Below are 57,671 nucleotides of genomic sequence, written 5' to 3'. Positions count from 1 at the left end.
CTCGCTTAGGTATAAAAGCCTTGCATTATCCGTTACTTTGGGAACGTTATCAGCCCCAACTAGCATCTCTCATCCAGTGGGATTGGGCAGCATCACAACTAAACAAGTTGCGTTCTCTTTCCATATTGCCAATAGTTGGACTGCTTCATCACGGGAGCGGTCCTTCTTTTACTCATTTATTAGATGATGGTTTTGCCGAAGGGCTGAGTGCTTTTGCGAAACAAGTCGCTAATGAGTTTCCTTGGCTTACCCATTATAAACCCATCAATGAGCCATTAACGACGGCGCGTTTTGCAGGTTTGTACGGACTTTGGCACCCCCATGCCAAAAATGATGTAGTCTTTGCCAAGATATTACTGAATCAATTAAAAGGCATCGTCCTTTCAATGCAAGAAATCAGGAAAATTAACCCCGACGCAAAATTGATTCAAACCGAAGATTTAGCCAAAACCTACAGTACCCCTTCGTTACAATATCAAGCCGATTTTGAAAATCAACGGCGGTGGTTGACCTATGATTTTCTAATGGGCAATTTTGATCGTCATCATCCCTTGTGGAGTTATTTTTTTGATTTAGGTATCCCTGAAAAAATGCTTTTATTTTTTTCAGACAACCCATGTCCCCCAGATTTATTAGGTGTAAATCACTATGTTACCTCAGAACGCTATCTTGACGACAATCTTTCTTTATATCCCTCTCATCTTCATGGCGGCAACAGCAAAGAAGCTTACTCTGACATTGAAGCGGTTAGAATTAATCATGGTCAACCTTCGGGTTTAAAAATATTGCTTAAAGAACTTCATCAACGTTATCCCATCGACATTGCCTTAACGGAGGTTCATCTGCACTGTACCCGAGAAGAACAACTGCGGTGGTTGAAACACGTTTGGGACATCTGTGTAGCATTAAATCAGGAGAAAGTGACCGTAAAAGCACTTACCGTATGGTCACTGCTAGGTGCATACGGGTGGGACAAATTGCTTACTCAACCTAATGGTGAATACGAATCTGGTATTTATGATTTGCGCTCGCCAGCGCCCCGGCAAACCGCTTTGGCGCACTATGTAAAGGCATTGAGCACGGGCACTCCCTATTATCATCCCTTGTTACAACAAAAGGGATGGTGGCAAAAGCAAAGCCGATTTATTCACCCGCCGTTGCCTAAAAGTATAGACGGACCAGTGGAGGTGTCTTCGCCTCCCTTATTGCTATTAGTGGATAATGGTTCTTTGAGCCGGGCATTTGAAGTGAGTTGCCATCAGCGGGGAATCAAGTACCAGGTGCTCAACCATCAGTTAAGGAATGATGGAGTCGGTAGTAGCTTAGAGGAAGCTGTTCTTCTCTATAAGCCTTGGGCCATTGTAAATGCTACCGATTATACAAAAAGGATGAATAATGAGCAGAAAGTTGGGAATAGCATGATGCATCAGGTAAAGGAGATGAGACAGTTAATCGCTATTTGTGAAAAATACAACATAAAGCCACTTACACTATCCTCGGTATTGGTATTTGATGGTACCAAGAACAGCCCCTATTTGGAGAGTGATGATGTGAAGCCGCAAAGCTTCTTCGGAAAAAACATGGTTGAAATTGAGGAAATGGCGGTGGGGGGTCATTGTCAAGCATTAATCATTCGCCGTGGATTTTGCTTCAGCCCTTGGGAATCACTGGATTTGGGTGACGGTAGTTCAAGTTATTTGGAAAATCATTATTCCTTTTTTGATTCAGCGCATACGATTATTTCTCCTACTTACACCCCAGATTTGGTAAATATGGCACTCGATTTATTAATTGATAATGAAAGTGGTATTTGGCATTTGAGCAATCGGGGAGAAATGAAATGTTCCGACTTTGTTCGAGAAATAAATCGTCGGAAGGGCACTGTTATCCAACAAAAAACTCTTTTGCCACCAAAAAGAGTCACGCCCTTACCTTACCGCCCGCTTTACTATGCTTTAAGTAGCGAAAAGGGGAATTTCCTTCCAGTTATCGACAATGCATTAGATCGATATTTTGCTGAAGCGAGTTTTAAATAAAATGGCCTTAGACCCTTACACCACCAAAAAGGTAAACTTAGTCGCTCACGGCATTATCTCTTTTGGCTTTTACCCGTTGCGGTGCGGATAGCGGCAATTTCTCGTGGGTTGTACGCGATTGTGTCAATCATGACTAGGGGTGACAATCCAAAAAGAGCCTGCTTCGTAAAGACATGGACTGTGGCTCCGAAGAAACTGATAAATGGATTGAGGATGAGCTAAGGCTTCAGGGGTGAGCTGAAACGAAACGTTGGTCTTTTCCATTAAGATTTTTTTTACATGTAGACAACTAAGAAAACGAGATAGACTAGATTATTCGCCATATTCTATTATCATGCAGTTAGAACAAAACCAGGGGGATTTCTCTCCGTAAAAATCCAGCGTAACCGAACCATCGGCAGAAAATGCCCCGTTTTTATTTCGGACCAAAACGCGGTTACCCGTTGGCTTATGAACTGCCGTTATCTTATAGCGTCCGATTGGTATATCCACTAATTGGCCAAACGTGTCACTACTAGGAGGACCACACCGCCGAGTAAGAATTTTCCCCACAGACCCGTCTACCAAGTTGCCTACTGGAGTCAGTGTAAATTCAATGTTCTCGACATCAAATAGCGAGCTACCAATTACTTTGTCTAGCGTAATGGTACCGCCATAGTAGAGGCCCGGCTCATCTGGATACTCACCAGACAAAACCCACCTAAAATTCCGAACCGCACCATCCTGAGTAAAACCTCCTACTTCTTCTGGTCGTAACCGAAATTTATAGGCTATACCGTTATAGTTTGTCTTAATTTCAGCCGAGGCTGTATAGGTACTGGCTGCTGCAGGTAGCTTTATACTATAAGTACCATCAGCATTGGTAATGCCCACTAGGTTGCTGTTATATAGCCAGTTGTTATCTGCTACAACTTGAACACCCTGTAAAGGTTTGTCCTGATCGTCTAGGACTTTTCCAACTAAGTGGCCTTTCTTGGATGTTGTTGAAGCGGGCTCCTCATCGAAGATCGTACAACTAGAAAATAGTATCTGACACGCAAGGATTATCAGGATGTTAGAGTTGAGTAAGCTTATCATACTACGTTGGGTTAAAATATTTTATCTGTTATTGTTTAGAATAAGTGCTATCTGCCTAAACCTGTATGGTTTGTGCTTGGAAATACCGAGGCTGTAGGAATATTTGTAAGTATTGCAGGTTTCATGAGTGATAATTAAAGTTTGTTTAAATAAGCAATTGTAGATTTTCTGAGACAAAAGAAACTCCTACCTGATGTCCGATAAGGAGCGATTGTCTGAAATGCTACCAACTTTATCGAAAACGAAAAGGAGATACCCCAACTATGTATCGTTTATGGCATACAGTCATGATGGAATACCTCAAGTCGTAATGTATTAGTAATGACACTTGATGATTTCTTCCTTTCAGGCACTAATACAGTTGTCAGTATCCTTTTGTAGTGTTGTTTCACGATATAAAACCAATGCTAATAGAGAACAGCCAACCAATGAGTAAATGCTACTTAGATGTAACCCTAGAGGGGTATCTTGTACGGCAAAAGAAAAAGGCAACCAAAGACCAACGACCAGCGGAACCCAACGTTTCCAGCCACGTAATCGATTGGCACGCAGTACAGCTACACCAACTATTAGCATTAAAATATTGCCTAATGGCCACCCAATATCGAACATCCAGAAAATAAAGGGCTTGTAAGTAGGTGCCATCAATTGCCATAAATTCGAAATATTGGCCAATATTAAAGTGTACACTACCAGCCAAGTGATGTTTCGGCTGTAACGGTTGTTACCAGTCAGCTTGTGCCGTTGAAGAATTACCAGACTAGCCATCCACCCAGTCATATAAATAAGCCCCCAAGCTCCCGTCCACCGAGAGTTTGCGGCGGGTGGATAGTACTCTTCAACGTAAAAGCCTATACATAAAAATGGGGCTGCCAACAAGGCGAATACACACAAGTTTTTAGAAGACATAATTGATTAATGCTAAGGTGTTTGAATGGCTGTAGACTTACAATTTCAAAAGTAAAGCATGGTCAGGTAGGCTTAAAGCTTTATTCTCCCAATTCGCGAAATCATAGGCTCAAATGATAAAATCACTATTTGAAATGTTAAAAGTCAGTTGCTATGCTCCTTTTTCAGCTAACATCAGCGGGATTAAACTGGGAATACTGTACCAAAAAAATAAATATTTTTTAAATCGGTGACGAAACACCTATCTGCGGAGGCTTCACAAATTGACCAGCTTCCAGGTAAGGCGAAAACACAGGGAAGGCCATCTAGACTAGATGAACCGCCAAAAATACAGTTCATATAAAAGTTGTTTGAATCATTGGATTGACATCTATACTTTAAGGCATAATTCATAATGTTGTCTGTATCTAAACAATTGTATGTATTGTGTAAAAAGAAATCATTTATTGATGGTCAATCATGAATAGACGTATACTTGAGTATATGACCAGTAACATAAACCAGAGTGCTAATTCAAACTAGTTAAGGATTGTATAGGCAACCGACGTTTAATTTCTCTGGCCGAACGAATGTTTGGCGTCTTTGCATAATTTATTGAAATATGGTTTGTCGGTTGATAATGCCTAACAAGAACGTCTGCTTCTTTCGCTCAATTTCCAGTTTACTAAGCTGTTAACTTTTTTCTTATCACTAAAACGATGGCGCATTTTCTACAAAAACTTCTTATATTTCAATCAGCAGAGGATTCTCAACACCATGTACCACGCTGATAACCATGACGCTACGCTTTTGGCTATTTCTTTGCGGTCTCTTATCTACGGGAGACACTTTTTTGTGGGCTCAATCTGGTAATACCCAGGAAACCGTAAACCAGCACCTTGAACGGGCTGAAAAACTCACTTCTTCACAGCCCGAAAAAGCGTTAGTTGCCGCAAAAACCGCCCTGACGCTGGCCCAAAAAAACAAACTGACTTTATCAGAAGGAAAAGCATTTCAGCGGCTGGCCCGCATCTATGCCGAACGAGACGACTACGTCAGTGCCCTTAATGCGGCCAAAAACGGGCTTTCTATTTTCCATAAGCTGGGTGAGCAGCGCGACGTCTGCCGCATGTATATGGCAGTGGGCGTCATTAACCGCTACCTGAAACTGTATGATGCTAGTATTGAGGCTAACCTGCAAGCCCTGAAAATCGCAGAAGCCGAGCAGGACACCGCTTTGCTCGGGGCCATCTATGGCAATTTGGGAAACGTGTACTTCGACCAGAAAGACTACGACCGCTCCCTGCAATCTGGCCTGAAGGCCCTGAATATACAAATGGCCCAGAGGGATAGTCAGGCAGTAGGCAATACGTTTCATAACCTAGCGAGAATTTACCGTATTCGCCGGGAGTTCGGTAAAGCCAAGGAGTTTTACAACAAATCGCTCGCCATTGACCTAAAAAAAGGCAATCAATTAAACATCGGCGGCTCTTACCTGGATTTAGCCCTTCTTTACCGGGATATGGGTGATTTTCAGCAAGCCCTGCAGTATACGCAGCGGACACTGGCCATCGCCAACCGAATCAAGTCCAAAAGTCTTCAGCAACAGGCCCTAGCCAACTTACCCCTGATTTATGGTGTGTTGGGGAATCCTGAGAAAGCCGTGATTGCCCTAAAGCAGTACGAAGAACTGAAGGACAGTTTGCAATCAGCGGAGTTGTCCAGGCAGATTGCTGACCTACAAGCCAGCTATCAAGGTGAACAGAAAGACCGTGAACTGAGTTTGCAAAAACTTCGTCTGGAAGCTCAGCAGGCATCATTAAGCCGACAACGTACGCTGATCGTTTCATTAATTGTTTTCGTATTGCTAGGGGCACTGATTGGCTATCTGCTTTTCAATCGGTACAAACTCCGGCAGCGCAACCTTAAGCTTTCGCTGGAAAATGAACAATACCAACTTTCGCAAAGCCTTCAACACCGACAAGACATAGACGAAACAATCCACTACTTCGCCAGCTCGCTTTACGGCAAAAATACGGTGGATGAAATTCTGTGGGATGTGGCTAAAAACTGCATCGCCCGGTTGGGCTTTGTCGATTGCGTGATCTATTTGCTCAATGACGAACAAACTGCCCTGGTCCAAAAAGCCGCTTACGGTAATAAAAATCCAGAAGCCTATTCAATCCTTAACCCACTGGAGATACCTCTTGGAGAAGGCATTGTGGGGAGTGTCGCTCAAACGGGTAAGCCAGAAATCGTAACTGACACCACGCGGGACCCGCGCTACGTCGTGGACGACGAAGTGCGCCTGGCTGAATTAACGGTGCCACTCTTGCTCCAAAATAAAGTAATTGGGGTTATTGACTCAGAACATCCTGAAAAAGGTTTTTTTAAAGAACATCATTTGGAAGCGCTACAAACCATTGCGGCCATCTGTAGCAGCAAAATTGCTCAAGCTATAGCAGATGAGGAGGCTAAAAAAGCCAAAATTCTGCAAATCGAAGCGGAACACATCCGGCAGTTAGACCGGGTCAAATCTCAGTTTTTTGCCAACCTATCCCATGAGTTCAGGACCCCACTTCAGTTAATTCTGGCACCACTCCAGAAAAGGGGAGCCATCAGCCCAGAGGAAACTCATATGATGGAGCGCAACGCCAATCGACTGCTAAGGCTAGTAAATCAACTCCTTGATCTGGCAAAAGCCGAAATGGGTATGCTTAAGCTGAACTACCAATGGGGCAATCTGATTGGCTTCCTTTATCAGACAGCCCGCTACTTTGAGCCGATGGCCGAAGCTAAGAAGATCAGGTATCAGATCCAGCTGCCGACAACTGAACCGTTAATGGCCTACGACAGTGACAAACTCGAAAAAATTGTATATAACTTATTGTCCAATGCTATCAAATTTACACCAGTGGGCGGTCAAGTCACAATACAGGGTGAGTTGGAACCCGAAACTGGTCTCCGGCTGGTCGTTCGCGACTCGGGCATTGGCATTCCCGAATCACACCAAGACCGCATCTTCGACCGCTTCTTTCAAATTGATTCCTCCCAAACACGCGCTTTCGGCGGGAGCGGCCTGGGACTGGCGCTGACCAAAGAACTGGTTGAACTTTACAAAGGATCGATTTATGTGGAGAGTCAGCCAGAATCAGGCAGTACCTTTGTGGTGTTGCTGCCGCTGGCTGTCGATACAACCCAGCACGCAAGCAGAGTGGATAGGGTACCCCACGGCATTGGCATGACTGCGCCCGGCCAGTTGACAGAGCAAGAGCAGACCGACATCAGCGGGGAAGACAAGCCAACACTCCTGTTGGTAGAAGACCACCCAGAACTAAACAATTACCTCCGACAGCAACTCTCCGACCGATTCAGGGTCATGCAGGCCATGCGGGGTGATGAAGGTCTACAAATGGCCCGCTGGTTGGTTCCTGACCTGATTATTTCTGACGTAATGATGCCCGGGATGGACGGTTTTTCAATGACCCGTCACTTAAAAGAAGACGATCTGACCAGTCATATTCCGATTATCCTGTTAACGGCAAAAGACGACATCGATTCCCGGAAGGAAGGGTTTGAGGGTGGGGCTGAACAGTACTTAGCTAAGCCCTTTGCTTTAGATGAGCTGATTGCCCGCATCAACAGCCTGCTCACCCAGCGCAATCTGCTGCGCAAAAAGTACAGCCGGGAAGTAATGTTGCAACCGACAAGCGCACCCGTACGCGACCGGGAGGCCGAGTTTCTGGAAAAAATCATCCGCCTCATCGACGAACACATGACCGATGAGGCTTTCAGTGTAGAAATTCTTCAACGCGAGATGGGTATGAGTCGGATGCAACTGCACCGGAAACTGAAAGCACTGACCGACCAGTCGGCCTCTGATTTTATCCGTTGCATCCGGCTGCAACGGGCCGCCGACCTCCTGCAACAGCCCGGTATCCAGATTGCCGAGGCCGCCTATCTGTCGGGTTTTAACCATCTTTCCTATTTCTCAAAGTGTTTCAAGGACCAATTTGGGATGCTTCCCTCCGAATTTATCAGGCAAAAAGAAATTAATAAGTAAATCCTACAACTACAAACCATTGATAATCAGCTTGTTTTTGTCGAAACTTAGCACATGTTACACCAGTGCTATGATATGGGAGATGAGTGTCAGCCCCTTGGTGTGAACCTGCACTACCTTTACCGCCGTAAAGTATTCGCTGAATTACCTAAAAGCAGTAGGCCTCTCATTAGTAATTAACCAAAAACAAAGCCATGAAAAAGTCTTTTCTTCTTCTTACGCTGATAAGCTTGTTGACGACGCAAGCCTATGCTAAGCTGACAAAATTCGCAAAACTGAAGCACCGAAAGCTACTCTGGAGCAGCAGTTAGCAAACTACATATCGTACACCGACGCGCTCAGGGCTCCCCAAAAGGCGGGCTTTTTTGGCGATTCTGTTTCGAGTCAACTTCCAACCAGAGTAAACCACCTAGTGAAGTGTATCGGACCGTACTGAATACCTGATTCGACCTATAATTTCCTAAAATCCAAACGACGTTTACCCAGAGCAGACCCCCGCTCCGGGTTGGGCAAGCCATGTTTTCAATTCATTAATATTAAACCAATAATTTTCAAAATCATGCGTAAGTATTTCACAAACCTCTTAACAGCAGTGAGCTTTACCAGCCTTCTATTCAGCTCCAATCAACTGCAGGCCCAATGGCAGACTCAAAACGGCAACCTGTACGTCAATCCTCCAGCCAAAGTTGGAATCGGCCTGTCAAATCCTAATCGGAACTTAGACATTCATAGTACGTCAGACACATATCTACGGGTTAGCTCACTGGGAGGGGCTTCTCTTTCCACCCTTACGGCCGGCATCGAACTTCGGCGCACCGTGGCGAACGGTTCGTCTTCGGCAACCTGGTCCATCAACAACGAAAACCACTTCCGCATCCGGCACAACGGTGACCTGCTGTTTGGCCTGGCCCCCGACATGGCCCGAATGGGTATCAACACCGACAACCCAGTTGTGTTTACCATCTACGGAAAAAACGCCGCTAAATCGGGTAGTTATGTGGCCGACGGTGCCCTGCGCCTGCACACCAAAGTGGGCGACAACATTCATATGCTGGCACTGGACGGCAACCAGATCGAAAGCAGCGACCCGCTGTACATCAACAACGATTCGGAACAGAACGTACACATCGCCAACGGTGGGGGTAAGGTAAAAGTGGGTACGACCGACAACGAAGCCCGGTTTAGTATTGCTTCGGAAAGCGATATGCAGCTCAAGCTCATCAACCCTGGTACCGGTGGAGCTGCCTGGCGGATTGGTGTAGCCAACAGCAATTGGAGTGCAGGAGCGGGTAAGCTGGTGTTCTCCAAAACGAACAGTTCAGACGATGCGACGATGGTGATTACCCCCGCTGGGAACGTTGGCATTGGCCTCACAACGCCTTCCAAAACCTTGCAGGTCAACGGAATCACCTCAACCAAAATACTCGAAATCACTGGCGGTTCAGACCTAGCCGAACACTTCGACATCGAAGCTGGCGAAACGCTGCTACCCGGTACGGTGGTCAGTATTGACCCCAATAAACCCGGACAGCTGCGGGTGGCCAGCCAAGCCTATGACAGAACGGTGGCTGGTATTGTGAGTGGAGCGGGCGACGTGCAGCCAGGTATGCTGATGGGGCAGGCGGGTACCCTTGCCAGCGGGCAGCACCCTGTGGCCCTTACGGGACGCGTTTATTGTCGGGTCGATGCACAGTACGGGGCCATCCGGCCAGGCGATTTGCTCACCACTTCGCCTACAACCGGCCACGCCATGAAAGCCACCGACTCTGGGAAAGCCCAGGGAGCTATCCTGGGTAAAGCCATGACCTCGTTGGAAACAGGCAGGGGCTTGGTACTTGTGCTGGTTAGTCTTCAGTAAAATTTCCAAAAAACAGCAAAAAAATGAAAGCAATCAATCTTTTACTCATTGGTCTGGCCTGCCTGTTGAGCGTTTCAGCGGTAGCCCAAAAGCTGCTACCGTACTCGTTCCAGCATCAGGCCGATTCGTCCGACCACAATACACTTCGGTTCCTGACGCAGGTAACGCAGCCAAACACGACCTTTCTTAGGCTGTATTTTGCGGGTACTCAATTGGGCGAAGGCAGCTATCTAGTGCTGGAAGGTGCCGACGGTGCCCGGCAGGAACTCAGAAAACAGGACCTCGATAACTGGCACTACAGCTCGGCCTACTTCAACGGCCAATCGCTCAATGTATCGCTCTTTACCGCTCCCGGCGACCGCAACACGGTGCGCATTTCTGAAGTCAGGGTCACCGACCCGCAGGTCGGACAGGCGGGGAATCCTCGGCGTGGGGCAAAAACAGGCGGTACCACAGTCCAGACAGCAACCTCAACCTCAGCGAACATTACCGAAATGTATCCTTACGCCAAAGCGGTAGGCCGTTTTACCAACGGAATTTCTGCGGGCGGTACTGGCTGGATTGCACCGAATGGGGCCATCGTGACAACCTCTGACATCGGTTATGACGTGATTGAATTCAATGTACCCCCTTCCGTTGGAAACACCATCCAGCACCCATCCCCTCAGGATCAGTATCCTTTAAATTTGGGGAGCGGAGTCAAGGGGTATCATAAGTTTGTCTTCAATGGGGAGAGTTACATAACGAAAGTAGGTTGGGGTGTTTTGGAGGCACTTCCAAATGGTACAGGGCTGCGGCCTGGTGAACGCCAACAGGAATATTTTCGCATCGCTACAAATCCGAGCAATTACATTCTTGACAATCTAGAGGACAAGTCGGTCGACCTGTTCCATTATGGGGTTTTTGATGGCCCTGTGCTGGAAGGCTTCTCAAACTTCAAAAACCTGCAGTTGACGCAAACATCCCTGCAGAAGCAGAACACCTACCTAAAATATGATCTTCCCTATGCAAGCGATGACCGTGACCTGTTCGTGGTGTATTCCATGAATAACTATTCCCTTGCCTATGGCGCTCCTATTACTTATGAGGGTTCAAATGTAGCAATCGGAGTACACTTCAGCAGCAATGACGGAGAAAATCCCGCCATTGGACCTGGTTTCCGGAGCGACGGCTTCCGAAATGGCCTTGCCAGTTTTTTTTCCAACAATTCCGTGTACGTCGACCCCGAAGGCCTTTTCGATCCTGGTACTGGGGAGATTCACAAACCATTCCGTACCGAAAACAAAGCGGCTAGCGATGCCCCAGCTGGGGCACAGGTGTACTTCGCCCGGGGCGATTACTACGGTCCATCCACCTTCAACCGGCCTATGACCCTGCGGGCACCCGTGGGCACGGTCAGGATGGGAGTGCCCTTTTCCTCGGCTCGCAAGGCTGCCGAACCGACCATCTCACCGCAGTTGTTGGCGGAAGGGTCTTCTCCATCATTCGTTCGGGAATCGGCTGAAGACCGCCAGGTACACGCCTACCCCAATCCATTTAAGGAGCAGACCGAAATCAACTACCCGTTTGCGGTGGGAAGGCCCGTATCGGTGCACATATTCAACATGGCCGGCGTGCCTGTCGCTACGTTCACCCCGAATGACACAGCATCGGGTCAAAAAGGGGTGCAATGGAACGGCACTGACCGGCACGGAATGCCAGTACCAGCAGGGTTATATTTAGTGAAGGTAAACTTTGGGAATCAGACCTATACGACCAAAGTTCTGAAAAACTAAGCGGCATAAAGGAGCCGTGCATATCTGGCTCCTTTATGCCTTGCGATGCCAGAACCAACCTAACATAAATCCTTATATGCTATCACCATGAATGTTGAAGTCAAAAAATTGACAGGTGATGAAGTGGAGCCATTCATTGAGCTGATTCACCTATTCAGAGACGTTTTTGAAACCGACAAGGTAACGAAAGCCCAGCCCGAACACTTGCGTCGCCTGTTGGCCCGACCTGATTTTGTCGTTTTCGTCGCCCAGTTTGCCAATCAGGTTATTGGTGGTCTAACTGCCTACATTTTACCCCAATATCATTCGGAAAAGCCAGTGGTTTATCTGTATGATATAGCGGTTGGTACAACCTATCAGGGGCAGGGTGTCGGTACGAAATTACTAACGCAATTGATGCAATACTGCCGCAATTTGGGTACAGAGGAATTGTTTGTACAGGCAGATAAAGAAGACAGTCTGGCCATTGACTTTTACCGAACAACGGGCGGTGCGGCCATGGAAGTCATTCAGTTTACGTACCCGCTGAATCAATAACGCACACCTATTCAGCGGATACGTAATCAAAAAACACTAACTAACATGTATAATTTCTCTTATTTTAAAGAAAAGGATCGACAGGCAATATTGGATTTTATGGAAGAATATCCATTTGCATTTTTGACAGGGAACACTTTGTCAGGTGCTCCAGTTGCTACACAAATTCCAGTAATGATTGAAGAAAGACAAAGTGAATTGTTTTTGCAGGGACACATCATGCGTAATACAGACCACCATAAAGCTTTCGTTGAAAATCCCAACGCACTCATTGTATTTACAGGCCCCAATGCCTACGTAAGTGCTTCTCTGTACAGTAATCCACACATTGGTTCAACCTGGAATTATATGAGTGTACACATTCACGGTCAAATAAAATTTATGCCTGAATCTGAATTGATTCAATTAATGAAAAAAATGACCTTAAAATTTGAAGGGGGAAACAGTACCTCGCCGACGATCTATGACAACCTTCCGGACGCGTTTTTAAAAAAGATGATGCCGGCAATTGCTGGTTTTGAGATGAAAGCCGATAGGATAGAGAATGTTTTTAAATTGAGCCAAAACAGAGATGAAAAAAGTTATCTGACCATTATTTCAAAACTGGAACAGGAAGGTGGTAACAGTAATTTAATTGCCATTGAAATGCGAAAGCACAGAGCAGAATTATTTCCTCCGGGAATTGAATGGGATGAAAATAAATTTGATTCATAACTTTTGGAACCTTCAAAATCAGTTAACAATTACAAAATGAAAAGAATGATGAATAACTTATTTGCAGCCGTTATTTTGGGAATCACCCTGACGGGTGTTGCACTCGCTCAGTCGCCGTCTATAGGGTCGTCCATAAAAACAGAGAAGGTGAAGGTAGCGGTGGTCGAATTTACCCCCCGCCTCAACGCGTCGGGGATGACTGCCGAAGCCAAGCGGCAGCTTCAGGCCAGCATCGCGTTCCGACTTATGAAAACCAACCGGGTTCATGTCGTGGATGTCAGGCACACGAGGGAGGCATCACAAGCTGATTTGGCAGCGGTGAACGGTGCTTCGACGGCCGCTGCGGTGCGGGTCGGCAAGCAACTCAAAGTCAGTTATGTGCTGACGGGGACGGTCGAAGAATACAACACCAAAGGCTCCGCCACGCTCAAAACCCAGCTCGTGGAGGTGGCCACCGGCAAAGTCAAATACACTGTTGAGCTATCGCACCAAAGCCCGAAAGAACTGCGCACCGGCGGAGATGTTGAAATGAAAACGTACGTACTGCTACCCATAACGCTAAGGCTGGCAGAGACGCTTACGGCAGAGCTATTATAAAAGTTTAAACAGCTACGCTGTATTGTAACTGCCCGACAAGTTTGAATACAGCGCAAAATACACTGCCGCCCTTTTGTAACGACTCCCCCTTTTTTTTAACGCAAAAGTCCCATTTGCAATATTAAAGGCATCGCTAAATTATCCCATGCTAGGGCTCTTTTTTATCATTACATGTTTTGCGTTACTAAATCCTACAATTTAGCCTACCATAAAGGAGATTTGTCCATTTTGAGTTAAAGAATGTCCAATTTGAGCTAACAAGGACACAGAATCTTAACCTAATTTTGACAAAATTACTTCAACGTTATTGAAAACTTGCATAGATCAATGAATGTAAAAATTGTATGGTACCCATGCCTTGGGTTCTTATTGTCGTTATTTTTTGCGCCAAAAACCTACAGCCAATCTACTCCTCCCGACTGCAATAGCTGTACCGTAGCCACAAATCCCACCGGGCCTAATTATGCCAATCAAACCCTGATAAACCATAACTTTATGGCAATGGGGGCAAATGCCTTGGTTAATGCCAATTTCCAAGGGGCTACCATTACAGGGGCACAGTTTCAAAACATGAATTTACAGGGAGCCAATTTCAAAGGGGCTACCATTACCAATGCCGACTTTTCGGGCGCTACGTTAGATCATACGTGTTTTCAATCTGCGGATTTGACCGATGCTAATCTGCAATTTGCCATTTTTAAGGCTACAGACTTATCCTGTGCTCACTTGATTGGGGCAAAATTTGGTCCTGTCATGACCATTCAGTCGTCTCCTGATAATATTCGTACTCGTTTCAACTACACGACGGTTGACTTTGTCAATTTTCCAATCAATAATTGGCCTTACACCTACTGGGCAATGACCGATTTGAGTTATACTATTTTATCGGGCATGACCTCCAAAAATTTTAATTTGAAGGGCAAAAACATTACTAATGGTATCCTAAAAGGGATCAATTTTACCAGTTTCGATTTGCGCCACTGTACAATGACGGGGGTAGACCTGACAAATGCCACGCTTTCCTATGCCAACATGGACAGTGTTTTAATAAACCTGGCCAATCTTACTAACGTGGTGGGTCAGGGGCTTTCGATGCGCGGTGCAGTTTTTTATCAGTCAGGTGATGGGCAACGGGGTACAAATTTATCAGGGGGTCAGTTCAACAATGGAGCCGATTTTAGCAATGCCAATATGCAATATGCCACACTTACAGGAGCGTATTTTGCAGGGGCTAATTTGCGGGGTGTCAACTTCAACTACACAAACGGGCAATCTGGCGGCATCTATAACGTAGCTAATTTTACAGGGGCAGGTATGGACAATACCACCTTCAACAATGCCAGCATGAACGGAGTATCTTTCAACAACAGTTACCTGCAGAATGCCCAATTCAATAACGTTACCTTAGCCACCACCGATTTTTCGGGGGCAACCATGCCCGGTGCAAACTTTCAATCATCGGTATTGCAAGGGGTAAAGTTTATAAGGACTATTTTACAAAATGCTAATTTCCAGAATACCACCTTCAATGTGCCCCCCAACGGTGGCGCGGGGGTAGATTTGTCATGCTCGCAGTTGGGAGGCGCCAATTTTGCCAATGCAATTGTCTATCAAGTCAATTTTGCCAATGCAGTCATGCTTCTGGCAGATTCTTGCTGTAGTACTCTCTCTGGTACGTATTGCGGTACCGTGGCTATAAATGGGCTAGCGTATGGAGCTACGGTACTTCCACCGCTCAACGGGCAGAAAGTTACTTGTCCCAACGGTGATTATGCGGTCTGTGCAGGAAGCCAATGGAGTATTCCCAACGACTGGACGACTGCGGGATGTAGTTCACCTGCACAACAACAAAAAATGTGGTATAAACCAGATTGCAGTAGCGGTACTGATACTGCGGCTTCTGTAGCTTTTAGTGACCCAAAACTAAAGCAATGTATCAGTCTTCAACTCTTTAACGACCCTAATAGGAATATCAGCGTTACCACAGCTGCGCAAGTATATCAGGTGAGTTGCCCTTATCAAGGTATCAGTAATTTAGGAGGGTTGGAGAAGTTTACGGCCCTACAACAATTAGATGTTTCGGGCAATCTCTTGAGTGATAACGGTAGTTTTTTCTCCCAACTCACCACCATCCAACAACTCAAAGTAGCGAATAATCAACTCACGGGCTTAAGCCTCAATACCTTAAAAACGCTAAATTATTTAGATGCTTCCAATAATAAAATCACCAACAATATCGCCTTTAATGCCAGTGCTTTTATCAATTATTTGGATTTGTCTCACAACCAGCTCTCCACCTTCGACATCAGCCTTCAAAATAAACTCTTCTATGTAGATTTATCGTACAACAAACTAAATAACATTTTAGGAACATCTTCGGGCCTTAGTTGCGGCAGTACCCTTACAACCCTGTATTTAGAAAACAATTCGCTCACTACCATTGGAGACATCAGTAGCTTTTACAATAACGGTTTAGGAAAGCTACGCTTTTTGAATTTAGCCTGCAATCCCTCCTTTCAATGCAACACACTTGGCTTAAACTCAACCAGCCAAAATCAACAAAATTTTCTTCAAAACAGCCAATGTGGCCAAAATAGCTTGCCCAGTTGCAATTAAGCGCTTACGTAATAGAGAATCAATAAATACATATAGGTTATGAAAACTACACTCCAATTCTCGTGGGTTTTGTTCATTTTTTTGAGCCAAATCCTCCAGGCTCAAACGCCTTTCAATTGCCCTTACTGTGATTTATCGGGTCAGGATTTTTCAGGCAAAAATCTGCAAGATGCCAATTTGCTGGGTGCCAAATTAGACAATGTCAATCTGCAAGGGGCCGACCTGACGGGGGCATACTTAAGTAGGGCAAGCTTACAAGGAGCTAATTTACAACAAGCCAAAATGGGAACTTCCACTAAAGGAGTCAGCAACTTCTCGCTGGCCGATTTGACCAACGCCAATTTTGCGGGAGCAAGCATTGGGGCTACTGTTTTTTTTCATGCAACGCTCAATAATACCAATTTCTCCAATACTGATTTAAGCCAAGCCAAGTTTGGGATAGTGCCCACTTTGTCTGCTCAAAATGCGGTTAATACCATTATGCCTCAACCTTATGTAAATGCTAAACTGGTAGCTGTCCCTGCGGGCAACTCGGTGTATGTCAACGATGGTACAGGGGTGGATAACAGTACCTGTGGAGCTTTAGGCAGTCCCTGTAAAACGATTTATCAAGGAATAAACAACTGCACAGGAAATCCGTGCAACGTGTTGGTGGAATATGGCCAATACACGACGCCATCAGGAGGATGGTCAATTAACCTAAAACCCGGAGTAAACCTTTTTGGTGGTTATTATAATGGACAGCCAACAGATGCTCAGAGTGTGATTACCCTCAACTCAGATGCTACCAACGGAACTCATGCTACCATTTGGGGAAGTAATATAGGGGGCAATATTACCATCGCCAATTTTATTATCAATGGTTTGGCTACGACAAGCAACAACGGCCCTTCGATGGTAATGCAGCTCAACAATTGTTCAAATGTTCAACTTGCCAACGTCAATATCAATGCGGCCAAAGGCGGCACTGGCACCAAAGGGGCTGACGCTGTAAAGGCCAGCGACGGCGGCACCGGCGGCACCGGAACAACAAGCAGTGGCGGCACAGGAGGGGTCTCGGCACACCCAAGCAACAATGCCGGTGGAAGGGGAGGAAATCAAACTGCCGGAAAAGCAACGTGTGACGGTGGGGTAAACTGTTCAGTTGGCTATGATTATTCGGGCTCATCAATGGATGGCAGTTCGGGTCAACCCGCTACGACGGGCTATATAGCAAGTGGGTCGTCTCGCGCAGGAAAATCACCGAAAGTTTGTACTGGGTGGCTGCAGGATGCCCCGGGCCAAAACACCGCCGGCACCAATGGACATAGTGGCTATTGCGGTGGTACAAACAGCGCATCATCTGATATTACCGGACACTTTTCTAATGGATTGTGGGTAGGTACAAGTGCTAACCAAGGGACCAGCGGCGGTTATGGCGGCGGCGGCGGCGGTGGCGGTGGCGGAAGTGCCGTTGCCTATTGTAATTGCGTTTGCGGCAATCCCGACCAGCACTACGGCACCGGCGGCGGCGGTGGCGGAGCGGGTGGAGAAGGGGCCGCCGGAGGCATGGGAGGTATGCAGGGGGGAGCTTCTATTGGTATTTTGCTGTATGTATCTACCTGTGTTTTTGGTGATGACGTAAAAATTGTAGGAGGCTCTGGCGGAGACGGAGGAAATGGTGGAAACGGAGCATCCGGCGGAAACGGCGGGGCAGGTGGTGACGGCGGCCCAACCAATAACATAGGCGATTCGGGCGGAACGGGCGGAAAAGGAGGCAGAGGAGGTAGCGGGGGAATGGGCGGCGCCAGCGGGGGCGGCGCGGGCGGCAATGGCGGCCCTTCGTATTGCATTGCACAAGTGACTGATTCGCAAGGGCATACTTCCTCTATTTCGGGTACACCGCAGTATTATCAGGGCATTTCGGGTGCTGTGGGTAATGGTGGCAATGGTGGCGTTAGCTCAGGGTCTTGCACGGCTGGAAAAGGAGCAAATGGTGTGGCAGGAAATGTACTTACTGTTTGGCAAACGGCCAATCAGTAACATTGTTTGGAATATAACTCAACATAAATAAACCCTTAATTTCAATTGTTATGTCAAACTTCATTCCTCACATTATCCATGCCGACCTTTCGGATGGACTTCACAACGAATCGTATTGGGTACAGGTAGCAGGTACTAAGTTTCCCCTTGTTCCTCATACATCAGAAACACGGGCGACAGCAAGAGCCAATCACCCAGTTTTACAAAAAATTGCGGACGAATACCTTACTCATTATACGCAAGACATCGTAGATTTACCCAGTAATCAAGCCCTTCGAATCAGTATTCGGCATACGGTACATAATCATCCCGAAATACCTAATCACTATGGTATTCATCACGTAGCCATGTACGCACCACCCAGAACTAACACCGTGACTTTGGCCGTGGCTTCTCCTGCCGAAGCCCCTGGCTTACAGGCAATTCTGATGGATTATACAGCCACCGCCAACAGCCTTATCTACCATCATGCCGATTTAATCAACCAAGATCCAAACTACTCATCAATCGTTTTAGAGCATTTTGACCCAACCCTTGCCCCTGCCAACTATGACCTTATTCAGCAGTTTGCGATGTCCTTGCGGGCTTTGGGCTTACCTACCCAAACAACGGGTTGGGCTAACTGGCAACTTTTCGATGCTGGGGATGCCATTGCTTCAGGGGCGATTCAGCCACCACCCAACCAAGTAGCAAGCTACTACTCACTCAAAATAACCGACGCCGCTACCAACGCAATGACTCCCGCTTTGAGTGCAGTCTTAAACAGCACCAAAAATGATATACGGCTCCAAAATATCAAGTGGAATCAAGAAAGTGGAAATAGCGTACAAACGAGTCCTACCGCGAGTTCGCCCACACCATCGCCCATTGTACCTGCTACTTCGTTTATAGCCTTAGGCACGGCAAATGCTGTGTTGGCAGTTGATGATAACTGGCGGGTGAGTATGTCAAATACCCATACCGTGGATGGGCTTCAAACGAGCATACAAGTAGTAAATGCCGCCGCCAATCAAGTTAAAATCTCAATGACCAATACCTATGTACGTTGGTTGGGTGTTTATCTCGAATTTATTGATGCCAACGGAAAAAGCATGAATTTACCTAATTGGCAGATTGATGATAATGACGACGTGCCCGCCATTGCTAACTTCCTCGGAATCAACTACGATAATGTTCGTTTTGCAGGATATATTACCCCTATTGATACCATCTTAGGAATCCCTGATATTTTTAATCCAGGTACAGTAGATATCACCTTTACTTTTCCAGCAGGGGCCGTCAGTGTCAATATTTATGGGTGTGGTATCGGAATTAGTGCCTTGCCTTATCCGCTTACTCCTATTTTGGGAGGGGTTTATACAGGTATTGCCAATTTTGGCATTCCTGGTTTGTTCTTAGGACTACTGGTTTCGGCAGCCAGCTATAAGCCTGTTTACAAAATTATGGGTGATGCGGGAACCCTAAAAGATGTGGTGAGTGTAGGAAAAGATTGTTGGGATTTGCTCTATGATGGGCTAGCAAACAGCGAAATTGATTGGAGTGCATTGGAAGACATTGCCAAGATATTGTTCAACAAAGCCGCCGAAAAAATACTAGAGTGGTGCGAAGCCCAAATCGTAAAGGGTGAAATAGAAGATGAAATCCCATTTGCTGGGTGGATTATGGCAGGTATCCACGCCGCCGCTGATATTATTCAAATGTCACAAACCATTGTGGAGGTGTGTAGTTCTGACTTCATGATTAAAAATTCAGCCGCTATCACTATCACTAGCACGGTAGAGATGCGACCCGACCCTCGTTTGCAAACTTTCCCGCAGGGTTCACCCGCTTCGTATGTGACCAAAATGATTTTTCAAAACAACCGTCCTACCAATTCATCAAGTCATGATGTTGCTGCTGGCAATACGGCCACTGTATTCAGTAATCAATACGATAACCCACTGGGCGGTCAGGTAAAATTTGAGGTAGACTACTACATCGGTTCTTGGTTGGCAGGACAAGCCACCACCTCATGGATGCCCAATGACGAAGAACACACAAGCGACGTGGTACTGTATCTTGTAGATAACCCGATTCCTTTGGATACAAACTCCATTTACAGTCAGCAAAAATTGTTAACCTACCAAAATGGCAACTATCAATGGACGCCTAATACGTCCCCACCAACCGCAACGATTACCAATACCGATGCCAGTCAAAGTGGAAATGCAATTTCCCAATGGCTGGGCTTAGCATTGAGCCAGCGCTATGCTGTACTGGGAATGTCTTGGAAAGCCGCTGGGACTGGGGTTACGGCTTGTTCGGATGGCAGCACAGGGCAAGTGTACGTGTCCGAGAATTTCAGTATTCCAGGCATGTCCATGAAAACCTCCGGGTTGCCATCTTGTGGGCTAACGGGCGAAACGCAGCTGGTTTATGATGTGTTTCCGCCTAAGTTTTTGATGGAAAACGGCAACTGGGTACTCGATGCCAACAACAATCCCCAACCTGACCCCAACGACAAAGACTTAGGCAGCTACTATATTGACCCTCGTAAAGCCAACAATGACCCTTACCTAGACGGCGGATTTCATTTGCGACAGGTGAATATCAACCCTATTTCCACTTTCAATATGGCCGAAAATCAATTGAGTTGGGGGCGCTTTCCGCTTTTTCCCGATTCAATAACCATGCACCCCTCGGGATTTGTGATAGGGGTAAATATTGCCAATAGCAAAATAATGATTAGCCGATTGCCAAATGTTGGACAAAACGATGCGGAGGTGCCAATGGCTAAAATGGCGGCAGGACAAGCCCAAAACTTCAACACAGGCAACGGTACTACGGGCGGACGAGCGGGGCTTTTGTTTGAGCCAAAAGGCATCACATGTACCTACGATGGTACGACCATTGTACTGGAACAAATGGCAAGTCAGTCGTTTAATGTAGCTCGTTTACAGGCTTTTGATTTAAATGGCAACCCGGTCAGTTATTTTAGTGACCAAAACGGCAATCCTTCACCCTTTATGCAATTGCCTACCAATGCCATTTACTCTGATATTGTGGCCATTGGGGATATAAAAACCACTTATATTTATGTGTTATTCTATACAGGCTCAGGGCAGCAAGCTTCGGATTATTCGGTGGCTATTTACCAATGTGGACAAGATGCTCCTGCGGGAAATTTCCTCGTCAAAACTGACAATATTCCAGCGGCACGAATACAGGTAGATATGTGGCATACCCTATACACCCTTAACTATGCGATGACGACCAACGGTAGCGGCACCAATGCGGGGCCAAGTGGTGCCAACACAGGCCCTAACGGTCAAACAGCTCCCTCTATGAGTCAATGGTTGCCGCCCATTCCTTCGTAAGCTAAGGGCGTAATAAAATAAGTAAAAACAGTGTTATCGTATGGTAACTACTGTTTTTACTTAGCTATTGTAAATTCCTATGAAAGTGGTGCTTCGTCATATTTATCGAATCAATAATGTTGTTGGCACTTCCGTTCAAGTCCTTTGGAGTAATGGTGATTGAGCCGTTTACCACGTTTACTTAAAACCGTTCAAGCGTCAAATCATCAAAATAAGCGGTTCCTTCCGAATCTGCTGCCGTATAACCTAAACGGCAACTGATTCTCACATAACCATCACCAGAATTGAAAGGAAGTACTACCTGTGTCCAGTCAGTAGTGCCCTTAATGTCTTTACTTCTCGGTGGAAAACTAGCACTGTCTATGCTCGTGCTGACACTCAAACATCCCCCTACCCCTCCTGGGTTGGCATTGGTGGTAACGTTTTCAGTTTTAATCCAGCCCTTCAAAACATAATTGGTATAAGGCGCAAGAAAAAGAATCTGATACGCCTGTACATCATTGCTTTGCACAGGCCCAGCTACGGGACCCGAATAAATCCTGATGCAATTGGAGCCGCTGCGCCCTTGCCCTACTAGCCACGAGAATACTGCCTGATCGGGTTTATACCCGCCTTTTAGCCAATAGGAAAAAGCACCAGCGTTTACAAAGTTAACAGCGTTCTCAAAATCGGCGTTAGGGATCAAAGGAAACCCCTGGTTTAATGTTAACTTTAGGGAGGCAGTGGTACAGAAAGAGGGATTGTTTCTATTGCAGACCGAATAGACCAGACTGTCGGTCCCGGTATTTTCATTTGAAATATAACTGATGGTTCCGTCGGGATTGACGGTGGCCGTTCCTCGGGTTGGGTTGACAACAATTACGGGTAAAGAGACTTGTGTCAAATTTGTTATGGCCGAACCATCAGGATTAAAGTCATTGGCTAGGACTGTAATTTTCTTGGCATATCCTGCTGCCGCCGACGAAATATCTGCTTTGGCCATTGGAGTTCCACATCCCTTAATCAAGGCCGTAAATACACTTCCTTTAGACGCCTCAAAGCCTGGCAGCAAACTAACATCGTTGCCCGCCCAATACATTACCGTACTACTAGCGGGTATTTCTTGCGTTGAAACGATGGTTTGTACCACCTGCTCAACTCCCGACGAAGCAGTTGCTGAAAGCACCGTAGAATTGTCCACAATCGTAACTGTATATGGCTGACTTGACAGAGCTCCACAACCGTAATCACAAGTCACGGTGTAATTTGTGGTAGAAGTTGGGCTGACCGTAATAGAAGAAGTCGTTTCGCCATTTGACCACGAAAGCGTTCCATAACAGCCATAGGCCGAAAGTTTAGTAGCAGAACCTGGACAAATGGTATTTACCCCATAAATACTTGGAGGGTCAATACCGCAATCTTTACCGTAATTTCCACTGATAGGACTCGAAACAGCGGAAGCTCCGTTGGAATCTGTGACTCGTACACGCGCGCTATAGGGTCCAGTTTGAGGAATCACATAGTCATAATAGTAATCAGTGAGGGCAGGCGTGTCGAAAACGCCATCATTGTTAAAATCAAATTCAGTGGTAAACGAATTATTGTTGGGGTCTGTGGTCGAGCTGGCATCAAAGCGGGTACCATTGCCCGAATAAGATGCATTGGGATAGTAGGTTTTTAAATAGGGCTTAGGGGCTTGGTTGCCCGCCGTAACCGACAAAGTAAAACTGGGAGAAACGGTTCGATTTCCCTGCCTGTCACCTACAACAATCCTGAATGCATTGGTCGTTCCTGCTTGATAATAAGGCGTTTTAAAAGTAGTATCTACATTCAATTGCTGCAATGCCAATTCGTCAATGAGCTGCCCATTATAGTCGTATAAATGCGCATAAGCAACACTGTCGGTGCAGAAAGCCGAAAATCTTATATTCAATAATCCAGCAACGGGGCTTACGGTCCCATTGGTTAATACGGTTAAATTGTGACCATAATAGCTCGCTTTTCTATAACGGTTGAAATAATAACTTTCATTTAACATTAATGCTGAACCATATTCCAGGCGGGTATAGTCTTGGGGGTAGAGAGTAGGGAAAAAACTGCCTCTTATCCCCCTTAGTCCATTTCCCATCAGTCCCCCAAAAAAATTATCGTCGTGACGAGCGTCGTGGAAACCTAAACCAAAGGCATGACCCATTTCGTGGCACAAAGCCCCCAAGTAGGAAGAAGCTACCGTACTAAATGTATTCTTCTCAAACCAGGGAAAAGATACATTTTGAACCAATGGATAAGGCCCTAATTCGGGAATAATTTGACCCGCATAAGGGGTGTTATCCAGCAACCGTTGAGGATTGAATAGTGGAATGACATTGCTACCCAATTCAGCCGTCCCCGAATGGTTTCCGTTTCCACTACCACCGCCCATGGCAAGCCCACCGATAAAACTCCCATCTGGAAGTTGTACCTGTGTTTCTGGGATAAGTACCCACACTTCTCCCCCTAAATCAATGGTTAGGCCTGCATTTTTGGCCGCAAATTTTGTTCTGTCAAATAAATCGCCCCCACTATTTCCTCTTAAATAACTATCCGTTTCAGGAACATTGACCAGATGGATTTTGGGTCGTGGTGAATCCTCTTCCGTTTCAAAAATAAACGTTTTGGGGCCAAAACCATTTTGTTCCATATTATCGCGAAACCACACTTGCGCCATTTCTATGGCAAATTGCAGATTCTCTTTATAATTGGCTTGGGGAGTACGATTGGAGGGAACCACATAGCCTATTCTGACTTTGGCAGGCGGCCATGGAAGGATGCCGCTACCGCCAGTTCGAGCCGCCGCCGATACCCTGTTTATATTTTCAAAAGGCGCTTGATAATCAAGGTTTGTACCATTTAAAAGTGGGGTTTGAGCATTTAATAAAATACCAGTACACAAAAAGCAAAAAGTTAGAACCCACAAACCTATTTTCATCTTTTTCATGGACATTATTTTTTCAGCACGCATTTGTCAAAGGTAATTTGCTTGGTTGTCCCCAAGTATTATATGACTCTAGAGATGCATCACATCTTTCCCACAGTTTTGAAAAGTGGAATGTGGTGGGCTTTTTTCTACTTTAAATTTTATCCCAAATTAGGAATATACGGGATAAAAAAATATGAGTTAAAACATCCTTTTGATTGATTTTTTACCAAAAGTGCCAAATTCGCTTAAAAGCACAGGAGGAATAATAAACCCAGAGTATAGCCCTAGTGCCTTACTATATGGTGTATACGACATCGTAAATCTCCAAATAATGGCTGTGTTACTCTATTAAAAAATTTTGATTTTGAAATTTACGCTCATTTGAATTACCAAGGTAGCTATCAAAAATAGGCCGTTTTATCTGCTTTTAAATGTCGTAAAAAATTGAGTGACTGTTGCTGTATGTTTTCAAATATTGTAGAAACAAAACCTACGTTTAATAGCAAGCAAACTGAGTTAGACTTTTATTTATTTGGGTATCCTTGCGCAGATTCAGATTTGATTGTGTTGCAGGCCGAGGGTATTTAGGTAGAAATTTTTGAAGCTCCCATCCAACCAACATTTCATAAACTTCTTAATACAAAATTGACAGCTGCCAAAAATCATTCAATCTTCTCCTGAAAAATCAGCAGAAACCCTGGTGGGTGTTTTGGGGATAGCTTTCATTTAATACATATTTATGGCTTTACATAAAGCCATAAATATGTAAAACCTAGCCCAGCCACCCTATAAGCCTTAATTTGGACTTTAATTCCGCTTCTTTTAGCTCAAAGTCTTTATTGACAACAGAAAATCGCTCGGGGAATTTTTGCATGGCTTTCATGAAAATAAGGGTTTGAACATGCTCTCTGTTAAGATTTTCTGCATCGTCTTTCTTTCTATCCCAATCTCTGCTGTACTTTAACCCTTCAATGATTTGTTGGCGTGTTTCAGGTGTTTGCTCAAAAATCTCCGCAACTATCAACTTTTGCTTTTCATAGTGGTCAATTCTAAGATTTTCCAGCTCGTTCTCCAATGCCACTCTTTCATTTGCCTTTTCTTGTTGTTGCGCTGCTATTTTAGTTCGGTTTTGCCGCTTTACTTCAATAGGGTCTATTACTCCTTTTGTCGAAATCATCTTTGCCATGTATGCAGGAATATTTTTAATTTTCTCGCCTGCTTTTATTCTATTGAGTGTATAAACAATTCCCGTTTTTACGTCATCGTATGTATATTTTGACAACCACTGCTGCAATGTCTGGTCAGGGATTAAATCAGCTGTTAAGATTGAAAGCTCATTCAGAGCCGTTCCTTTTTCGGTCGAAAACAAGGGCAGCTCGGGCAGTTGCTTTCTTTCTGGCAAATGTGTAAGTATATTGAACTTTATCTTTACAACCTTCCTACCTTGCTTTATTTCTTCAAATGAAAATTTAATGTCGGTGTCTCGGTTTGCATTCAAATCTTCCTGGGCTTTTAGAATTACTTTGTCTTTGAAGTGACCATACAAAGCGTATTCATCAGCGGCAATTCCTAAGATTAATTTCAGCTCATCAATATCAAACGTACGGCTGCCTATTTTCTCGTATTGCTTCAACAACTCATAAATCCGTATCGAGTGAACGCTTTTTATTGAAAGTATGCTCCTAATATCGTATATCAGGTATCTGGCTTTGAGCTCCAATAAAAAAGGTTTTAGTCGCGGTTCAAATGTCACCCAAATGCTTTTCTCCGTATCTTTTTTAGCTCTTTCATCAATCACTCTTTCAATACCTGTAAATAGTGGAATGGTAAGCTCGGTTTTAAAACCATCTCTTTCGCTCTGTATGGCAATGATTTTCTTTTGGAGTCCAAGGGCTGCTTCTCTTAAAAATTGATAAATCTCCCCTCCCTTACTCAATCCAAATTCATCAATTACTTGTCCCACATTGATTTTATACTCTTTGAAATCGGCATCGGAAGAATGTATCATTGATAAAGTAATGGCGAAGATTCGTGTTTCCCAAATATCAAACTTGTATCTTGCCTCTACTAATTCATTGGCTTTTTTAATAAATCTAACGTCTTCTTTGACATACTCTTTCCTGATTTTTTTTGACATAACATATTATTTATTAATGTATAACGATGCAAATTAAGAATAACTATCACTAATATAAAATCAAGTGATAGTTATTCTGTGATATTTTATGGTTAGTTATTTTTTTCGTAGTAATGGTGATAGTTCACTTATAATTATTCACCTGAAAAGTTATCCACATTCCACTTTTGTGGATAACTTTATTTTCGTAGTAATGGTGATAATATTTCGTAGTAATGGTGATAGTTAACGTAGTAATGGTGATAATAGATTTTGATATTTCGTAGTAATGGTGATAGTTAACGTAGTAATGGTGATAATAGATTTTATATAACTCTGTAAATCAGAAGGTTACGAGGGCCGAAAGTATTACATATTGTTATTTATACATTATTTAAAACAACACAGAAACAGTTGTTTTTTTATTTTTTTCAAAAAGGGAGAAAAAAGAGTTTTTACATGAAACTTACATCTGTTTTTAAAATTTCCGCAAAACCCAGTTTCGTAGTAATGGTGATAGTTCGCCGCAAAAAATCGTAGTAATGGTGATAATAACGCCAGTCGTTAATTTTACATAAAAATTGATGTAATACCAGATTTATGTATTTATGGCATTATGTATTTACATGATTACGGGTGTGATTGAATAATTATTCACTTAGCTTGTGCTTTTGGGTGTATTCTTCCAAGGCTTCTACAAAAAGGGCCTTTATCTTTTTCTTTTTCTTAAAGCCCAGCTCTTTTATGGTATCCATTAATTCCGTAGGAATATGAACCGTAAATTTAGTCTCGGCTACTTTGGGAGTCTTGTCAGGTTCAGATTTGCTTCGGTCCTGTATTGGCGTTATCTCCTGTAAAGGAGTATTGTCTTCTTTGTCTTTTAGTTTACCCCCCAACGTTGCCAACTGATTTTTGAAATTATCCTTTTTCATACTTGTGTGTTTATGGTATTACATATTTATGTAATTATGGTTTTATGTAAAATATTAAAGATACTCCAAAATTTCTTTTGTTAGGTTAAATATCTCCTGTTGGGCTTTATCATCTTCTGTTTCAAAGACACCGCCAGTAATCGGTGAACGAGCGTAGCTAACTCTCTGCGAAATCATCGTGTCTAAGATGGGCATTTCATACTGTTCGAGAAGCTGTTTAATGTCATCCGTTAAGCTGGTGCGATGTTGAATCATATTCAGCACAATAGCTGCCTTTAGGTTGGTTCGTTTTGTCTGGGCCTGTTTAAGTAAAGCAATCGTAGCTTTGATTGCCATGACATCCAAGACACCTGCTTTGGTGGGGACCAAAACGAAATCGGATAGTTGAAAAAACTCAGGCAGCTTACTGCTCAAATATGGTGGTGTATCAATTATGGCAACATCGTAGCTTTTGCTCGCTTTGGCAATCTCATCAATCGGTAAAAGGTCAATCCCCTTTAATCCGACCAACTCACCTAATCCTGCTATGCTTCCTTGCGGGTCGCTGTCTAGTATGGCTACCCGAACGGAATTCTGTAAACAATATCCAAGGTTAAGGGCGATGGTAGTTTTGCCTACGCCTCCTTTTTGGTGGGCTATGGTAATGATTTTCATGTATTAATCGTAGTGTTTTACTTCCAAAAGTAATACATAATTATGTAAAACCATATTAATGTAATTATGGAAATATGTAATTATGTAAAAAATGCAATATCTTAAATTAATTTCTTTTGGTTTTATAACGTTTTTATTTCGTTATTATAGTACATTGTTTATAAATCATTCATGTTAACAGTAGCCGCTATTGATTTGCCATAATCCATTTAGTACGTTAGACATAAAGTCACTTATTTGTAGAAATATCCATCAGAATGCTGTTTTGTATAAACATAAAGGAGCTTGTTTCACTGAATCTCTAAACAGGCATTGGTTGAAATTATGGAAGTAGAATTTTTGAATGAAGAACCTATACTTTTAGTATAATCGAAGCCTATTATAGTCCCCCAAATCTGTTGCAATTTAAGCAATGAGTTGGGTTATAGTTATTTAAACACTACAGTACGAATTGGAATCAGGTAAAAAAAATAACGTAAAATTAAAAGAACTTTGAGAGAAGATATTGATATATACCCTCAAAATATGAAAAATATTAAGGAAACTTCTTTTCAATAGTAATACTTTTTGCATTATATTTGTGCATATAGTTAGTATTTATGATACAAAGAGCATTATTCAGCGAGTTAGAGGGACACCTAGCCAAACCACAGGCTACGGTCATTACGGGCATGAGAAGGGTGGGAAAAACTACCGCTTTGAAATTTTTACTGGCTAAAACCGCCCACCCCAATAAGCTGTATTTAGACTTTGAGAAGATAGACAACCGTATTTTGTTTAGCCAAAACAGCTACCAAGCCATCGAAGCAGGTTTGGAGGCGTTGGGGTTGGCCCTCAATCAACCCGCAGTGTTGGCCCTAGATGAGATTCAATTGGTGCCCAACTCGCCGAGCGTCATTAAGTACCTTTACGATACCTACGCCATTAAGTTTATTCTAACGGGTTCGAGTTCTTATTACCTAAAGAATCACTTTACAGAAAGTCTGGCTGGACGCAAACGTATTTTTGAGATGTTCCCCCTCGGTTTTGATGAGTTCTTACAATTTCGGGGATTTGCACGTTCGCAGTTTGAGCATACCGCCCAAAAACCATTTTCGGAACCCATTTATCAAATTTTCCGACAAGAATACGAAACCTATTTGAGGTTTGGAGGCTTTCCAGAAGTCGTTTTGGCCGAAACGGCCGACGATAAAACCGCTTTTCTCAAAGACATCATCAATGCTTACATTGAACTCGACATCAAACTATTATCTGATTTTCGGGTGAGCAATGATTTGTATAAACTTTGCCAGCTGCTGGCCTCACGCACGGGCAGCCGCTTGGACGTCAGTAAATTGAGCAGTATTTCGGGGATTAATCGTAACAAACTTACCGAATACATGGCTTTGTTTGAATACACCTACTTTATTCACCTGATTCCGTCCTTTACCAAAAACAAAGACAAGGAAATTGCGGCCCAACGCAAGGTGTACATTGCCGATACGGGTATGTTGCAAATACTGGCCCAAGTAAGCAGCGGGCAAGTTTTTGAAAATGCCGTAGCCTTACAATTACTGAGGCTGGGGGAAGTGGCGTACTACCAAAAAAAATCAGGACAGGAAATCGATTTTATTCTGAACAAAGAAACGGCCATTGAAGTCAAAGAAACGCCTTCTTATCCAGACCTCAAAACATTGAACTATCGTTCCGACGACCTCGAACTGCCCCATAGCCGCCTAGTGGGCCGGCACTTCACCAATTCCGATTTTCAGGAATGGTATTGGGGTGGCGGCATTTTTTAATGCCTTTTTGTAGCATAAAACAACATTTATTCCTATGTTCACTGGCGAAAAACGAAGCCCAATAGACCGGTATAATTATCCATAACTCACGTTTGTTAGCGGGTTTGTATATAGGCAAGAATTCTGGGTAGCACTATTTAGAGTAAGAGGCATAAGTTAAGCACGAGCATAGAAGGAAACAGTTATTATTCCCTGAAGCAGAATGTTGAATTAAATGTACTTGACCTAATAAAAAAATCTGGCGCTTTGGTATTAACTACCAAAGCGCCAGATTTTTTTATTGACTTATTTAAGCAAGTCGGACTACCTACCATACCGTGACCTGTCCTCTAGTCGGGAAAAGCGCCATCGAGCTAGGTTTTGCGCTACACGGAGTATTAGTGTAATAAGAAAAACTGATCTGATCATCTTTTTTCCCATTATCCACAACTTTCGTAAGTACACGTCTTCCGGTCAAATCAGTGCCATCACTATTACCTGAGGTAATGACACCACTCAGCCATGCTACATTGTCGACAATGGTCATGCAATCAATGGTAGCATGAAATCCACCACCGCCATGTTCCTGGGAAAACCGGTCGGAGTACTGACCATTTACACTTCCATCAGCCATCATATTAGCTACCAGCGAATAATTTGCATCAGCACCTGGACCATAATTAGGGGTATCAATATCGGGCCCACCGGCAGAAACATGGTGAACAATGCCCACCCTCCTGGAGGCCATGGCAGTAGCGTTTTTGTCTTGTTGCCGTGCATCGGGGGATGGGGTGAGGCTTTCGTTGGTACAACTGATCAGAGTGGCAAATACTCCCAATGGTAATAGAATCAACCGTGTCAAAATTTTTGAGCTTTTCATTGTAGTAGGGATTTAAAATGTTGAAAAATAAAAGGAAAAATCAAAAGAGTTAGGCTGATGCGCGATCGAGGCCGGTGCATCGCCAGCGTTGACTTTAGGGACTTCGGCCCAACTTTCTACAGATCATTAGGCAGAGGGAGAAGAATTTTCTTATTGAATCTAAAACAGTGGGGGAAAAGACCTTTATAAATAGATCAGATTGGGAAAATAAAAGAGAGTTTTTCATACGAAACGCGTGTTAAAAAAAAGTAGGGTAAAGTGTAATTATAAACGTGTAAAAAGTGAGACGTCCCAAGCGTGAAAACGCTCCCGTAAAAGCAGCCGAGGGCTGGCATTTCGAGCACCGAATCAAGAAGTCATGGGAGTGATAAGCACAGGTGAGCACCTGCCAAAACAGTAAAGAGCTTTCATCTAATTTTGGTTTATAGGTTTAGAGAATAGCCGTTAGGGCATTGCCTTGACAAAAGTAAAGAGCCGCACTTTGATGATGTTGGTCTATTTGCGCAATTTGTTAGTCTATCGTTCCAGACTTAGTTTATTGTTCCAAAAACTTAGTTTATTATCCCAATAGTCTTTTTGAAGAGCAAAAATGAATACTTAACCGAAAATAAAAAGCCAGCAATGAGATGAAGAATATGGCGGTCAGTTTCAGATTTATTGAGGCAGAGATTTAGATTCCATTAAGTCAAACTTGCTAATAACATCCTGAAAATGGAGTGTTTTTGGCAGATTTTGAATGAAGGGTTTACTGAGACATCAGAATGAATAACGTCCAAATCGGCCGCTTTTTGTAAATAAACCATGCCGCTGTCTTTCTCCCCTATGCCTGCGTACACCATCGGCTTAAAAACATTATTGGCTGATAAAGAAAATCTTGCTGGCCAATAAAAGCCTAACCTTCGAAGTAATTGCATCTCATCGAAGGTTGTGCTATCTCGCTTCACTAAGTCAACGTCGATTTTCGTTCGCATTTAATGACGCCATATCTATCACAAAGCGATACTTCACATCGCCTTTCAACTACCGGTTCGTACGCTTTGTTGATCTGTTGTATTTCAATCATTTCAATGTCTGCGACAATGTTATGCTCACCGCAGAAGTTCAACATTTCCTGGGTCTCAGCAATATCGCCAATCATAGAACCAGCAAAGCACTTACACCCCATAATCAGACTGAAAGCTACGATGGGCAAATGGGTGCTCAGGAGCGCCAACAAGCGCCCGCAAACCGTCTACACGAAGCAAGTTCAAATAATTATTGATATTATGTTCAGCTAGACACGGCATCATGAATGAAGTGAAGTTTCCCTCGGTACGCCGCCATTTGCTCTTAGTCTTTTGACAACACGACTTCATTGGCTACAAGGCGTTTGACTTCTGCAAAATTTGGTTCTGATGTGGTAAAAGCAACGACATACGCCCCCATTGCTTTGGCAATCTTGATAGCCATGTGATTAATGAAAGCAAAGCTGGCGAGATAAGCTGCACGGTGTAAAGGTGAATGTATTATACATCAGGCGCAAAAGTAGCGGCTACTATCGGAAACAGGCTGGTACGCTCTATAACCACTGTATCCCGGTGATAATAAAATTGGGGCTTTGCTTTGCTCTTGGCAAATTCAAGTAAGTTAACCAGGTTTATATCATACATTTACACTGTTGTACAAGTTTAGCTACTAACGATAGCTTACGGGTAACAGCACAATTATTGTCGGTATAGAGTCTGTTTCATGAGGTAACCCGAGTTACTGAAACGTATTTTTTTACAAAAAAAATTGATTTTTTTCTCCAAAACGCCGCTTTTTTACCCGTTTTGACTCTGAACGGCCATTATTTCAAATTGGACTTAGCCTCTTTTAAACGCTTTTTAATCTTACTTAAAAACTCTGGTGAAATACCCAGATATGACGCTACTAACCTCTGTGGAATCCGTAACTCAATCTTAGGATATTTTTTTAAAAAAGCTAGATAACGATCCTCAGCTGTCATGCTGATATTCTGTAATATACGTTGTTGAAAAGACACAAATGCCCTTTGGGTGAGGATCCTGAAATAGCGTTCCATCTTTGGTACGTTTTCATAAAGTGTTTCCAGGTTTTCATAAGGTAACTCCAAAACTACACAGTCTTCAATAGCCTGCACATTAAAGGTTGCGGGTACTTGCATGATAAAACTGTTTAAATCGCTAATCCACCAACCTTCAATGGCAAACTGGACAATGTGTTCTTGCCCATTTAGATCCACAAAATAGGTACGCATACTTCCCTCAATTACAAAGTTTGTGCAACGGCTGACTGCGCCTTCATGTACCACAAATTGGTGTTTCTTTATTCTTCGTTCCCGAACAAGGGACACAATTAATTCTTTATCTCGGTCAGAAAGCCAAATCTCCTTTTCGAGGCTTTCAAGTAGTAAATCTGCCTTCATCTTGAACTAGTTCAACTAAAAACGATAATCTAGTTTATTTCGCCCCCCTTGGCTACTCTGTAATTTTGCAACCAACAAAACGCGGGTAAACCGAATGTAAAATTATGAAAATAGCAATTATTTATCACAGTGGCTTTGGGCATACCAAAATGGTGGCCGAGCGTATTGCCGAAGGTGCAAGAAAAGTAGTGGACGATGTCATTTTGCTTACAAGCAAAATGGCGATACAGCATCCCCACTTGTTGATTGAATCTGATACTTTGGTTTTTGGTAGCCCCACTTACTTCGGAAATGTTTCAGCCGAGTTTAAGCTCTTTATGGAGTCTACTGGTTCGGCGTGGGCCAATCAACATTGGAAAGACAAATTGGCGGCGGGTTTCACCAATTCATCCAGCATAAATGGTGACAAGCTTAATACGCTTACTAACTTATCCATTTTTGCTGCTCAACATGGTATGTTATGGATCCCGCTTGGAATAATGCCTCAATACGATTCTGCCGGTAAACAATTGTCCGAGCCCAATGGAATGGCCAGCTATCTAGGATTGATGACCTTATCCAGTAATTCCCATGAAGAATTTTACGATCCAGCAGATCTGCATACTGCTGAACTTTTTGGGCAACGCATTGCTACGCTTACACAACAACTTAAAGCCGACTCGAAATCCAACACAGAAAACTTCACATTTCTAACAGCAAAACAATAATTAAAATGAAAACACAACTAATAACCACAACTGAAAACTGGGGAGCAACAGCGATTCGTTTTGCTCTGGGAATTGTTCTCTTCTCACATGGTGCCCAGAGTATGCTCGGTTGGTTTGGTGGTTTTGGATTACAATCCACCATCGAATTTCTTTCTGCCAATATGGGATTACCTGCGCTCATTGGGTATGCAGTAATCTGCATTCAATTCTTTGGATCATTGATGCTAGTGACAGGACTACTGACCCGAGTTGCCGCATTAGGTGTTTTCGGAATCTTCATTGGAATGGCCACCTATCATTTCGATTATGGATTTTATATGAACTGGTCGGGCACAAATGCCGGTGAAGGCTTTGAATATCACATACTTGTATTAGCCATGTGCGTAATGCTTTTCATTTCAGGAGGTGGAGCACTTTCGGTAGATTACAAAATATTGAAAAGCCATCCATTATGATCCGCTGGGTACTCGTCTTTGCTGGGTGGGTCGCTCTGGCTACCGTTAACGCACAACCCACCACCATTGAAACAATGGTGGGTAAACAGAATTACTTCTACCAGCATACTATTTCAAAAAGCCTTGGAAGTTCCCGATTTGGTTTTATGCATACATCATCGCTTCATGCATTTTATGAAGGTGATGACATGAATGAATTGATGAGCCAATCTTATGTTACTTATTCAATAATGCGATTTCTCAAGCTTGGGTTGGGCACATTTTATGCCAGTAAACCAGGCATCTCTCCAGCAGTATCTCTTCAATTTCGATATGCACATCGTGACTTCCAGGCTTTTTTGGTTCCACGTGTTGATCTTAAAAAAAATGGTTCCGTAGAAATGATGATACTGTTGGAGTATACTCCCGCAATTACTGAACGTATTCATTTTTATTCACGTGCCCAGTTTATGACCAATTATGGCCCTAAACATCACAACAGAAGTTTTCAAAATTTTCGGGCTGGGCTTCATATAAGACAAACGGTGGTGGGCATTGCCTTAAATATTGACCAACGGGGAAAGACCATTTCCACACTTTATAATCCAGGAGTGTTTCTTCGTTATGAGTTGCATTAAAATGCTTCTACCCTGAAAATGTCCTTTTCCTGCCAGTTCAAACACTACATTCTTCAAAACTAATTCAACTACATTATTATGAAAACACTTATCTGTATACTCCCAATACTTATATCCATTGAGACAAATGGCTTCAGTGAATCGACTAGCAGTAATCTACACATGCCATCAATTGGATATTGGGTGGTAGAAACTAATCCCCAAAAATGTGATCTTTCTTTAGTTTACTACTATGACAATAAGGATGACCTAATCCATTCAGAAGTTATCGTCTTAGGCCCTAAAAATTTTCCTAACAATAGACTGAAAAGAAAATTCAATAAAAAACTTAAACATATTATATTGAAGGAATCCTCGGACAATACGACCGAATCAGATAATCAGTGGGTTTTAGCAACAAAAAAGAAATGAACAAGATTTATTTAATATTAGCCTTAACAGCTGGGTTTGTCTTGCCACTGCAAATTGCTTTTAACAATAAGCTTACTTCTTTTTCGGGTAATGCGATCACGTCGTCATTGATTTCATTTTCGGTAGGCACAATTGCATTGATTATTTATAGCGTAAGTAATCCTATGGCATTATATAAATCATTCTTACAACTCGGTCAGTCTCCACCTTATGCGTGGCTTGGGGGGCTGGTGGGTGCATTTTATATTATTTCAACCATAGTTGCCTCACCTAAGCTAGGAATAGCCGTTTTCTTAGGACTTGTCATTTGTGGACAAATGGCTATGTCACTATTGTTGGACCATTATGGCTTATTCGGTATGCCTGTAAAACCCTTTAATTGGGTGAAGGGAATAGGTCTAATGTTAGTTTTAGCTGGAATTTTACTGATAAAGAAATAGCTAAGACTGAAAAAAATATGAAAATATGTGCGTAGGAAATAAACTTGATTTCCTGAATCGATATTTGTAAGAGGCTAAAAACGCCCCGAGGACTATCATTCATCTTAGGTAATCTATCGGCAGGTAGCCTAAACGTATAATCTGGTAACCTTTTCTTCTCCAATTTCAGGTTACCAAACGAAATAATCGGGTTAAGTAACCTGAGGTAACTAATAGGTTACCTACATAAACGTAGCGTTTGTTCTAACCCTTACGTTCAATTTTTCGAGAGCCAGCATTACGTTTCCTTATGGTATCATTACATTATGGATTACCTGCTAAAAAAGGAGTGCTTTCCAATTCTGCTGGATTTATTAAGACAACATATAGGTCTCATTAAAACGGAGGTACAGATTTACTGAAAACCCGAGATAAAAAGTAGTAATACAGGCCAAAAGGCGATTTGTATCATACTGAATTTTATGATAAGCAGAACAGTGGTCCAATATATTGATCCCGGAGAGTTAGCTGTTCTTAAAAAAACAGAACTATACAGTTCTTTAATTACTTGGAACATCATTAACTTGAATAGAGCAACCGGCGTTTTGTTAGAGTTTCCCTAACAAAGTGATAGCAAAACTGTCGGCGCTTTATTTTTTTACTCTATAATCGGTTACTGTATGGTATTTGATTTTGTCTCCGTCAAATATGAAGGTGTCTGTACCCATACAAAATATTGTCGCGTCGGTTTCACTGTTCCAGACAATATACGCGATATTTCCAACGATGATTTTTTGTTCCATCCCGAAAGAGGAGCCGGTGGGTATTACGGCAAAGAAATCCTCAAAAAATTTACGGATTGCTGACAAACCTGAAACGGTACCGTTGATGGTCATTATTACTGATTCTTCGGTGTAATCTGTTAAAATTTCGTTCAGGTCATTATTCCCGAATGCGGTCAGATGATGTATTAAAACCTGTTCTGTTGAATTATTCATTTTATTTATCTTTTTGAAAATTACTGTTTGAGGTGACCTTGAGAAAACCGACGGTTGCCTTCTGTATGGCAGTTTTAATTATGTTTGAAAGTCGCCGGTTTTTGATTAATTTAATCTATTACCAATGTTACTGTATCAGTCTGATGCCTGTGTATTGCCAGCGAAGGTGAGGATGAAAGAAATTTCGATAGGTATTTCGGCTATGCCCTTTGGGAGTGGCCACCGAAGCGCCCCGTAAAACCATTTGATTCACCATGAATTTCCCGTTATACTCTCCCAAAGCACCCGGTGCGGTTTTGAAACCCGGGTAAGGAAGGTAGGAACTGTTGGTCCACTCCCAGCGCTGCCCCCAACCCAGCGCATCCGACGCAACTTCCCATTCTGCTTCGGTAGGCAGACGCCTGTTTTTCCAGTTGGCAAAAGCAGCGGCTTCGTAGTAGCTAATGTGGGCCAGAGGCATATTCGCCGCAATGGGAGCCGTTCCCGCTAAGGTATAATGTACCCACTGTCCTTCTGCCAAATGCCAATAAAGCGGAGCCTGTATATTGTTTCTGTTTACCCAATCCCAACCTTCCGCGTGCCAAAATTGAAATTGTCGGTATCCGCCTGATTCTATAAATTCAAGGTATTCGCCATTAGTCACTAAAGTGGTGGAAATCTTAAAACTATCTAACCAAACCCTGTGTCGGCCACTCTCGTTGTCAAACGAAAAGCCTTCATCGCTAAAACCGATTTCATACACATCTTCCGCTATTTGATGAAACGGTTCAGCGGTTTCCTCCGCCGTTGACTCTATGAACTCGTCGGAATACACCGGAAACAGCGGATTATGTCCCAAAATATACTTGATGTCTGTAAGCAATAATTCCTGATGCTGCTGTTCATGGTTCAAGCCGAGGATGACCAATTCCTTTAATTGTGTATCAGTCTCATTGCCGGAGAGCAAAACCATCATTTGCTCATTCACATAGCGCCGGTAACGATAGACATCCTCCACCGATGGACGGCTCAGGTTACCCCGATCCGTGCGGATTACCCGTGCTCCTACGGTTTCGTAATAGCTGTTAAACACGTAGTTATACTGCGAGTCAAACTCCTTATATGCCTTCTGATAGGCTTTTAAAACGAAAGTTTCAAAAAACCACGTTGTATGACCAAGATGCCATTTGGGCGGGCTGACATCTGCCACCGGTTGCACAACATAGTCTTCTTTTTGCAAGGGAGCACAAAGCAGCTCAGATTGTTGGCGCACACTGTGATATTGCTCTGATAAGGTCATCGTCTTCAGTTAAGTTTATTCAATTGTGATATAGTGGTAATGTTCAGCCGTGCGGCATCTTTTTCCCGCATCATCAGTGCATAGGTATTGTTAAACCCGATGGGTTTGAGCCAGGTCAACTGTTGGGTTTTTCGAAAGTTTTCTTCTACATAACGATATACACTGTCTCTGTTTCCATTCAGGCGGTTAAGTACGCTTTGTGTAGGTTTCAGTATTACCAGCAGGCCCGTACCGGTGTATTCGGGATACATATCTATATTGCCGTTTCGGAGTGCATCATAACAGATTTTGGTGCCGCCAAGACCGGTTTTCATTTCCGGTTTCAAATGAGTATACCCTGCCACCAACATTGCATACAATTGGGCCAAAATATATTGTTCCGTAAATATTTTGGAACCGATCACGAAGCTTCCCGCAGTGGTCGGTTGCGGTTCTTTCCACAATCCCTGCTGCAAAAGGAAATCCTTGGCAACCCGTTCCGGCGATTGTTTCAGGAAGTCTGCTTTATAGTTCAATTCTGTCATAACGGAATCGTTGATCTTTCCGGCGAGCAGATTCAGTACGGTATTCAGTTCGGGATAGCTTTTCAGTTTTGAGGTTCGTACCAACGGAGCCGCATAATAAGGCGGGAAAATACGTTTATCATCCTCTAGGGTTCTCAGGCCAAATGCTTTTAGCCGACCGTCGGTGCTGTAACCGCCAATGACATCCAATTTATGCTCATTCAGTGCACCATACATAACCGCATCACCAATGACGACGGTACGCATTTTGAAATTATAAACTGATTTAAGACCGAGATAGCCATCCTGTCTACCCATAAATTCAGGCTCAAAGCCTGCCAATGATCCCTCGGCAGTATGAATGTTTTGGAAAGAAACCAAGGAAATGACCATGATTGCGCCGGCGACAATGCCGTAAATACTCCGCTTAGTGATTTGTATTTTCTGCAACAGATAAAAAAAGCCATCCAGCAGTAACGCCAATAGGGCTGCCGGCAGCGCCCCGGCCAAAATCATATTGGTATTATTGAGGGCAATGCCTCCGAAAATATACTCTCCCAAACCGCCCGCAGCAATATACGCGGCGAGTGTAGCCACTCCCACATTGATGATGGCCGCAGTACGTATGCCCGCCAGTATGACCGGTAAGGCCAAAGGCAGCTCAATTTTGGTGAGTATCTGCATTGAGGTCATTCCTAATCCCTTAGCCGCTTCTTTGATTTCGGCATCTACGATAGTAATGCCGGTATAGGTGTTCCGAATGATAGGCAGCAGGGCATATAGAAACAATGCAGCAATGGCCGGCTTCGCCCCGATGCCCAGCAGGGGAATGAGAAAGCCTAATAATGCAATGGACGGGATGGTTTGTAATATTCCGGCAATTCCCAATATAGGAGTGGCCCATTTCTTTTGTTTAGTAATAAAAATGCCCAGTGGCAAACCGACGGCAATGGCAATGATCAAAGCCATAAAGGTAAGACCTAAGTGCTGGAGGGCTTGTTCCAGCAGCTTTTGCCATTGGGATGCGATAAAAGCCCATAAACTTTGCGATTCGATCATAGACTTTCTTTTTTGTAGTGGGCATAGGCTTGCAACAAACCGGCCCAACTTGTGGTTTTTTGTTCCGTTCCATTGGTTATGGAAATGACCGCATCCCAATTGTTTTTATCTTTTACAGAGGTTAATGCTTTTGCTATCGTTGCATTTACAGAGAGGTTTATTTGGACAGAATGTGTACTCACAGCAGCTGTCAGATAGGGCCATACCGCCACAAGATGGGTAACGGTAAGCGCCAGTTGCAGAAAGGAATCGGATAAAAAATCCCTGACAAAATCATTGGTCGGATGAAACAGCAAATCTGCGGGTTTTCCCTGTTGGATGATTCGTCCTTTATCCATCAGACAAACAATGTCGGCCATTTCAAAGGCTTCCTGTACATCATGTGTAACCATCACAATCGTTTTATCCTTTAACTCATCCAAAGCAGTAAACTCCTGCCGAATGGCAAGTCGAGTAATAGTATCTAAAGCACTGAAAGGTTCGTCCATCAGTAAAATGGGTGGTTTTGCTACCAATGCCCTGGCGATATTTACCCGCTGGGCTTCGCCGCCGCTTAGTTGACGGGGGTAGGCGTTGAGCAGTTTTTTAGAAAGGTGTAATTTTTCCATCAGTTCAATCGCTCTGTTTCGTATCAGCCGCTTATCCCATTTTAATAATTGCGGCACTACCGCTATATTCTCCAAAACAGAATAATGCGGAAAAAGGCTGTTGTGCTGTAATACGTAGCCTATGCTGCGACGTAATTGTTCAGGAACCTGATTACAGATATTTTTTCCGTTGATGTACACACTCCCTGAAGTAGGATTTATCAGTCGGTTGAGCATTCGTAGCGTGGTGGTTTTGCCGCAACCGCTTGTGCCCAAAAACACCATGGTACGGCCTTCCGCAATCTCAAACGAAATATCATTGACCACACGGTGGTTATTAAACGTTTTGGTCAAGTTCTGGGCCTTTATCATTGGTGCATTTTAATTAACCAGTTATTGTTCGACTACACGCCATACTGAGTCGGTGAACCATCCTTTTTTATCCTTGAGGTTGGTTACTACTTCAAATCCGCTTGATGCCGCCAAAGCAACAATTCTGTCTGGAGAATATTTTTGCGAAATCTCCATCCAGATGGTTTCTCCTTCTTCAAAACCTACGGTCGTATCTTCAAAACTCACTTCCTGTTGCACCAGAGATACCAAATAACTTTTGCAGGCTCCATTTTCTGGGTTATAGCTACAATAGTGCTCAAATAGGTTTATGTCAAAATCAGCACCTAATTCTTTATTTATACGTTGTAATAAATTCAAATTAAATTCTTTGGTAATACCTCCAGCATCATCGTAGGCCGCTCTAACGATAAGCGGATTTTTCATCAGGTCAAAACCAGTCACCATGATATCTCCAGGCTGCAATTGCTGGCTAATCTCCCGGTAAAAATCGATAGCTTCTCTTGGAGTAAGGTTTCCGATATTTCCCCCAAGAAAAAGAATCACCTTTCGTCGGTCGGACAGTATTCGTGCTTCGGCAATCATATCGAGATATTCTCCCGCCAGTACCTGAATATTCACATTAGGCAACCGTGCGTGCACTAGAAGTTCCAGTTCAGTGAGAATATTAACCGAAATATCAACTGGCAAATAACGAAAGTCCATTTGACGGTTAGCCAAATATTCTAATAGATATATGGTTTTGGTGCCATCTCCAGCCCCCAATTCAATGATATCAAACGGTTCATGGTTAAAACCAATGGTCGCTGCCAAATCAGCAGTACGGTCGATGAAAATTTCTAGTTCACAATCAGTAAGATAATATTCAGGACATTCCATGATTTTCTGAAATAAGCGGTCTCCTTCAGCGTCGTAGAAATATTTTGAAGGGAGGGACTTTTGTTGTTTAGTCAACCCTTCCAAAACCTCCCTGTAGAATTTATCCTCAGCTACCCTATTGTTTGTCTTTTGAACAAAGACATCTTGTGTGTCCTTCATTTTCATTTTTTTTAACAGTAAGCTTATTCGTTTGTCAGCACGACAATCTTTCCATTCGCCTCGTTGTTGTCCATGAGCTGGTGCGCTTCTTTAATTGAATCCAAGGTATATACTTTACCGATGGGTAGCTTGACCTTCCCATCTTCTATATCCTTAATAAAAGCTTTAAAATGCTCTCTGCCCACGCGGATTTGTCCACTGTCATACACTGTCAGCTTCGTAGTAGCTGGTATATAATCCATTGGGGCAAAATCAGAAATACCCCATTGCTCTGAAAGCATTCCTGTCATACACACGGTTCCACCCACCTTCACACAAGCCATTGAATCTTTTAACGTATTGGTGCCAACCAGCTCTAATATCTTGTCTACCTCTTCGGGATACTGCTCTGTTCTTTGCAGCAGGTTGCCGCTGTCGATCCATACATCGTCGGCATTGTGCTCAAGCAATAACTGTTTTTTATCGGGATTACGGGTTGTAGCAATCACATTCAGGCCCGCATTTTTGGCCAGTTGCAGGGCGAGCAACCCGATGGAAGATGTCCCTCCCCTTATCAGCAGGGTTTCGCCCTTTTTTACATCCAGCGCCAAAAACAGAGAGCCGTACACTGTTTGAAACATTTCGGGCAATGCCCCGAGTGTGGCCCAGGGTAGGTTGCTGACAAAGGGATACACGATATCTGAAGAGAGCAACGTGTATTCTGCATAGCTGCCGTCATATACTCTACCCATGCCGCCCATACAGGCGGCAACCTGTTGTCCCGGTTGTAAGTTACTTGAGGGGTCCTGTACCACTTCACCTACGCATTCTATGCCCAATATTCTAGGAAAGACCACATTGGGAGAATACCCTTTTCGGGTCATGAGTTCGGACCTGTTCAGACCAAAGGCTTTTACTTTAACCAGTACCGTTCCGAATTTCGCTTGGGGAATCGGCCGTTCTTCCAATCGGAATTCTTCTGGCCCGCCCGGTTGATAGATTACAGCAGCTTTCATGGAAAAATCCGGTGTTAATAACAGGTTTTTAATATTCCTAAAATTGATACTGCAAAGGTCTGACCCATTGTCGTAGCCACCAATAAACTATCTTAAGAAATACCCTTAAGATAGTTTAAGAAAATTCCTAAGACAGTTGAACAGGAGAGTTTTCAGAGGCGATGTATTTGCTAATTTTTCATCAGCAAAGGCAAAAACAGGCTAGATTTGATTGATAAACTCTACTGTTTTCGCCAAAACCAATTCTTTTGCTTCTTTATGGGGAGTATGGGCAACCGACGGAATAATAAGTTTCTGAGTTTCTCCTGATACTTGACTTAGAATGCCGTCCACTTGTGCCAAACTGCCATATTCATCTTCCTCACCCTGAATGACCAAAACCGGACACTTGATATGGGGCAAAAAATGTTCAATGTTCCAGGATTCAAATTCCTCACTTAGCCACATTTTTGCCCATGCCCAAAATACGGCCTCTGTTTTGTCACCGTGGTATTTCGTTAGTTTTTGACGAAGATTAGCCGTGCGATAGGCTTCAACGGCGTCTTTGATGCCTTTCAGGGTGATGTCTTCGACAAAAATATGCGCTCCTTCGGTAATCACGCCTTTGATTTTCTCCGGGTATTTGGCGGCTGCAATCAAAACAATCGAACCTCCGTCGCTGTGTCCGAATAAAATGGCGGTTTTAATGGAAAGTTTTTCCATCAGTGCATTCAATAGATCGGCTTCAATTTCCAGATAGTTATTATTTCTGTCTATACTGCTGAACGTTGCAGATTTTCCATAGCCTTGTCGGTCGTAAACGAGTACGTTACAAAGGGTTGCTTGGCCTAATAATTGTGGAAAATCACGCCACAATTCAATACATCCTAATGAATCATGCAGGAAAATGAGGGTGGGCCTGTCTTCCGATACTATCGTACGGCTTACTTTTAAAACGGAGTTATTCAGTTGAATATCTTCTGTCATTTATTCCACATCGAATTTAATGAATATGGATACCGCCATTTACATCAATGGTAGCACCGGTAGTGAACCCTGAAAGGTCAGAAGCCAAAAATAAGCAAGTCCCCGCCAATTCAATCGTTTTACCCACTCGTTTGAGGGGAATGGCCGCAATGACCTCATTTAATTGTGCTTCGGTGAGTCCATCCAACATGTTTGTTTCGATCATGGCCGGGCAAATCACATTGGCACGAATGCCCAAAGGGGCAAATTCCCGGGCAATGGAACGGGTTAGACTGATAACCCCGCCTTTTGAAGCGGCATAGTGCGCCCCACCGACCAATCCACCGCCCCGTTGGGCTGCCAATGACGCCAAATTGATAATAACACCAGCTTGTTTTTCTGCAAAAACTTTCAAGACAGATTTACAAATATTGAAAGTGCCCTTTAGGTTTACGTCCATTATTAAATCGTAATCCTGCTCAGTAATCGAGAGCATTCCTTCCGATTTTACAATGCCTGCACAGTTCACTAAGCAATCGATTGTGCCAAAATGGGCTACACTTTTTTCGATGGCATTTTCGCAATCATTTATATTCCTAATGTCACACGTTAGACAAAGAATTTCGACACTTTTTCCAACTTGAGTTTCGATATGATTTTTCAAATCTTTAGCAATTTGCTCATTCATAACGATATCTAAAATTACCAATTTTGCCCCATGAGCCGCAAAAAGCTCTGCCGTTCCATAACCAATACTGCGCAATGACGCCGCACCTGTGATGATACAAACCTTATTTTCAAGTTGTAAAAGATTATATTTTATATTTACTTCCGATGTAATATTTTTCATATCATTTTAATTAGCAAAATTTTCAATAATTACGGCATAGCCCATTCCTACGCCAACACACATGGAAGCGAGAGCATACTTTTTCTTTGAACGAACTAACTCATTTACAGCCGCTTGAATAATCCGAGTTCCTGACATGCCGAGCGGATGTCCCATTGCAATTGCTCCTCCGTTTGGGTTTACTCTTGCATCGTCGTCGGCAATTCCCAAGTTGCGAGTAACAGCCAAACATTGGGCGGCAAAAGCTTCATTAAATTCAAATACATCTATTTGGTCGAGCTTTAAACCAGACTTTTTTAAAGCCTTTTGTGTAGCTCCTACGGGGCCAATTCCCATAATTTTAGGTTCAACACCTACTACTGCTGAGGAAACTATTCTTGCTTTGGGAATAAAATGGTAGTTTTTTACAGCTTGCTCCGAAGTTATCAACATAGCAGCAGCTCCATCATTTAATCCAGAAGCGTTCCCTGCGGTTACTGTGCTGCTTTCGTTCTTAAAAATGGGTTTTAACTTTGAAAGAATTTCAAGAGTAGTATTACCTTTTATAAATTCATCTTTATCAAAAACGGTGATATTTCCTTTTTTATCCGCTATTTCTACCTTTACAATCTCATCGGCTAAAATGCCATTTTGCTGGGCAAAAAAGGCTTTTTGTTGCGAACGAAACGCAAATAAATCTTGGTCTTCACGGCTAATATGATACATTTCTGCTAAATTTTCAGCAGTTACAGCCATAGCATCTGTACCATACATTTTATGCATTTGTAAATTTATAAATCGCCATCCAAAACTGCTATCAAACATTTGTGCATCATTACCAAAAGGTTTTGAAGTCTTGGAAATCACCCAAGGTCCACGAGTCATATGTTCCATTCCCCCTGCAATAAAAATATCGCCATCATCTGATTTAATTGCTCTGTTGGCATGAATAATGGCGGACATTCCTGATGAACATAAACGATTGACAGTTTCACCAGGAACGGTGTACGGTATGCCTGCTAATAACAATGCCATGCGAGCCACATTTCGGTTATCTTCACCAGCCTGATTATGACAACCCAATATCACATCGTCAATTAGCTCCGTTGGTAAATTTGGATTTCTTTTGATGAGCTCTTTTATTGGCAAAGCTGCCAAATCATCGGCACGAACACTGGACAAACTACCACCTAAACTGCCAATGGGTGTACGAATAGTGTCGATTATATAAGATTGTTTCATAAGCTTCTTTCTAATTTGTTATTGCTCAGTTTTAAATTGAAAAGTCGCATTTTCATTAATTAAACTTTCCATTTCTGCATCTGAGTAACCTAAATCATGGAGAATTTCTTTCGTATCCCAACCACATGGTGCAGCAGAAGAATATGCAGAAGGATATTCTCCATCCACCTGAATAGTTGAGCGTATTACTGCGGTCTTACCTTCAGTGGGGTGATTTTCAAAATTAATCAGCCCCACTGCCTTTAAATGTGGGTCATTCGTTAATGTTTCGAGCGTATGGCAAGGCATTGCAGGTAAATCCACTTTTCTAAAAATTTCAAGCCACTCATCGGTTGTTTTATTTTCTAAAGCTGCTCCACGAATTTCAAACCATTCTGAAACAAATTTTGCTCTGGTTGCTACCGTCAGAAATCTTTCATCATTCAATAATTCTGTTCTATCTGTTATTTTCAAAAAGGCTTTTACCTGTACATCTGTATTGATGGTAAATGAAATATAGCCATCCTTAGTTTTCACGGGCTTGTTGTGCGGACTGAGCAGGCGAAGGTCGCCGGCAGGACCTACCGACGGCTCAAAACTCTGTTGGGCCAAATGTTCCTGCAACACAAAAGCCGCCATGGTTTCAAACATGGGAATTTCAAGGCTTGCTCCCTGTCCTGTTTTATGACGCTGCATCAAGGCGGCCATCACCGCCCCTGCCGTAATTTCGCCAACGACATGGTCACAAATGAGCATCGGCACGTAGACGGGCTTACCGTCTCTGGCCATCGTTAGCCCCGCAATGCCCGAGGCCCCCTGTAAAACGCTGTCGTAGGTCGGCAGGCCCGAATAAGGTCCATCGGTGCCATAGCCGGTGATTAAGCAATAAATTTTTTCAGGATACTTGGTTCTGATGGTTTGGGCATCCAATCCCAAACGTTCTAACGCATCAGGACGCATATTGGCAACGATCACATCACTCCATTCCACCAACTTTTGGCAAATCTCCCTACCGCCCTGCTTTTTGAGGTCGAGGCAGATATTGCGTTTACCGCGATTGAGGTGTAAATACGCTCCCGAATGTTGCCCCGTGGGGGAGAGGCCGCCGAGACCGCGCATGAGGTCGCCCGAAGGGTTTTCGACCTTGATAATTTCGGCTCCGTATTGACCTAATCGCCAGGTCGCTACGGGACCGACGACAACCGCCGTTAGATCCAGAATTTTAATGCCTTTCAGTGGTTCAAATGTCATCATACCTCCATTATTTTAGCCTCCATTTCTACAGCCGGTTCATTGGTATCATCAACTATTTTGAGTTGCCAGCCCGTTTCGCTACGGTCGGCAGCAAGCGTCATGGGACGGTCGCAAAACAGGGGAGCTGTGTGTTTTACTTTGATATCTGTTAGTTTAAGTCCTAAATCGTTCCTTAAAAATTCCGTTAACAGCAGGGTGGCCAAACCGCCATTGACCACCAAATCAGGCAACCCTTCCACCTTTTGGGCATAGTCCCGGTCTAAATGAATTTTATGAGAGTTGAATCCTAAAGCAGAATACTGAAAAAGCAGCGTCTCGTTGGGCACTACCTGTTTTTGATAGCTTGACTGAATCGGCGGAGCAATTGGTTTCTTGGTGTTTGACTGACCGCTTTTTCCGCTTAGCAAGATATAGGTTTGGGTTTCTATAATCGCCGGTGCAGGTGTTGAAACAGGACGCAACTCATGTTGAATCGTCACGATGGCCATTCGGCCGGAAGGGGGCGTCTTCTCCGTAATATTGCTGACGAAACTTGTTCGCGCCACCTCTGAGCCTATCGTAATATCTCCCTTATAGGATACAGTTCTGCCGCCCAACAGCAAGCGTGGCAGGCCAAGGTCGGGAAGCGGAACGCCTAAGCCCGGGAAACCATCCGAGCGTAAATCTGATTTTCGAGTTTCGCCCGCCAACAAAAAAAAGTGCCAGCCTCGCGGTAACAGATCGCCAATGGAGAAGGAAGCGGTGTCTACGTCCAACATGGCAGCCACGCGCCTCACCATGGATAGACTGCATACTTCATTTCTTTCGGTTGGATTTTCTTCAATGGACGCTCGCCAATTGTTTTCCATGCGTCTTAACAGATTTATAGGATATAATTTCTTACAAAATTACTATTATATTTTCATATATAAAATAATTATTTCATATTTGCAAAATCAATGTTGACGTTAACAAAGAATACGCAGATGAAATTTAACTATCACCACATGAATCTTTGCACAGAGGATGTGCCGAGATTATCAGAATTTTATCAATCTATTTTCGGCTTGAGTCGCCTTCAGGACGAAGAGCATGGTCTTGTTGGAGCAGAAACCGCCAATCGCTATGATGGGCAGGTAGATTTTTTAACAGACGGTCAGGTTGAATTTCACATTACTAAGAAGGACAACGAAACAGCTTTCCGAATGAAGCAGTGGATTAATCCGATTCAAAAGGGGCATTTCTGTTTTCGTACTGACGATATTGAAGGATTCAAAAAGAAATTGGAAGAATTAGCTATTCCCTACGCTGATTATGGCAAGTGGGCACTGGCGGGGTGGTATCAAATATTCTTTCACGATCCGGACGGTAACATCATCGAAGTGCATCAGATGGGCATGTAAATTTTGATTTCCAATGTAGGGTGTACGATTTATGATGGAACAAACGATTGAAATTCAGTTTCCTGTGTTGAAATTTGAGGCTAAAATGTTCACTGAAAAATAATCATCATCGCAGCAGCGGTGAACTGCCGTTTCAATCATAAATCGTTTCAAATGAAAAACAAAGAAGAAAACAGTGCGTATTCCGCCCCGGCATTAGAGAAAGGCCTTGATATTTTGGAGGTGCTTTGTCAGTGTGAAAATGGGCTGACACAACAGGAAATTGCCACTCGCCTTGGACGAAATTTGGGCGAGATTTATCGGATGCTCACCTGTTTGGTCAGTAGGAATTACGTAGCTAATTATGGCAATACCTATACCATTACCTCGAAACTGTTTCAACTGTCCCATTTTCATCCTCCTACCTATCGTCTGTTGACGGAAGCCATTCCTATCATGGAGCAACTGTCACAGGCCGTTTCATTTCCCTGCGATTTGAGGGTGTATAGTAAAGGCGTTCAGACCGTTATCGCTTCCATTCAACCGCCCGACGGGCTGGGTTTTATGACCCGCGTAGGTTCTGAAATTGCCGTTGCTCCCTCTGCTTCGGGGTTAGTTTTGATAGCGTTTCAGGACCCGGTTATTCAGGAACTCAGAATTCGGGAGAGCCTGACGGGACAATCAGGTATTGAAGTCTCTCATTTTCAAACGGTTCTTAAAGAAGTAACGGCGAAAGGCTTCGCTTCCATTCAAAGCAATCAGTATGCGGGTCTGTTTGCCATTTCATTTCCCATTCTCGATATGAACCGAAACGCCGTTGCCGCATTGACCGTGCCGATGTTGGCTCGTATTGACGGCATGAAGCAGGCCACCAAAGAGGAGGTCGAGTATGCGCTCAAAGAAAGTGCCGCCAAGCTTAGTAATCGAATTGCGCTTGCTCATTAACAAACGAAAGAAGGTATCATGCATAGAATATACAATTTCCTGCTCGGCAGTTCAGTCCTTTTGGCACTTTTTGCAATAGGGGTATCAATTTTTGGAAATGGTCTGAGTGCGGCAGGTATTTTTGTGATTGGGGCATTGATATGTTTGGCAGTGGGCGGTCTTGGAAAACAGGCCATTAAGCCGCTTGCTTTTACATTGTGGGTCATTGTTGCGGTGGCCGTCGGAATGTATTACCCGCACTATTTTCGCCAAATAGGCGATTTTAAACTGACAAAACTTATCGTCCCACTTATTCAATTGATCATGTTCACGATGGGTACCGAGATGAGTTTGAAGGATTTTGAAGGGGTCATTAAAACGCCCAAAGCCGTTTTAATTGGTTTGCTCTGTCATTTTACCATCATGCCGTTGGTCGGAGTCGCATTGGCCAACAGTTTCGGGTTTGAACCTGAAATTGCGGCGGGAATCGTGCTGATGGGCTCTGTTCCGAGCGGTGTTACTTCCAATGTATTGGCCTTCATCGCTAAAGCAAATATGCCTTTATCAGTGACAATTGCTACGATTTCGACCCTGATAGCTCCCTTGGCAACTCCTTTTCTAATGAAAATATTAGCCGGGCAATTTGTAGAAATAGATTTTGTGGCAATGATGATTCACGTGACCGAAATCATCATTGTTCCGATCATTCTGGGGCTGATTATCAATAAACTCATTCACAGCGGGGCAAAATGGCTGCGAACAGTTATGCCCATTGTATCCATGTGCGGGGTATTCATGATGGTGTTGGTGATTGTCGCTTCCGGTCGGGACGCCTTATTGAATATAGGGCCTATGTTGTTTGTCGCTTCGATGATACATCACTCAACGGGTTATTTTTTAGGGTATTGGAGCGGTCGATTACTGAAATTGGATGAATCAACCTGCCGTACTATTTCCCTGGAAGTAGGGATGCAAAATGCAGGTCTTGCGTCGGGAATTGCCATTCAAATGGGCAAAGTGGCTACGGTTGGTTTGGCTTCGGCTATTGCTGCCCCCTGGATGACCATTTCGGGGTCGTTGCTGGCAAACTGGTGGCGAAACAGAAGCAGTGATAAGTAGGCTTCAAACCAATCTCCTACCTTATCTCTCAAATCTCAACACTAAATAAAACGATGGAAATCAATAAAATAGCAGTGATTGGAGCGGGCAACATGGGCCATCAGATTGCCTTATCTGCCGCCATTTCGGGCTTTCAGGTAACGTGTACTGACACCAACGCAGACATTCTGAATAAAGCCATTCAGTTTGCGGACAGCTACCTTACTGAAAGAGTAAATAAAGGCAAATTGACCTCAGAAGTTGCTAGTCAGGCGCGCGAACATCTTTCTTTTGTACCAACTGTGGAACAGGCAGTTGCCGAAGCGGATCTGGTCATTGAAGCCATCATTGAGAAGTTGGCTGTGAAACGAAAACTGTTTGCTCAAGTAAACAAACTCTGCCCTGCTCATACCATTTTGGCAACCAACAGTTCCTACATCGTCAGCTCTAAAATCGCCGATGCCACCACGCGACCCGATAAAGTGTGCAACATGCACTTTTTCAATCCTGCTTTGGTGATGAAATTGGTAGAGGTCGTAAAAGGCCCGCACGTTTCGGATGAAACGGTTGATTCGGTCATGAATGTGGCGAAGAAGATGGGAAAAACGCCGGTCTTACTTCATAAAGAAATCTACGGTTTTTTGGTGAACCGTCTTTTGCAGGCTACCCGGCAGGAAGCCTTAAAACTGCTGGATATGGGAGTGGCTTCCTTTGAGGATATTGATACGGCGGCCATGAACGGATTAGGCTATCCCATGGGCCCCTTTCAACTCTTAGACCTTACCGGGGTGGACTTAGCCTACCATGTGGGGATGGAAAAATACCGTGAAAGCGGCGACCCGGCCGATAGACCTTCACCGACGGTGGTAGAGAAATTCACCAAAGGAGAGTGGGGGAAAAAGGTGGGAAGAGGATTTTACGATTACGAATGATGGAAAATAGACTTACAACAAAAATCAGTATGACTTCAAAAATATTTTCAATTCTGTTTTTTTTAAGCGGTTATATGGCTGTTCAGGCACAACAACCGTTGCGGAGAGCCTTTCAACCGGCCGGTGTTACCTACAAAATACCTTATGGCAACAACCCGACCGCGGGGCATTATGTGCAGGCAAAAGACGCCAAAATCTACTACGAAGTGTATGGCAAAGGCCAACCGGTTGTACTGCTTCACGGGGGTTTGTTCGGTTCAACGGTTGAAATGACCGATTTTATAGAAAAGCTGAAAGCTAATCATTTGGTCATCGCGATTTCTACCCGTGGGCATGGCAAATCCGAGTTGGGTACCGAGCCCCTTACCCTTGAACAACGGGCCAATGATGCGATGGCGGTTATCAATGCCGTCACAAAAGACAGTGTGATAGTGATCGGATTCAGTGATGGAGGATATTCGGCCTATCAATTGGGAGCGATGTACCCCAATCGGGTAAAGAAAATGGTCGTCATGGGAGCAGGGGAACTTCGTCCGGGTTGGCGAGAATTTAACTTTACCGCCAGGCAGGCGATGGATTTTGATAAAGCATTTATTGAGCAGCAATTAAAATTGATGCCCGAACCCAACAGATTGGAAGAAATGTTTGCCGGAGTACGAAATTGTTACAATAAACTAACCGTGAGTAAAGATTTGTTGGGTTCTATCAAATGTCCTGTTTTGGTCATGGCCGGCGACCGCGACGACGGTAATCCGGTGGAGCGCGTCGTCAGTGCCGCACGTTATATCCCCAAACATCAGATCTGCATTATTCCCAATACGGGCCATGGCTGTTTCTTAGAGAATTTCGAAGCTGCATGGGCGAGTATTTTGCCTTTTTTGAAAAAGTAAGGGCCTTTGTGAATAAAGGGGGGAAAAGATGAGTTTTAGGTAATATGTCGCCAGAAGTTTGCAGGTGAATAACACCTGCAAAGGCTTTCAATAAATTTCTTTATTTCTCTTCCGGAAAAACTCTTATTTGCTCTACATCACAATTAAAACCTGTAAGTCCTATATATCCACTTTTGTTCGTGTTTAACTTTTTAACAACAAGAGCCGGTTTTAGGGCATGATTGATAAATGCCCTAACTTCTTCATCGTTAATCAATAACGAAAGTGTGACCCAATCTTCAGCATTCGGCGGATTTTCAATTCCTTTTTCATATATACCATTAAATTCTTTACGAAGTAGGGGCCAATCATACTTTGGATAAGCCACGTATTGAATGGCATGAATTTTTCGCACAGAATCCGCAGCCTTAAAATTGAACGGTCGGCAATAAACATCATCAAAAGTGGAATCGTTTTGTGCATGAAAAGCAATTCCATAAAAACTATTTTGAGCAATGTCTTTTCCACGAGCGATTATCTCAATTTTCCCATTCTTAAAATCCTGAATCGGCAACCAAACTACACCTGAATATACGCCACCACTAATTTTAATGTATGATTTATTGTTTGCATTTTCGGTAGTTACGCCTCTATTTTGAATTCGTAATTTTCCATCTCGATGTAAATCTGCCAAATTAAAAACAACTTCCTTTTGAGCAATAACCGAAGTACCAAAAAATAGAAAAAATATCAATAAACAAAACCAATTCTGAATCTTCTTCATTATGTTATTTACCATTTCGTAATTTTCAAATCCTTGAAATACCCCTCGGTACCCACATCAACAAATAAGCCTAAAGCACCCGAAACGTTTTCCCCCAATTTTAAGTCATTCACGACCAAAGAGGGCTGTTTGTTATCATTCAGAAACAATTTGGCCTGTTTGCCTTTCACTTCAATTTTGATTCTAATCCATTCATTCAGTCCCATATCTGCATAAGATTCATACATTTCCGGCGATTCTTTTCGTAATCTTGGGAATTTAAAATCAGGAAAAGAAAAGTACTGAATCGAATGATTCCGGCGTACCTGGTCGTCGGCTCGCCCGTTGGTCGGACGAATGTACATGCACTCAAATTTTGAATTGTCTTCATTGATCCGGTACGCAATGCCGATAAAACCACGGTCGGAAGGTCGGGCTTTTTTATGCAATCGGCTCAGTACATTCACTTCAATTATGCCGTCTTTGAAATCAATGTTTTTGATTCGTACAAACGTGGCTTCGTCCACTGCCTGTAGGGTAGAATCCTTAATCACTTTTACTGTCTGTTTACCATCCGATTTTTCGATGGACATGTACACTTGATTGGGTACAAGGTTGTTGGGGGTAAGATTGACTTCCTGAGCCGATACTGACTTGCAAGCAACTATTAGACAGGCGATTATGGAGAGTTGTAATTTGTTCATTCTATGGCAATTTACTTTGTGTTCAGAAATAGACCGGCCCCAATGTTTGAGCCTAATGTTCCCGGTTTGATATGCAGGAATAATTTATCGGTCTGGTCCTCAATTATTTCTAATTTTCCTTCTTTTTTCAAAAGTACATCTTTTCCTGCTTTCAGCTTTTCTGGGTTCGCTTTTTCTCCGAAACCCTGAGGGCCACCTCCTTTATTTAGGTATGAATGGTAACCGACGATGACTGAATTCTCCATGGAAAATGACTCTTTTTCGTCTTTATTCAAAATCCATAACACATTCGCATTGCTGACGACATTGTTGTAAAACTTGAAATCACCCGTGGCTGACCAGGTCCAAACAATGGCGCCGTAACTGTCAACAATGAGATTATGGTGCATTGAAGAGTTGGTGGCGGGGCTATTCCACATCACCACAGCATCTTTAACACCGTAAAACACGCAATGGTCAATTTCCTGTTCTTTTCCGTTTGCCAGAATACCTAAATGGTTAGGCAACGCGTATTTATTTCCCATAAATAAACATTGCGTAACCCTGAAATCTTCTAAATTTTTCCCTTCCCACATAATTGGGTAATTTCTAACCAGAACTCCCTTCGAAGGATTTTCATGAACGGGTTCTCCCAAAATCCTTAATCCTTGAATGGTCACATGGCTGTTTTGAACCATAATCCCAAAGTTTTGGCCGCCTGTTAATTCTCCTTTATCATTTTTTTCAACAGAAAAAGGCATGGTAGAAATCATTATTGGCATTTCCGCAGGACTCCAATTTGCATCATCGGGCAAGATTTCAGCTCGAATTACAAGTCGATTCGTTTTAGAAAATTTCCAATTTTTGGCGTTAAAATCAGCAGTTTCGCTCATTCCATACACTCCTGACGATAAAAAAACAGTAATTGCCCCTTCCCCTTCGGCAGCACTCACGCGTTTAGCCGCTTCGCTTAGCGACTTTAAAGGATTTTCTTTTGTACCCTTGTTGGTATTTATTCCAATAGTAGGGTTTACATAGATTTTGTTATCTATAATTTGCCCAAAACTGCGGTAAGACATTATCGTGCACAGCACAACCAAATAAACAGTAAGTTTCTTCATGTAAATTATCTTTTAATTTTAAATTTCGTCCACTTTGCCTTCTTCTTTCTTCATTTTTAAGGCCTTTTTCGTCACTTTTAAATCTTTGAAGTAGCCAATGGTGGCAATGTCGACATACAGCCCCACGTAGCCTTTTCTATTTTTTCCTAACATTTTATTGACGATAAATGAAGAGTATTTCAAATCGTTGACGAACATTTCTGCCGTTTCCCCATTTACTTCAATCCGCATTGTAATCCACTCATTGAGCATCACAGGAGCAGACCCTTCATACGAACCCGCAGGAAATTTGTCTCTTAAAGTCTGAAATTTGAAATCAGGATATGAAAAATACTGGACGGCGTGGTTTCTGGCCATTTGGTTATTGATTCTACCCACTTTTGGACGCAGGTAAATAGATTCAAATTCGGAATCATCTTCTTTTATTCTAAAATACAGCCCAATAAAACCTGCTGCTGGTGGATAGGGTGACGGGTCTTGAATTTGGCTATACATTTTTACTTCGATGGTTCCGTTTTCAAAATCATCTAAACCAACAAGGCGAGCATAATGGCGCTCATCAACGGTCGCTTCCAATCGGTTTGCATCGAAGGGAAGTGCTTTTAAATCGCGCTCGATCTTCAAAACTTTTTTGCCCTGAAAATCAATGACCGAGCCCGTAACATTGTGTAATTCAAAGGTTTGCTTGCCGAGGGTAAGTGTTTGGTTTTGACCGAAGGCAGAACAGGAGCAAACAACGGCTGCTAAAACGAGTTGAAATTTAGTCATGAGCTTAATTTTTGAGAAAAAAAATGCCGCAAATTTACAGATTTCAGGGGGCGATTCCGAAGCGCAACCTTGAAAATCCGGGTACTTACGGCAAGTAATTCAATGATTAGAACAACTTCTCATTTGGCGGTTTGACCCCTGCCAACCGCAGGTAAATTGTGGTTTGGCCACGGTGGTGTGTTTGGTGCTCAAAGCACTTCGCGATCGCTGTTCCTTTGGTCATGTCAAATCTTCCAAACAATTTGATACTTTCGTTCAATTGAGTGGGAGTCATTTTTTTGAGGCTATTGATAACGAAGTCATAACCCTCCAAGACGATTTTCGTCACATTAGCTTTCGATTTATCGGTGCTTTTTTCCAATTCTCCTGGTCCATAAGGGCTTTTCTCGCCCGTTGCTGCCGAAACAAACCCATAGTTGGCGTCGCTCAAATGCAACATTTGTTCAGCAAACGAACGAATATCGGGCGTGGGCTTCAGAGCATAGCCAGATTCGGGCATGGCATCAAGGTATTCTTTGGTGTAGGCTTTGGCACGTTCCCACTCTTTCACCAATTCGTCCACGGAGGCTTGGGCATTGGCCAAAAATGAGATTCCTAAAACAAAACAAAGGGTTGCAGCAATTTTCGTGATTTTCATTTGTGATTGATTTAAAAGACAAAACAAAAGGTTGATGGTATTGTAAATAATCCTAATCCTTATAAGGCTGTCGATATTCAGGCGGGAATAGTATAGAAAGCATTTAATTACATAGAATCGGCTAAACGATTTCCGTAATTTCGGCTAAGGTGACAGTTTTGCCCAAAGCTCCAAACTCATGTAGCTCTCCAAATACTTCCAATTGAATGGATTGATCAATGGAGCCTACACGCACAGGTTCAAAACCCGCATCCACGATTAATTCTTCAATTTGTCCGTCGATACTTTGGTCATCGGTCGCATAAAACAGAACGGCCATTTCAGGTTTTTGCCCTGAAGCATTTGCCAATGAAGCGGCCCCTAACGTACCGAATGCTTTGGCCAGTTTAGCTCCTTTGGGGAGTAAAGCAGCGTTGAGTTGTCCTGCTGATTCGTCGGCACCAATGGTTTTAACAAAACCGCTATTTTCATCGGTAGCAATCGGATTGGATGGGTCAACGATAATTTTACCTTCCAATTGCGAAGCATATTGAGTCAGAAATTCCTGTATATCAGCAAACCAAATGGCTAATACGATAATGTCAGCTACCTGAAGAGCTGCTTCGATTTCCATTGGTTGGGCAAAGTCGCCTAACTCCTTAGCAAGTTTTTGCGCTTTTGAAAAATCACGCGCAGCTAAAATCACGGCCCGATTTCCTTTGGTTAAATTGTCGGCAACAACGCGACCGATATTACCTAAGCCAATAATGGCAACTTTAGTATCTGATATCTTTAACATGGTCTTTTTGTGTTTAATTGACCATGCAAAGGTCCGATCTTTTGAGAGATACGACCAATGAACTATCTTAAGAAATACGCTTAAGATACATTAAGAAGAATACTTAAGATAGTTTAAGAAGAGGCAATATCCTTTCTGAGTTTACTGAGAAATTCAGGGGTAATGCCTAAGTAAGACGCTATTTGGGTATTGGGCAGGCGTCGGGATAATGTGGGATATTGTTCCTGAAAAGCCAAATATCTTTCCAATGCTGTAGAGCTGATATTTTGTAAAACTCGGTTTTGAAGCTCTACATATTTATCTTCAACAATGACCCTGAGAATCTGGTTGAGTTTAGGAATATGGGTGTAGAGAAAATATAAGTCCTGTTGTTCGATTTGCAGAATGACGGCGGGTTCAATGGCTTCAATGTATAATTTGCTCGGTTTATCGGAATGAAAGCTGCCGATATCGGAGATCCAATCGTTTTCAATGGTAAATTTAATGTTATGCTCATTGCCTTTGGTATCCACTGCAAACATTCTGAAACAACCTTCTACCACAAACGTATAGTGTTTGCAGGTAAATCCTTCCTGTAAAATAAAATAGCGCCGCTTGACGGAGCGATGAGTAACCCGACCTTGAAGCAGCTCTTTTTCGTTTTCATCAAAAGGCAGGTAGCTTTCAAAATGGTCAATGAGCGGTTGAATCGTCATATTTGTCTTGTCCTAAAATAGATTGACCATCTACACAAGCAGATGGGACACATATTTTTGCTTCGCAAACAGGCACACGAACTACGGATGCGCCAGATGGTTGAAGAAATCAACCTGAACCGATTGACTA

47 protein-coding genes (1 of these 47 running past the window's edge) are annotated in these 57,671 nt (G+C 43.3%); 20 read left to right on the top strand and 27 right to left on the bottom strand.

All coding sequences use genetic code 11. The features are described from left to right. Positions 1 to 2,036, top strand: the 3' portion of a protein-coding gene (locus tag DVG78_RS28160) for a family 1 glycosylhydrolase (protein ID WP_114464351.1). Its footprint begins 142 nt before the window's first position; only the last 2,036 of its 2,178 coding nucleotides appear in the window; the start codon falls outside the window, past its left edge; it ends in the stop codon at positions 2,034 to 2,036. Positions 2,037 to 2,159: 123 nt separating this feature from the next. Here the strand turns inward: DVG78_RS28160 and DVG78_RS30140 are convergent, their stop codons facing one another. The 3 genes from DVG78_RS30140 to DVG78_RS28150 all read right to left on the bottom strand — a co-directional run bounded on the left by DVG78_RS30140 (position 2,160) and on the right by DVG78_RS28150 (position 4,022). Further along, a complete protein-coding gene (locus DVG78_RS30140) occupies positions 2,160 to 2,300 on the bottom strand; it encodes a hypothetical protein (protein ID WP_158550132.1) in 141 nt (46 codons plus the stop codon). Between the two features lie 48 nt (positions 2,301 to 2,348). Beyond that, a complete protein-coding gene (locus DVG78_RS28155; protein ID WP_114464350.1) occupies positions 2,349 to 3,113 on the bottom strand; it encodes a carboxypeptidase-like regulatory domain-containing protein in 765 nt (254 codons plus the stop codon). 345 nt (positions 3,114 to 3,458) lie between these two features. Beyond that, positions 3,459 to 4,022 (bottom strand): hypothetical protein, encoded by a 564-nt coding sequence (locus DVG78_RS28150; protein ID WP_147277195.1) that lies wholly within the window; start codon positions 4,020 to 4,022, stop codon positions 3,459 to 3,461. A 775-nt stretch (positions 4,023 to 4,797) separates the two neighbouring features. Between DVG78_RS28150 and DVG78_RS28145 the strand changes: the two genes are divergently transcribed. From DVG78_RS28145 to DVG78_RS28105, 9 genes are all read left to right on the top strand, one after another. Further along, positions 4,798 to 8,064: an ATP-binding protein gene (locus DVG78_RS28145; RefSeq protein ID WP_114464348.1), complete on the top strand. Its 3,267-nt coding sequence runs from the start codon at positions 4,798 to 4,800 to the stop codon at positions 8,062 to 8,064. 559 nt (positions 8,065 to 8,623) lie between these two features. Next, positions 8,624 to 9,922 (top strand): hypothetical protein, encoded by a 1,299-nt coding sequence (locus DVG78_RS28140; RefSeq protein ID WP_114464347.1) that lies wholly within the window; start codon positions 8,624 to 8,626, stop codon positions 9,920 to 9,922. 23 nt (positions 9,923 to 9,945) lie between these two features. Then, positions 9,946 to 11,697 carry a T9SS type A sorting domain-containing protein gene (locus tag DVG78_RS28135; RefSeq protein ID WP_114464346.1) on the top strand — a complete coding sequence of 584 codons (1,752 nt, stop codon included), beginning with the start codon at positions 9,946 to 9,948 and terminating at the stop codon, positions 11,695 to 11,697. Between the two features lie 87 nt (positions 11,698 to 11,784). Then, on the top strand, positions 11,785 to 12,234 hold the full coding sequence (locus tag DVG78_RS28130; RefSeq protein ID WP_114464345.1) for a GNAT family N-acetyltransferase: 450 nt from the start codon (positions 11,785 to 11,787) through the stop codon (positions 12,232 to 12,234). 45 nt (positions 12,235 to 12,279) lie between these two features. Beyond that, positions 12,280 to 12,948, top strand: a complete 669-nt coding sequence (locus DVG78_RS28125; protein ID WP_114464344.1) for an FMN-binding negative transcriptional regulator — start codon at positions 12,280 to 12,282, stop codon at positions 12,946 to 12,948. 270 nt (positions 12,949 to 13,218) lie between these two features. Next, positions 13,219 to 13,545, top strand: a complete 327-nt coding sequence (locus tag DVG78_RS29955; protein WP_147277194.1) for a hypothetical protein — start codon at positions 13,219 to 13,221, stop codon at positions 13,543 to 13,545. A 327-nt stretch (positions 13,546 to 13,872) separates the two neighbouring features. Then, positions 13,873 to 16,161 (top strand): pentapeptide repeat-containing protein, encoded by a 2,289-nt coding sequence (locus tag DVG78_RS28115; protein WP_114464342.1) that lies wholly within the window; start codon positions 13,873 to 13,875, stop codon positions 16,159 to 16,161. Between the two features lie 39 nt (positions 16,162 to 16,200). After that, complete coding sequence (locus DVG78_RS30525; RefSeq protein ID WP_114464341.1) at positions 16,201 to 18,183, top strand: pentapeptide repeat-containing protein; 1,983 nt, start codon at positions 16,201 to 16,203, stop codon at positions 18,181 to 18,183. Between the two features lie 50 nt (positions 18,184 to 18,233). Then, complete coding sequence (locus DVG78_RS28105) at positions 18,234 to 21,539, top strand: hypothetical protein (protein WP_114464340.1); 3,306 nt, start codon at positions 18,234 to 18,236, stop codon at positions 21,537 to 21,539. A 181-nt stretch (positions 21,540 to 21,720) separates the two neighbouring features. Here the strand turns inward: DVG78_RS28105 and DVG78_RS28100 are convergent, their stop codons facing one another. From DVG78_RS28100 to DVG78_RS28085, 4 genes are all read right to left on the bottom strand, one after another. After that, positions 21,721 to 24,495, bottom strand: coding sequence for a 3-coathanger stack domain-containing protein (locus DVG78_RS28100; protein ID WP_114464339.1), 2,775 nt, complete (start codon positions 24,493 to 24,495; stop codon positions 21,721 to 21,723). Between the two features lie 754 nt (positions 24,496 to 25,249). Next, the gene (locus DVG78_RS28095) at positions 25,250 to 26,614 is read right to left on the bottom strand and encodes a replication initiation protein (protein ID WP_114464338.1); all 1,365 of its coding nucleotides are present in this window, start codon (positions 26,612 to 26,614) and stop codon (positions 25,250 to 25,252) included. 629 nt (positions 26,615 to 27,243) lie between these two features. After that, a complete protein-coding gene (locus tag DVG78_RS28090; protein ID WP_114464337.1) occupies positions 27,244 to 27,525 on the bottom strand; it encodes a hypothetical protein in 282 nt (93 codons plus the stop codon). A 54-nt stretch (positions 27,526 to 27,579) separates the two neighbouring features. Next, a complete protein-coding gene (locus tag DVG78_RS28085; protein ID WP_114464336.1) occupies positions 27,580 to 28,179 on the bottom strand; it encodes an AAA family ATPase in 600 nt (199 codons plus the stop codon). Between the two features lie 599 nt (positions 28,180 to 28,778). Between DVG78_RS28085 and DVG78_RS28080 the strand changes: the two genes are divergently transcribed. Then, entirely contained in the window at positions 28,779 to 29,960 is a 1,182-nt protein-coding gene (locus tag DVG78_RS28080; protein WP_114464335.1) for an ATP-binding protein, read from the top strand. Positions 29,961 to 30,267: 307 nt separating this feature from the next. On the opposite strand, the gene DVG78_RS28075 is transcribed toward DVG78_RS28080, so the two are convergent. Together DVG78_RS28075 and DVG78_RS28060 are read right to left on the bottom strand one after the other, a co-directional pair. After that, complete coding sequence (locus tag DVG78_RS28075) at positions 30,268 to 30,819, bottom strand: hypothetical protein (RefSeq protein ID WP_114464334.1); 552 nt, start codon at positions 30,817 to 30,819, stop codon at positions 30,268 to 30,270. A 1,828-nt stretch (positions 30,820 to 32,647) separates the two neighbouring features. Next, complete coding sequence (locus DVG78_RS28060; protein WP_114464332.1) at positions 32,648 to 33,244, bottom strand: Crp/Fnr family transcriptional regulator; 597 nt, start codon at positions 33,242 to 33,244, stop codon at positions 32,648 to 32,650. A gap of 104 nt (positions 33,245 to 33,348) precedes the next feature. Here DVG78_RS28060 and DVG78_RS28055 point away from each other — a divergent pair, with 104 nt between their 5' ends. The 4 genes from DVG78_RS28055 to DVG78_RS28035 all read left to right on the top strand — a co-directional run bounded on the left by DVG78_RS28055 (position 33,349) and on the right by DVG78_RS28035 (position 35,874). Further along, positions 33,349 to 33,951, top strand: coding sequence for a flavodoxin family protein (locus DVG78_RS28055; RefSeq protein WP_114464331.1), 603 nt, complete (start codon positions 33,349 to 33,351; stop codon positions 33,949 to 33,951). Between the two features lie 5 nt (positions 33,952 to 33,956). Then, entirely contained in the window at positions 33,957 to 34,406 is a 450-nt protein-coding gene (locus DVG78_RS28050; RefSeq protein WP_114464330.1) for a DoxX family protein, read from the top strand. After that, the gene (locus tag DVG78_RS28045) at positions 34,403 to 35,023 is read left to right on the top strand and encodes a hypothetical protein (protein WP_114464329.1); all 621 of its coding nucleotides are present in this window, start codon (positions 34,403 to 34,405) and stop codon (positions 35,021 to 35,023) included. The genes DVG78_RS28050 and DVG78_RS28045 overlap by 4 nt, the downstream gene beginning before the upstream one ends. Positions 35,024 to 35,430: 407 nt before the next feature. After that, positions 35,431 to 35,874, top strand: a complete 444-nt coding sequence (locus tag DVG78_RS28035) for a DMT family transporter (protein ID WP_114464327.1) — start codon at positions 35,431 to 35,433, stop codon at positions 35,872 to 35,874. 629 nt (positions 35,875 to 36,503) lie between these two features. Here the strand turns inward: DVG78_RS28035 and DVG78_RS28030 are convergent. From DVG78_RS28030 to DVG78_RS27980, 11 genes are all read right to left on the bottom strand, one after another. Next, on the bottom strand, positions 36,504 to 36,851 hold the full coding sequence (locus DVG78_RS28030; RefSeq protein WP_114464326.1) for a nuclear transport factor 2 family protein: 348 nt from the start codon (positions 36,849 to 36,851) through the stop codon (positions 36,504 to 36,506). A gap of 127 nt (positions 36,852 to 36,978) precedes the next feature. Next, complete coding sequence (egtB, locus tag DVG78_RS28025; protein WP_114464325.1) at positions 36,979 to 38,130, bottom strand: ergothioneine biosynthesis protein EgtB; 1,152 nt, start codon at positions 38,128 to 38,130, stop codon at positions 36,979 to 36,981. A gap of 5 nt (positions 38,131 to 38,135) precedes the next feature. Next, complete coding sequence (locus DVG78_RS28020) at positions 38,136 to 39,692, bottom strand: ABC transporter permease/substrate-binding protein (RefSeq protein ID WP_114464324.1); 1,557 nt, start codon at positions 39,690 to 39,692, stop codon at positions 38,136 to 38,138. Further along, positions 39,689 to 40,651, bottom strand: coding sequence for an ABC transporter ATP-binding protein (locus tag DVG78_RS28015; protein ID WP_114464323.1), 963 nt, complete (start codon positions 40,649 to 40,651; stop codon positions 39,689 to 39,691). Before DVG78_RS28015 ends, DVG78_RS28020 begins: the two co-directional genes overlap by 4 nt. Before the next feature lie 21 nt (positions 40,652 to 40,672). After that, positions 40,673 to 41,668: an L-histidine N(alpha)-methyltransferase gene (locus DVG78_RS28010; protein WP_114464356.1), complete on the bottom strand. Its 996-nt coding sequence runs from the start codon at positions 41,666 to 41,668 to the stop codon at positions 40,673 to 40,675. Between the two features lie 23 nt (positions 41,669 to 41,691). Further along, positions 41,692 to 42,663 (bottom strand): zinc-binding alcohol dehydrogenase family protein, encoded by a 972-nt coding sequence (locus tag DVG78_RS28005; protein WP_114464322.1) that lies wholly within the window; start codon positions 42,661 to 42,663, stop codon positions 41,692 to 41,694. A gap of 201 nt (positions 42,664 to 42,864) precedes the next feature. After that, entirely contained in the window at positions 42,865 to 43,629 is a 765-nt protein-coding gene (locus DVG78_RS28000; protein ID WP_114464321.1) for an alpha/beta fold hydrolase, read from the bottom strand. Positions 43,630 to 43,645: 16 nt separating this feature from the next. Continuing rightward, positions 43,646 to 44,458 (bottom strand): SDR family NAD(P)-dependent oxidoreductase, encoded by an 813-nt coding sequence (locus tag DVG78_RS27995; RefSeq protein ID WP_114464320.1) that lies wholly within the window; start codon positions 44,456 to 44,458, stop codon positions 43,646 to 43,648. Positions 44,459 to 44,464: 6 nt separating this feature from the next. Then, entirely contained in the window at positions 44,465 to 45,679 is a 1,215-nt protein-coding gene (pcaF, locus tag DVG78_RS27990; RefSeq protein ID WP_114464319.1) for a 3-oxoadipyl-CoA thiolase, read from the bottom strand. Positions 45,680 to 45,697: 18 nt separating this feature from the next. Further along, a complete protein-coding gene (locus tag DVG78_RS27985) occupies positions 45,698 to 46,912 on the bottom strand; it encodes a CaiB/BaiF CoA transferase family protein (RefSeq protein ID WP_199563310.1) in 1,215 nt (404 codons plus the stop codon). Then, positions 46,909 to 47,760 (bottom strand): HTD2 family dehydratase, encoded by an 852-nt coding sequence (locus DVG78_RS27980; protein WP_114464318.1) that lies wholly within the window; start codon positions 47,758 to 47,760, stop codon positions 46,909 to 46,911. Before DVG78_RS27980 ends, DVG78_RS27985 begins: the two co-directional genes overlap by 4 nt. A 117-nt stretch (positions 47,761 to 47,877) precedes the next feature. Here DVG78_RS27980 and DVG78_RS27975 point away from each other — a divergent pair, with 117 nt between their 5' ends. The 5 genes from DVG78_RS27975 (at position 47,878) to DVG78_RS27955 (ending at position 52,117) form a co-directional block, all read left to right on the top strand. Beyond that, on the top strand, positions 47,878 to 48,294 hold the full coding sequence (locus DVG78_RS27975; RefSeq protein ID WP_114464354.1) for a VOC family protein: 417 nt from the start codon (positions 47,878 to 47,880) through the stop codon (positions 48,292 to 48,294). A gap of 153 nt (positions 48,295 to 48,447) precedes the next feature. Further along, positions 48,448 to 49,218: an IclR family transcriptional regulator gene (locus tag DVG78_RS27970; RefSeq protein WP_114464317.1), complete on the top strand. Its 771-nt coding sequence runs from the start codon at positions 48,448 to 48,450 to the stop codon at positions 49,216 to 49,218. Between the two features lie 18 nt (positions 49,219 to 49,236). Next, positions 49,237 to 50,316, top strand: coding sequence for a bile acid:sodium symporter family protein (locus tag DVG78_RS27965; RefSeq protein WP_114464316.1), 1,080 nt, complete (start codon positions 49,237 to 49,239; stop codon positions 50,314 to 50,316). 53 nt (positions 50,317 to 50,369) lie between these two features. After that, positions 50,370 to 51,227, top strand: coding sequence for a 3-hydroxyacyl-CoA dehydrogenase family protein (locus tag DVG78_RS27960; protein WP_114464315.1), 858 nt, complete (start codon positions 50,370 to 50,372; stop codon positions 51,225 to 51,227). A gap of 29 nt (positions 51,228 to 51,256) precedes the next feature. Beyond that, complete coding sequence (locus tag DVG78_RS27955) at positions 51,257 to 52,117, top strand: alpha/beta fold hydrolase (protein ID WP_229598337.1); 861 nt, start codon at positions 51,257 to 51,259, stop codon at positions 52,115 to 52,117. A 100-nt stretch (positions 52,118 to 52,217) separates the two neighbouring features. On the opposite strand, the gene DVG78_RS27950 is transcribed toward DVG78_RS27955, so the two are convergent. The 7 genes from DVG78_RS27950 to DVG78_RS27920 all read right to left on the bottom strand — a co-directional run bounded on the left by DVG78_RS27950 (position 52,218) and on the right by DVG78_RS27920 (position 57,541). Next, entirely contained in the window at positions 52,218 to 52,880 is a 663-nt protein-coding gene (locus DVG78_RS27950; protein ID WP_147277193.1) for a hypothetical protein, read from the bottom strand. An 8-nt stretch (positions 52,881 to 52,888) separates the two neighbouring features. Further along, complete coding sequence (locus tag DVG78_RS27945) at positions 52,889 to 53,563, bottom strand: 3-keto-alpha-glucoside-1,2-lyase-like domain-containing protein (RefSeq protein WP_199563309.1); 675 nt, start codon at positions 53,561 to 53,563, stop codon at positions 52,889 to 52,891. Between the two features lie 11 nt (positions 53,564 to 53,574). Then, positions 53,575 to 54,663, bottom strand: a complete 1,089-nt coding sequence (locus DVG78_RS27940; RefSeq protein ID WP_114464312.1) for a right-handed parallel beta-helix repeat-containing protein — start codon at positions 54,661 to 54,663, stop codon at positions 53,575 to 53,577. An 18-nt stretch (positions 54,664 to 54,681) separates the two neighbouring features. Further along, on the bottom strand, positions 54,682 to 55,431 hold the full coding sequence (locus DVG78_RS27935) for a LamG domain-containing protein (RefSeq protein ID WP_114464311.1): 750 nt from the start codon (positions 55,429 to 55,431) through the stop codon (positions 54,682 to 54,684). A 106-nt stretch (positions 55,432 to 55,537) separates the two neighbouring features. Further along, the gene (locus tag DVG78_RS27930) at positions 55,538 to 56,068 is read right to left on the bottom strand and encodes a DinB family protein (protein ID WP_114464310.1); all 531 of its coding nucleotides are present in this window, start codon (positions 56,066 to 56,068) and stop codon (positions 55,538 to 55,540) included. A gap of 121 nt (positions 56,069 to 56,189) precedes the next feature. Further along, on the bottom strand, positions 56,190 to 56,912 hold the full coding sequence (locus DVG78_RS27925) for an NADPH-dependent F420 reductase (RefSeq protein WP_262511880.1): 723 nt from the start codon (positions 56,910 to 56,912) through the stop codon (positions 56,190 to 56,192). Positions 56,913 to 56,959: 47 nt separating this feature from the next. Beyond that, positions 56,960 to 57,541, bottom strand: coding sequence for a Crp/Fnr family transcriptional regulator (locus tag DVG78_RS27920; RefSeq protein WP_114464308.1), 582 nt, complete (start codon positions 57,539 to 57,541; stop codon positions 56,960 to 56,962). Positions 57,542 to 57,671 lie beyond the last annotated feature (130 nt).

The organism is Runella aurantiaca (assembly GCF_003339505.1).
Taxonomy (GTDB): domain Bacteria; phylum Bacteroidota; class Bacteroidia; order Cytophagales; family Spirosomataceae; genus Runella; species Runella aurantiaca.
Note: the sequence above shows the minus strand (reverse complement) of the source record. Positions and strands in the feature narration are given on the sequence as shown.

Excerpts from the sequence above, each read along its gene's own strand:
- DVG78_RS27960 (WP_114464315.1), top strand. The coding sequence starts at position 50,370 with ATGGAAATCAATAAAATAGCAGTGATTGGAGCGGGCAACATGGGCCAT.
- DVG78_RS28140 (WP_114464347.1), top strand. The coding sequence starts at position 8,624 with ATGCGTAAGTATTTCACAAACCTCTTAACAGCAGTGAGCTTTACCAGC.
- DVG78_RS28010 (WP_114464356.1), bottom strand. The coding sequence starts at position 41,668 with ATGAAGGACACACAAGATGTCTTTGTTCAAAAGACAAACAATAGGGTA.
- DVG78_RS28030 (WP_114464326.1), bottom strand. The coding sequence starts at position 36,851 with ATGAATAATTCAACAGAACAGGTTTTAATACATCATCTGACCGCATTC.
- egtB (WP_114464325.1), bottom strand. The coding sequence starts at position 38,130 with ATGACCTTATCAGAGCAATATCACAGTGTGCGCCAACAATCTGAGCTG.
- DVG78_RS27985 (WP_199563310.1), bottom strand. The coding sequence starts at position 46,912 with ATGATGACATTTGAACCACTGAAAGGCATTAAAATTCTGGATCTAACG.
- DVG78_RS30525 (WP_114464341.1), top strand. The coding sequence starts at position 16,201 with ATGAAAACTACACTCCAATTCTCGTGGGTTTTGTTCATTTTTTTGAGC.
- DVG78_RS28080 (WP_114464335.1), top strand. The coding sequence starts at position 28,779 with ATGATACAAAGAGCATTATTCAGCGAGTTAGAGGGACACCTAGCCAAA.
- DVG78_RS28005 (WP_114464322.1), bottom strand. The coding sequence starts at position 42,663 with ATGAAAGCTGCTGTAATCTATCAACCGGGCGGGCCAGAAGAATTCCGA.
- DVG78_RS28015 (WP_114464323.1), bottom strand. The coding sequence starts at position 40,651 with ATGATAAAGGCCCAGAACTTGACCAAAACGTTTAATAACCACCGTGTG.
- DVG78_RS27995 (WP_114464320.1), bottom strand. The coding sequence starts at position 44,458 with ATGAAAAATATTACATCGGAAGTAAATATAAAATATAATCTTTTACAA.
- DVG78_RS27930 (WP_114464310.1), bottom strand. The coding sequence starts at position 56,068 with ATGAAAATCACGAAAATTGCTGCAACCCTTTGTTTTGTTTTAGGAATC.
- DVG78_RS27935 (WP_114464311.1), bottom strand. The coding sequence starts at position 55,431 with ATGACTAAATTTCAACTCGTTTTAGCAGCCGTTGTTTGCTCCTGTTCT.
- DVG78_RS28115 (WP_114464342.1), top strand. The coding sequence starts at position 13,873 with ATGAATGTAAAAATTGTATGGTACCCATGCCTTGGGTTCTTATTGTCG.
- DVG78_RS27920 (WP_114464308.1), bottom strand. The coding sequence starts at position 57,541 with ATGACGATTCAACCGCTCATTGACCATTTTGAAAGCTACCTGCCTTTT.
- DVG78_RS27940 (WP_114464312.1), bottom strand. The coding sequence starts at position 54,663 with ATGAAGAAACTTACTGTTTATTTGGTTGTGCTGTGCACGATAATGTCT.
- DVG78_RS28085 (WP_114464336.1), bottom strand. The coding sequence starts at position 28,179 with ATGAAAATCATTACCATAGCCCACCAAAAAGGAGGCGTAGGCAAAACT.
- DVG78_RS28075 (WP_114464334.1), bottom strand. The coding sequence starts at position 30,819 with ATGAAAAGCTCAAAAATTTTGACACGGTTGATTCTATTACCATTGGGA.
- DVG78_RS27945 (WP_199563309.1), bottom strand. The coding sequence starts at position 53,563 with ATGAACAAATTACAACTCTCCATAATCGCCTGTCTAATAGTTGCTTGC.
- DVG78_RS28095 (WP_114464338.1), bottom strand. The coding sequence starts at position 26,614 with ATGTCAAAAAAAATCAGGAAAGAGTATGTCAAAGAAGACGTTAGATTT.
- DVG78_RS28135 (WP_114464346.1), top strand. The coding sequence starts at position 9,946 with ATGAAAGCAATCAATCTTTTACTCATTGGTCTGGCCTGCCTGTTGAGC.
- DVG78_RS28035 (WP_114464327.1), top strand. The coding sequence starts at position 35,431 with ATGAACAAGATTTATTTAATATTAGCCTTAACAGCTGGGTTTGTCTTG.
- DVG78_RS27955 (WP_229598337.1), top strand. The coding sequence starts at position 51,257 with ATGACTTCAAAAATATTTTCAATTCTGTTTTTTTTAAGCGGTTATATG.
- DVG78_RS28000 (WP_114464321.1), bottom strand. The coding sequence starts at position 43,629 with ATGACAGAAGATATTCAACTGAATAACTCCGTTTTAAAAGTAAGCCGT.
- DVG78_RS28130 (WP_114464345.1), top strand. The coding sequence starts at position 11,785 with ATGAATGTTGAAGTCAAAAAATTGACAGGTGATGAAGTGGAGCCATTC.
- DVG78_RS28060 (WP_114464332.1), bottom strand. The coding sequence starts at position 33,244 with ATGAAGGCAGATTTACTACTTGAAAGCCTCGAAAAGGAGATTTGGCTT.
- DVG78_RS27950 (WP_147277193.1), bottom strand. The coding sequence starts at position 52,880 with ATGAAGAAGATTCAGAATTGGTTTTGTTTATTGATATTTTTTCTATTT.
- DVG78_RS27965 (WP_114464316.1), top strand. The coding sequence starts at position 49,237 with ATGCATAGAATATACAATTTCCTGCTCGGCAGTTCAGTCCTTTTGGCA.
- DVG78_RS28145 (WP_114464348.1), top strand. The coding sequence starts at position 4,798 with ATGACGCTACGCTTTTGGCTATTTCTTTGCGGTCTCTTATCTACGGGA.
- DVG78_RS28100 (WP_114464339.1), bottom strand. The coding sequence starts at position 24,495 with ATGAAAAAGATGAAAATAGGTTTGTGGGTTCTAACTTTTTGCTTTTTG.
- DVG78_RS28045 (WP_114464329.1), top strand. The coding sequence starts at position 34,403 with ATGATCCGCTGGGTACTCGTCTTTGCTGGGTGGGTCGCTCTGGCTACC.
- DVG78_RS27975 (WP_114464354.1), top strand. The coding sequence starts at position 47,878 with ATGAAATTTAACTATCACCACATGAATCTTTGCACAGAGGATGTGCCG.
- DVG78_RS27970 (WP_114464317.1), top strand. The coding sequence starts at position 48,448 with ATGAAAAACAAAGAAGAAAACAGTGCGTATTCCGCCCCGGCATTAGAG.
- DVG78_RS28150 (WP_147277195.1), bottom strand. The coding sequence starts at position 4,022 with ATGTCTTCTAAAAACTTGTGTGTATTCGCCTTGTTGGCAGCCCCATTT.
- DVG78_RS28105 (WP_114464340.1), top strand. The coding sequence starts at position 18,234 with ATGTCAAACTTCATTCCTCACATTATCCATGCCGACCTTTCGGATGGA.
- DVG78_RS30140 (WP_158550132.1), bottom strand. The coding sequence starts at position 2,300 with ATGGAAAAGACCAACGTTTCGTTTCAGCTCACCCCTGAAGCCTTAGCT.
- DVG78_RS28050 (WP_114464330.1), top strand. The coding sequence starts at position 33,957 with ATGAAAACACAACTAATAACCACAACTGAAAACTGGGGAGCAACAGCG.
- pcaF (WP_114464319.1), bottom strand. The coding sequence starts at position 45,679 with ATGAAACAATCTTATATAATCGACACTATTCGTACACCCATTGGCAGT.
- DVG78_RS27980 (WP_114464318.1), bottom strand. The coding sequence starts at position 47,760 with ATGGAAAACAATTGGCGAGCGTCCATTGAAGAAAATCCAACCGAAAGA.
- DVG78_RS28090 (WP_114464337.1), bottom strand. The coding sequence starts at position 27,525 with ATGAAAAAGGATAATTTCAAAAATCAGTTGGCAACGTTGGGGGGTAAA.
- DVG78_RS28055 (WP_114464331.1), top strand. The coding sequence starts at position 33,349 with ATGAAAATAGCAATTATTTATCACAGTGGCTTTGGGCATACCAAAATG.
- DVG78_RS28020 (WP_114464324.1), bottom strand. The coding sequence starts at position 39,692 with ATGATCGAATCGCAAAGTTTATGGGCTTTTATCGCATCCCAATGGCAA.
- DVG78_RS28155 (WP_114464350.1), bottom strand. The coding sequence starts at position 3,113 with ATGATAAGCTTACTCAACTCTAACATCCTGATAATCCTTGCGTGTCAG.
- DVG78_RS28125 (WP_114464344.1), top strand. The coding sequence starts at position 12,280 with ATGTATAATTTCTCTTATTTTAAAGAAAAGGATCGACAGGCAATATTG.